The organism is Caulobacter sp. 10L414, from assembly GCF_056395525.1.
Genome location: NZ_JBFTJR010000011.1, coordinates 1 through 55622, shown reverse-complemented (window position 1 = coordinate 55622; position 55622 = coordinate 1). Strand labels below are relative to the sequence as shown.

54 protein-coding genes and 1 pseudogene (1 of these 55 running past the window's edge) are annotated in these 55622 nt (G+C 69.5%); 30 read left to right on the top strand and 25 right to left on the bottom strand.

Features of this window, described 5'->3' with window-relative positions; all coding sequences use genetic code 11:
• The 7 genes from lpxA to AC1DCG_RS06065 all read left to right on the top strand — a co-directional run.
• Positions 1-603, top strand: the 3' portion of a protein-coding gene (gene lpxA / locus AC1DCG_RS06095; RefSeq protein ID WP_477029888.1) for an acyl-ACP--UDP-N-acetylglucosamine O-acyltransferase. The gene continues 192 nt to the left of window position 1, outside the view; the window shows 603 of its 795 coding nt (coding positions 193-795); its start codon lies off the left edge, out of view; its stop codon occupies positions 601-603.
• 2 nt (positions 604-605) lie between these two features.
• Positions 606-1439 (top strand): UDP-2,3-diacylglucosamine diphosphatase, encoded by an 834-nt coding sequence (gene lpxI, locus AC1DCG_RS06090; RefSeq protein WP_165255236.1) that lies wholly within the window; start codon positions 606-608, stop codon positions 1437-1439.
• Positions 1439-2623, top strand: coding sequence for a lipid-A-disaccharide synthase (gene lpxB, locus AC1DCG_RS06085; RefSeq protein ID WP_477029887.1), 1185 nt, complete (start codon positions 1439-1441; stop codon positions 2621-2623). Before lpxI ends, lpxB begins: the two co-directional genes overlap by 1 nt.
• 70 nt (positions 2624-2693) lie before the next feature.
• Positions 2694-4367, top strand: coding sequence for a flagellar hook-length control protein FliK (gene fliK, locus AC1DCG_RS06080; RefSeq protein ID WP_477041415.1), 1674 nt, complete (start codon positions 2694-2696; stop codon positions 4365-4367).
• Positions 4364-4627 carry an EscU/YscU/HrcU family type III secretion system export apparatus switch protein gene (locus tag AC1DCG_RS06075; RefSeq protein WP_101720286.1) on the top strand — a complete coding sequence of 88 codons (264 nt, stop codon included), beginning with the start codon at positions 4364-4366 and terminating at the stop codon, positions 4625-4627. Before fliK ends, AC1DCG_RS06075 begins: the two co-directional genes overlap by 4 nt.
• A gap of 79 nt (positions 4628-4706) precedes the next feature.
• Positions 4707-5411: a glutathione S-transferase N-terminal domain-containing protein gene (locus AC1DCG_RS06070; protein WP_477029885.1), complete on the top strand. Its 705-nt coding sequence runs from the start codon at positions 4707-4709 to the stop codon at positions 5409-5411.
• Positions 5412-5493: 82 nt separating this feature from the next.
• Positions 5494-6063: a 2'-5' RNA ligase family protein gene (locus AC1DCG_RS06065; RefSeq protein ID WP_477029884.1), complete on the top strand. Its 570-nt coding sequence runs from the start codon at positions 5494-5496 to the stop codon at positions 6061-6063.
• Position 6064: 1 nt separating this feature from the next.
• Here the strand turns inward: AC1DCG_RS06065 and AC1DCG_RS06060 are convergent, their stop codons facing one another.
• The 3 genes from AC1DCG_RS06060 to AC1DCG_RS06050 form a co-directional block, all read right to left on the bottom strand.
• Entirely contained in the window at positions 6065-6259 is a 195-nt protein-coding gene (locus AC1DCG_RS06060; RefSeq protein ID WP_165255245.1) for a hypothetical protein, read from the bottom strand.
• A gap of 71 nt (positions 6260-6330) precedes the next feature.
• Complete coding sequence (locus AC1DCG_RS06055) at positions 6331-6774, bottom strand: YbaN family protein (protein ID WP_477029883.1); 444 nt, start codon at positions 6772-6774, stop codon at positions 6331-6333.
• Positions 6752-7351: a biliverdin-producing heme oxygenase gene (locus AC1DCG_RS06050; RefSeq protein WP_477041414.1), complete on the bottom strand. Its 600-nt coding sequence runs from the start codon at positions 7349-7351 to the stop codon at positions 6752-6754. The genes AC1DCG_RS06055 and AC1DCG_RS06050 overlap by 23 nt, the downstream gene beginning before the upstream one ends.
• A 131-nt stretch (positions 7352-7482) precedes the next feature.
• On the opposite strand from AC1DCG_RS06050, the gene AC1DCG_RS06045 reads away from it, so the two are divergent.
• The 9 genes from AC1DCG_RS06045 (at position 7483) to der (ending at position 15221) form a co-directional block, all read left to right on the top strand.
• A complete protein-coding gene (locus tag AC1DCG_RS06045) occupies positions 7483-7830 on the top strand; it encodes an ArsC family reductase (RefSeq protein ID WP_165255250.1) in 348 nt (115 codons plus the stop codon).
• Positions 7831-7953: 123 nt separating this feature from the next.
• Positions 7954-8625: an HAD hydrolase-like protein gene (locus AC1DCG_RS06040; RefSeq protein WP_346764850.1), complete on the top strand. Its 672-nt coding sequence runs from the start codon at positions 7954-7956 to the stop codon at positions 8623-8625.
• Positions 8626-8740: 115 nt separating this feature from the next.
• On the top strand, positions 8741-9136 hold the full coding sequence (locus AC1DCG_RS06035; protein ID WP_165255252.1) for a DUF6249 domain-containing protein: 396 nt from the start codon (positions 8741-8743) through the stop codon (positions 9134-9136).
• A 33-nt stretch (positions 9137-9169) separates the two neighbouring features.
• Entirely contained in the window at positions 9170-9745 is a 576-nt protein-coding gene (locus AC1DCG_RS06030) for an RNA polymerase sigma factor (protein WP_165255253.1), read from the top strand.
• A complete protein-coding gene (locus AC1DCG_RS06025) occupies positions 9738-10118 on the top strand; it encodes a hypothetical protein (protein ID WP_165255255.1) in 381 nt (126 codons plus the stop codon). The genes AC1DCG_RS06030 and AC1DCG_RS06025 overlap by 8 nt, the downstream gene beginning before the upstream one ends.
• A gap of 55 nt (positions 10119-10173) precedes the next feature.
• Positions 10174-11001 (top strand): 3-methyl-2-oxobutanoate hydroxymethyltransferase, encoded by an 828-nt coding sequence (gene panB, locus AC1DCG_RS06020; RefSeq protein WP_165255257.1) that lies wholly within the window; start codon positions 10174-10176, stop codon positions 10999-11001.
• A gap of 256 nt (positions 11002-11257) precedes the next feature.
• The gene (locus tag AC1DCG_RS06015) at positions 11258-12007 is read left to right on the top strand and encodes a tetratricopeptide repeat protein (RefSeq protein WP_477029881.1); all 750 of its coding nucleotides are present in this window, start codon (positions 11258-11260) and stop codon (positions 12005-12007) included.
• 11 nt (positions 12008-12018) lie between these two features.
• Entirely contained in the window at positions 12019-13431 is a 1413-nt protein-coding gene (locus AC1DCG_RS06010; RefSeq protein WP_477036497.1) for a PQQ-like beta-propeller repeat protein, read from the top strand.
• Between the two features lie 122 nt (positions 13432-13553).
• The gene (der, locus tag AC1DCG_RS06005; protein WP_165255260.1) at positions 13554-15221 is read left to right on the top strand and encodes a ribosome biogenesis GTPase Der; all 1668 of its coding nucleotides are present in this window, start codon (positions 13554-13556) and stop codon (positions 15219-15221) included.
• A 107-nt stretch (positions 15222-15328) separates the two neighbouring features.
• Here the strand turns inward: der and AC1DCG_RS06000 are convergent, their stop codons facing one another.
• From AC1DCG_RS06000 to radA, 6 genes are all read right to left on the bottom strand, one after another.
• Positions 15329-16828 (bottom strand): methyl-accepting chemotaxis protein, encoded by a 1500-nt coding sequence (locus AC1DCG_RS06000; RefSeq protein WP_477029878.1) that lies wholly within the window; start codon positions 16826-16828, stop codon positions 15329-15331.
• 267 nt (positions 16829-17095) lie between these two features.
• Entirely contained in the window at positions 17096-17848 is a 753-nt protein-coding gene (locus AC1DCG_RS05995) for an SDR family NAD(P)-dependent oxidoreductase (protein WP_477029877.1), read from the bottom strand.
• A 47-nt stretch (positions 17849-17895) separates the two neighbouring features.
• Positions 17896-18879 carry a bile acid:sodium symporter family protein gene (locus tag AC1DCG_RS05990; protein WP_165255265.1) on the bottom strand — a complete coding sequence of 328 codons (984 nt, stop codon included), beginning with the start codon at positions 18877-18879 and terminating at the stop codon, positions 17896-17898.
• Positions 18880-18989: 110 nt separating this feature from the next.
• Positions 18990-20492, bottom strand: a complete 1503-nt coding sequence (gene purF / locus AC1DCG_RS05985; RefSeq protein WP_165255267.1) for an amidophosphoribosyltransferase — start codon at positions 20490-20492, stop codon at positions 18990-18992.
• The gene (locus AC1DCG_RS05980; protein WP_477029875.1) at positions 20489-21112 is read right to left on the bottom strand and encodes a CvpA family protein; all 624 of its coding nucleotides are present in this window, start codon (positions 21110-21112) and stop codon (positions 20489-20491) included. Before AC1DCG_RS05980 ends, purF begins: the two co-directional genes overlap by 4 nt.
• Positions 21109-22491: a DNA repair protein RadA gene (gene radA, locus AC1DCG_RS05975; protein WP_477041413.1), complete on the bottom strand. Its 1383-nt coding sequence runs from the start codon at positions 22489-22491 to the stop codon at positions 21109-21111. The genes AC1DCG_RS05980 and radA overlap by 4 nt, the downstream gene beginning before the upstream one ends.
• Before the next feature lie 183 nt (positions 22492-22674).
• Here radA and AC1DCG_RS05970 point away from each other — a divergent pair, with 183 nt between their 5' ends.
• Positions 22675-23868, top strand: a complete 1194-nt coding sequence (locus tag AC1DCG_RS05970; RefSeq protein ID WP_477041412.1) for a Yip1 family protein — start codon at positions 22675-22677, stop codon at positions 23866-23868.
• A gap of 22 nt (positions 23869-23890) precedes the next feature.
• On the opposite strand, the gene alr is transcribed toward AC1DCG_RS05970, so the two are convergent.
• The 7 genes and pseudogenes from alr to rpsF all read right to left on the bottom strand — a co-directional run bounded on the left by alr (position 23891) and on the right by rpsF (position 31101).
• Positions 23891-24973 carry an alanine racemase gene (gene alr / locus AC1DCG_RS05965; protein ID WP_477029873.1) on the bottom strand — a complete coding sequence of 361 codons (1083 nt, stop codon included), beginning with the start codon at positions 24971-24973 and terminating at the stop codon, positions 23891-23893.
• Positions 24974-25032: 59 nt separating this feature from the next.
• A complete protein-coding gene (locus tag AC1DCG_RS05960; RefSeq protein ID WP_477029872.1) occupies positions 25033-25719 on the bottom strand; it encodes a MarC family protein in 687 nt (228 codons plus the stop codon).
• A 72-nt stretch (positions 25720-25791) separates the two neighbouring features.
• Positions 25792-27019 (bottom strand): annotated as a pseudogene (locus tag AC1DCG_RS05955) (replicative DNA helicase).
• Between the two features lie 148 nt (positions 27020-27167).
• On the bottom strand, positions 27168-29609 hold the full coding sequence (locus AC1DCG_RS05950; protein ID WP_477041411.1) for a TonB-dependent receptor plug domain-containing protein: 2442 nt from the start codon (positions 29607-29609) through the stop codon (positions 27168-27170).
• 193 nt (positions 29610-29802) lie between these two features.
• Complete coding sequence (gene rplI / locus AC1DCG_RS05945; RefSeq protein WP_477031300.1) at positions 29803-30384, bottom strand: 50S ribosomal protein L9; 582 nt, start codon at positions 30382-30384, stop codon at positions 29803-29805.
• Positions 30385-30397: 13 nt separating this feature from the next.
• Entirely contained in the window at positions 30398-30679 is a 282-nt protein-coding gene (rpsR, locus tag AC1DCG_RS05940; RefSeq protein ID WP_109101895.1) for a 30S ribosomal protein S18, read from the bottom strand.
• A gap of 14 nt (positions 30680-30693) precedes the next feature.
• Positions 30694-31101: a 30S ribosomal protein S6 gene (rpsF, locus tag AC1DCG_RS05935; protein WP_165255280.1), complete on the bottom strand. Its 408-nt coding sequence runs from the start codon at positions 31099-31101 to the stop codon at positions 30694-30696.
• A gap of 313 nt (positions 31102-31414) precedes the next feature.
• On the opposite strand from rpsF, the gene AC1DCG_RS05930 reads away from it, so the two are divergent.
• Both AC1DCG_RS05930 and AC1DCG_RS05925 read left to right on the top strand, forming a co-directional pair.
• Positions 31415-32053: a hypothetical protein gene (locus AC1DCG_RS05930; RefSeq protein ID WP_346764851.1), complete on the top strand. Its 639-nt coding sequence runs from the start codon at positions 31415-31417 to the stop codon at positions 32051-32053.
• 145 nt (positions 32054-32198) lie between these two features.
• Positions 32199-34358: a TonB-dependent receptor gene (locus AC1DCG_RS05925; protein ID WP_477036963.1), complete on the top strand. Its 2160-nt coding sequence runs from the start codon at positions 32199-32201 to the stop codon at positions 34356-34358.
• 153 nt (positions 34359-34511) lie between these two features.
• Here AC1DCG_RS05925 and AC1DCG_RS05920 read toward each other — a convergent pair whose 3' ends face one another.
• A complete protein-coding gene (locus tag AC1DCG_RS05920) occupies positions 34512-35048 on the bottom strand; it encodes a peroxiredoxin (protein ID WP_477031303.1) in 537 nt (178 codons plus the stop codon).
• Between the two features lie 159 nt (positions 35049-35207).
• Between AC1DCG_RS05920 and fabD the strand changes: the two genes are divergently transcribed.
• The 7 genes from fabD to gmk all read left to right on the top strand — a co-directional run bounded on the left by fabD (position 35208) and on the right by gmk (position 41454).
• Positions 35208-36152, top strand: a complete 945-nt coding sequence (fabD, locus tag AC1DCG_RS05915; protein ID WP_477031304.1) for an ACP S-malonyltransferase — start codon at positions 35208-35210, stop codon at positions 36150-36152.
• 78 nt (positions 36153-36230) lie between these two features.
• A complete protein-coding gene (gene fabG, locus AC1DCG_RS05910) occupies positions 36231-36971 on the top strand; it encodes a 3-oxoacyl-[acyl-carrier-protein] reductase (protein ID WP_477031305.1) in 741 nt (246 codons plus the stop codon).
• Positions 36972-37132: 161 nt separating this feature from the next.
• Positions 37133-37372 carry an acyl carrier protein gene (locus tag AC1DCG_RS05905; protein WP_007672577.1) on the top strand — a complete coding sequence of 80 codons (240 nt, stop codon included), beginning with the start codon at positions 37133-37135 and terminating at the stop codon, positions 37370-37372.
• A 175-nt stretch (positions 37373-37547) separates the two neighbouring features.
• Positions 37548-38828, top strand: a complete 1281-nt coding sequence (fabF, locus tag AC1DCG_RS05900; RefSeq protein WP_165255290.1) for a beta-ketoacyl-ACP synthase II — start codon at positions 37548-37550, stop codon at positions 38826-38828.
• A gap of 10 nt (positions 38829-38838) precedes the next feature.
• Entirely contained in the window at positions 38839-39924 is a 1086-nt protein-coding gene (gene mltG / locus AC1DCG_RS05895) for an endolytic transglycosylase MltG (RefSeq protein ID WP_477031307.1), read from the top strand.
• Positions 39925-39926: 2 nt separating this feature from the next.
• Positions 39927-40808, top strand: a complete 882-nt coding sequence (locus AC1DCG_RS05890; RefSeq protein WP_477031308.1) for a YicC/YloC family endoribonuclease — start codon at positions 39927-39929, stop codon at positions 40806-40808.
• Positions 40798-41454 (top strand): guanylate kinase, encoded by a 657-nt coding sequence (gmk, locus tag AC1DCG_RS05885; RefSeq protein WP_477031309.1) that lies wholly within the window; start codon positions 40798-40800, stop codon positions 41452-41454. The genes AC1DCG_RS05890 and gmk overlap by 11 nt, the downstream gene beginning before the upstream one ends.
• Before the next feature lie 143 nt (positions 41455-41597).
• Here the strand turns inward: gmk and AC1DCG_RS05880 are convergent, their stop codons facing one another.
• From AC1DCG_RS05880 to lptF, 8 genes are all read right to left on the bottom strand, one after another.
• Complete coding sequence (locus tag AC1DCG_RS05880; RefSeq protein ID WP_165255296.1) at positions 41598-41996, bottom strand: response regulator; 399 nt, start codon at positions 41994-41996, stop codon at positions 41598-41600.
• A 19-nt stretch (positions 41997-42015) separates the two neighbouring features.
• On the bottom strand, positions 42016-42420 hold the full coding sequence (locus AC1DCG_RS05875) for a response regulator transcription factor (protein WP_477036964.1): 405 nt from the start codon (positions 42418-42420) through the stop codon (positions 42016-42018).
• A gap of 52 nt (positions 42421-42472) precedes the next feature.
• Positions 42473-43306, bottom strand: coding sequence for a 16S rRNA (adenine(1518)-N(6)/adenine(1519)-N(6))-dimethyltransferase RsmA (gene rsmA / locus AC1DCG_RS05870; protein WP_477036965.1), 834 nt, complete (start codon positions 43304-43306; stop codon positions 42473-42475).
• A gap of 42 nt (positions 43307-43348) precedes the next feature.
• On the bottom strand, positions 43349-44350 hold the full coding sequence (gene pdxA, locus AC1DCG_RS05865) for a 4-hydroxythreonine-4-phosphate dehydrogenase PdxA (protein WP_477031312.1): 1002 nt from the start codon (positions 44348-44350) through the stop codon (positions 43349-43351).
• Positions 44347-45687 carry a peptidylprolyl isomerase gene (locus AC1DCG_RS05860; protein WP_165255304.1) on the bottom strand — a complete coding sequence of 447 codons (1341 nt, stop codon included), beginning with the start codon at positions 45685-45687 and terminating at the stop codon, positions 44347-44349. Before AC1DCG_RS05860 ends, pdxA begins: the two co-directional genes overlap by 4 nt.
• A 157-nt stretch (positions 45688-45844) precedes the next feature.
• Positions 45845-48256 (bottom strand): LPS-assembly protein LptD, encoded by a 2412-nt coding sequence (locus AC1DCG_RS05855; protein ID WP_477041410.1) that lies wholly within the window; start codon positions 48254-48256, stop codon positions 45845-45847.
• Between the two features lie 28 nt (positions 48257-48284).
• Positions 48285-49376 (bottom strand): LPS export ABC transporter permease LptG, encoded by a 1092-nt coding sequence (gene lptG / locus AC1DCG_RS05850; protein WP_205691455.1) that lies wholly within the window; start codon positions 49374-49376, stop codon positions 48285-48287.
• An 11-nt stretch (positions 49377-49387) separates the two neighbouring features.
• Positions 49388-50524 carry an LPS export ABC transporter permease LptF gene (lptF, locus tag AC1DCG_RS05845; protein WP_477036966.1) on the bottom strand — a complete coding sequence of 379 codons (1137 nt, stop codon included), beginning with the start codon at positions 50522-50524 and terminating at the stop codon, positions 49388-49390.
• Between the two features lie 249 nt (positions 50525-50773).
• On the opposite strand from lptF, the gene AC1DCG_RS05840 reads away from it, so the two are divergent.
• The 4 genes from AC1DCG_RS05840 (at position 50774) to AC1DCG_RS05825 (ending at position 55103) form a co-directional block, all read left to right on the top strand.
• Entirely contained in the window at positions 50774-52255 is a 1482-nt protein-coding gene (locus AC1DCG_RS05840; protein WP_477031316.1) for a leucyl aminopeptidase, read from the top strand.
• A gap of 8 nt (positions 52256-52263) precedes the next feature.
• Entirely contained in the window at positions 52264-52722 is a 459-nt protein-coding gene (locus AC1DCG_RS05835; protein WP_477031317.1) for a DNA polymerase III subunit chi, read from the top strand.
• The gene (locus tag AC1DCG_RS05830; RefSeq protein ID WP_165255315.1) at positions 52719-53057 is read left to right on the top strand and encodes a peptidase inhibitor I78; all 339 of its coding nucleotides are present in this window, start codon (positions 52719-52721) and stop codon (positions 53055-53057) included. The genes AC1DCG_RS05835 and AC1DCG_RS05830 overlap by 4 nt, the downstream gene beginning before the upstream one ends.
• Positions 53058-53357: 300 nt before the next feature.
• Positions 53358-55103, top strand: a complete 1746-nt coding sequence (locus AC1DCG_RS05825; protein ID WP_477031318.1) for a cellulase family glycosylhydrolase — start codon at positions 53358-53360, stop codon at positions 55101-55103.
• Positions 55104-55622: the final 519 nt, after the last annotated feature.

Here is a 55622-nt window from a genome sequence, read left to right as displayed (position 1 = left end):
GGCGGTCCGCCCCAGCACCTGGGCTACAAGGGCGAGCGCACCCAGCTGGTCATCGGTCCGCGCAACGTGATCCGCGAACAGGTGACGATGAACACCGGCACGGCCTCGGGCCGTGGCGTGACCACGATCGGCGCCGACGGCTTCTTCATGGCCGAGGCCCACGTCGCCCACGACTGCACGGTCGGCGACAACGTGGTGCTGGCCAAGGGCGCGACCCTGGGCGGCCATGTCGACGTCGGCAACTTCGTGTTCGTCGGCGGCCTGGCGGCCATTCACCAGTTCTCGCGCGTGGGCCGCTACAGCTTCATCGGCGGCCTGGCCGCGGTGACCAAGGACGTCATCCCGTACGGCTCGGTGTGGGGCAACCACGCCCACCTCGAGGGCCTGAACCTGGTGGGTCTCAAGCGCCGGGGCTTTTCGCGCGAGAGCATCAACGCCCTGCGCGCGGCCTACCGCCTGATGTTCGCCGACGAAGGCACCTTCCAGGAGCGCCTGGACGACGTGGTCGAGACCTATTCGGCCGTGCCCGAGGTGATGGAGATCGTCGACTTCATCCGCGCCGACGGCAACCGTCCGCTGTGCCTGCCCGAGCGCGAGGTCTGATCTTGCGCAAGCTTGGACTGATCGCCGGCGGCGGGGCCCTGCCGATCGAACTGGCCGCCCACTGCGAGCGCGCCGGCCGGCCGTTCTCGGTGATGCGCGTCAAGGGCTTCGCCGATCCCTCGCTCGAGCAGTATCCCGGCGCCGAGGTCGGCATCGCCGAGTTCGGCAAGGCCTTCAAGGCGCTGAAGGAGGAGGGCTGCGAGGCCGTCTGCTTCGCCGGCGTCGTCGATCGCCCCGACTTCTCGGCCCTGATCCCCGATTTCCGGGGCGTGAAGGTGCTGCCGGGCCTGATCAAGGCCGCGCGCGAGGGCGACGACGCCCTGCTGCGCCGGGTGCTGACCGAGTTCGAGAAGGAAGGCTTCATCGTCGAGGGCGCCCACGAGGTGCGCGGCGAGATGACCCTGCCGGCCGGCCCGCTCGGCCGCTACGCTCCGCGTGAACAGCACGGCGCCGACATCGATCGCGCCCTGACCGTGGCCCGCGCCATCGGCGGGCTGGACGTGGGGCAGGGGGCCGTGGTCTGCGACGGCCTGGTCCTGGCCGTCGAGGCTCAGGAAGGCACCGACGCCATGCTGCGCCGGGTCGCCGACCTGCCGCAGGCCGTTCGCGGCTGCCCCGAGGCGCCCAAGGGCGTGCTGGCCAAGGCGCCCAAGCCGATCCAGGAGACCAAGGTCGACCTGCCGACCATCGGCGTCGCCACCATCCAGCGCGCGGCGCGCGCCGGCCTGGCCGGCGTGGTCGGCGAGGCGGGCCGCCTGCTGATCGTCGACCGTGACCAGGTGATCGCCTGCGCCGACGACCTGGGGCTCTTCGTCTACGGCGTCGAGCCGCGCTGATGAGCGCCGGCCGGCCGCTGACGGTCATGCTGGTCGCGGCCGAAGCCTCGGGAGACAATCTCGGCGCGGGCCTGGCCAAGGCGCTGCGGGCGCGGCTGGGCGACCAGGTGCGCTTCGTCGGCCTAGGCGGCGCGCGCATGGCGGCCGAGGGCGTGCAGAGCCCCTTCGATATCTCCGAACTGTCGATTCTCGGCCTCTTCGAGGGGCTGAAGGCCTATCCGCGCGTCCTGCGCCGGCTGAAGGACGTCGAGGCCCTGGCGGTGCGCGAAAAGCCCGACGTGGCCGTGCTGATCGACGCCTGGGGCTTCAACATCCGCCTGGCCAAGCGCCTGCGGGCGCTCGACCAGTCCATGGCTTTGATCAAGTACGTCGCGCCGCAGGTCTGGGCCTCGCGTCCTGGCCGGGCCGCGACCCTGGCCCAGGCCGTGGACCTGCTGCTGGCCACCCAGCCGATGGACAAGCCGTTCTTCGACGCCGTGGGCCTGCCCAGCGTCTTCGTCGGCAACCCGGCCCTGGCCCGCGACTTCAGCGGCGCCGACGCCGGCCGGGCGCGCGCGGCCATCGGCGCTGGTCCCGATGATCCGATCCTTGCCGTGCTTCCGGGCAGCCGCCCGTCCGAGATCGAGCGCGTGCTGCCGGCCTTCGAGGACGCCGTGCGCATCCTCAAGGCGGACCGCCCCGGCCTGCACGTGGTGGTTCCCGCCGCCCAGACGGTGGCGGCGGCGGTGAAGGCGCGCGTGGCCGGCTGGCCGTTCCGCGCCCACGTCATCGAGGACGACCAGGCCAAGGACGACGCCATGAAGGCCGCGACGGTGGCCCTGGCCTGCAGCGGCACGGTGACCATCGAACTGGCCCTGGCCGGAGCGCCGATGGTCGTGGGCTACAAGATCGGCGCGATCACCTACGCCCTGCTCAAGCGCCTGATGACGCCGCGCTGGGTGACGCTGTTCAACATCGCCGCCAACCAGGAGGTCGCGCCCGAACTGCTGCAGCACGCGTGCACGGGCGAGCGGCTGGCGGCGGCGCTGGCCCAGCGGCTGGATGATCCGATGCTGCGCGAGCGGCAGGTGGCGCAGCAGTTCGCGGCGCTCGAACGCCTGGGGCGCGGCATGCCCGACCCGGCCGAGGCGGCCGCCGAAGCCATGCTCGGCTTTCTGGAAAAGCGAAGCGCCAAAACGGGTTAAGACCCGCTTCACGCCTGTGGATTAATCTCGCGGCAACCTTCTGCGCCCTTGCGCCGCCGTGGAGCCCGCCGTGTCGGTCCAGCCGATTGGAACCGTCGTTCCCAACCTCGCCCCGGTGCAGCCGACGGCGATGGTGGCGGCCGCCGGCCTCCAGGGCGGGCAGACGGGGCAGGCGGGCCTGCCGCCGCCGGCCATGCTGGCCCAGCTGGCCATGGCCGAGGCGACCGAGGCGCTGGGCAAGATCGCCGCCCAGCCCGGCGCCGCTCCCGAGACGCCCGACACCGTCGAGAGCCTGCTGAAGGGCGGAGCCACGGGCCAGGCCCGCGAGATCCTGCTGGCCAGCCCGACGATCCAGGCCAAGGTGGTTTCCGACATGGTCGGCCGCGCCGCGTCGACGCAGGGCGGCATGGCGCCGTTGCTGGCCGACCTGGAGCGGGTCTCGACCTCGCCCCAGGCGCCGGCCCTGGTGCGCCAGGCCGCCGCCAACATGCTGGCCCTGCGCTCGCCCATCGACGGCGCGGTGACCGCCGGCGAGATCCGCCAGGCCTTCGGCCGGTCCGGCCTGTTCATGGAAAGCCGCCTGGCCGAGGAGGCGCCCGCGCCGGGCGCCGCGCCGCTGGCCGCCAAGGACCTGAAGGCCGCCATGCTGGTGCTGCGGGCCGCCGTGGCCAGCTGGAGCGCCCAGACCGGTCCGCCCTCACCCCAGGCCCCCCTGACTCCGCTGACGTCCCAGGCGCCGTCGGCGACAGCCACGCCGATCCCCGCCGCGCCGCAGGGCGCGGTCGCTCCGCCATCGACCTTGACGGCGGGCGCTCCGGGCCTTCCGCAGCCGATCGCCGAGCCGCCTGCCGGCGCCCTTGCGGCCACACCTGGCGCGCCACCGCCGGCCGCCATGGCCTCGACGGCTCAGGCCGCGCCCAGGAGCGATCCGCAGCCGCTTCCCGCGACGCCGATTTTCGCCCAGGCCGACGAGGCCGCCGACACGCCCGTCGCCCGCTTTCTGGCGGCCGTCGCGCCGCCGCCGGCTCCTCGGCAGGCGGCCCAGCCCGCCGCGGCCCTGTTCGTTCTGGCGCAGGAGGCCGCCGCTGGTTTCGAGGAGACGCCCGTCGCCCGGCAGGCCGTGACGCCGCTGGCGCCGCCGCCCGGCAAGGGACCGCCGCCACCGTTCGCGGGCGGACCCGTGGTCGCCCAGGCGGCCGCGCCCTCGACGCTTGCGCCTGGCGCCGCGCCAGCCTTCGTGGCCCAGCAACTGGCCAAGGGCGTCGATGCGGCTCTGGCCCGGCAGGAACTTCTGCAGGCCGCCTCGCTGCCCGAACGGGCCGAAACCGTCCGCCCGTCCGAGAACCGGCTCGTCGACGACAAGCCGGGGCCGCGCTGGGTGTTCGACGTGCCGTTCGCCACGCCGCAGGGCTCGGCCGTGGCCCAGTTCGAGATCAGCCGCGACGGCGGCGGGGGCGGGGCAGCAGGCAGCGTCGCCGAGGCGCGCACCTGGAAAGTCCGCTTCTCGCTCGACGTCGAGCCCATGGGCCGCATCGACGCCCAGCTGGCCCTGACGGGCGAGCGCGCCCGCGTGTCGCTGTGGGCCGAGCGTCCGGAGGCGATGGCCCGGTTGCGCGGCGGCGAGGAGATGCTCAACGCCGCCCTGCGCGAGGCCGCCCTGGAGCCGGAGGTGGCGTTCCACGCCGCCGCGCCGCCCGTCGCGACGCCGGCCGCGCCTGGCCGCTTCCTGGACCAGGCCACATGACCCGCGTCTCTGGTCCCCGCATCGCCGTCGCCTTGCGCTACGACGAGCCGAACGCCCCGCGCGTGGTCGCCAGCGGCCGCGGCTGGGTGGGCGACAAGATCGTCGAGACCGCCCGCGAGCACGGTGTGCCGCTGGAGGAGAACCCCGCGCTGGCCCAGGCCCTGTCGACCATACCGATGGAGGAGGAGATCCCCGAGGCGCTCTATGTCGCCGTCGCCGAGATCCTGGGCTTCATCCTTCGCTCGGCCAATCGTAACTGACACCAAGAAAGTTACGGTAGGGGGCTGGGCCAGGCTCGCGCGGCGCCTATATCGGCCTGGACCCCTTCGAGGAGCTTCCATGACCGACCTCTCGGCCTTCCCGATCGCCAGCCGCTGGCCCGCCGCCCACCCGGATCGCATCCAGCTCTATTCGCTGCCCACGCCCAACGGCGTGAAGGTGTCGATCATGCTGGAGGAGGTGGGCCTGCCGTACGAGCCGCACCTGATCGACATCGGCAAGAACGAGACCTGGACCCCGGAATTCCTCAGCCTGAACCCCAACGGCAAGATCCCGGCGATCATCGATCCCGACGGCCCGGGCGGCAAACCCTTCGGCCTGTTCGAGAGCGGCGCGATCCTCGTCTATCTGGCCGAGAAGACCGGCAAGCTGCTGCCGACCGATCCGGCCGCGCGCTACGAGACCCTGCAGTGGGTGTTCTTCCAGATGGCCGCCGTCGGCCCGATGTTCGGGCAGCTGGGCTTCTTCCACAAGTTCGCGGGTCGCGAGTACGAGGACAAGCGTCCGCTGGAGCGCTACCGCGCCGAGAGCCAGCGCCTGCTGGGCGTGCTGGAGACCCGCCTGGAGGGCCGCGACTGGCTGATGGGCGACGCGTACACGATCGCCGACGTCGCCACCCTGGGCTGGGTGCGCAATCTGGTGGGCTTCTACGAGGCGGCCGAACTGGTCGACTACAAGAGCCTGAAGAATGTGCCGGCGTGGCTGGAGCGGGGTCTCGCCCGTCCGGCCGTGCAGCGCGGCCTCAACATCCCGGCGCGCGGCTGATCCCGCAGCGGGGCGGGCGGCGACAGCCGCCTGCTCCGGCGCCATAAGGCAGGCGACCCCTCAACGGCCGCCGATTCTCGTCATGTCGCTGTTTCCCGAGCTGGATGGCCCGCCGTCCGACCGCCTGTTCTTCGGCGTCTTCCCCGAGCCGGCCGTGGCCGAGACCATCGCCGGCCGGGCCCGCGATCTGCGGGGGCGGCTTGGCCTTTCCGGCGCGCCGCTGACGCCCGACCGCCTGCATGTCACCCTGCACCACATCGGCGACTATGCCGGCCTGCCGCGCGGCATCGTCGCCCAGGCGCTAGAAGCCGGCGAGGCGGCGTCCTCGGCCGCGCCGTTCGGCGTGACCTTCGACAAGGCCGCCAGCTTCAACAATCGCGGCAACAATCCCTTCGTCCTGCAGGGCGGGGAGGGGCTGCTCGCCCTGCACGATTTCCAGAAGGCGCTGGGCCTTGCCATGGCCCGCGCGGGGCTGGGCAAGCAGGTCGCCAAACAGTTCAACCCGCACGTGACGCTGCTCTACGACCGCGCCCTGGCGCCGGAGACACCGGTCGAGCCCGTGTCGTGGGGCGTCTCCGAGTTCGTGCTGATCCACAGCCTGCTGGGCCAAACCCGGCACATCGTGCTGGGGCGCTGGCCCTTGAAGGGATGATCTAGCGATCCTGCACGTTGCCGGAATGGCTGGTGTTCTGGCGCAGGTTCCCGTGCCGGCCCTGTTCGGCCAGATTGACGTCGGCGTTGCCAGGATCGGGCGATTGCAGGCCTTCGCGGCTGGCGTGGCCTTCGATGTCGGGCTTCTGGCCCTTGAAGGCGCGTTGCTCGCGCGGAATGGGCGGGGCCTTGGACATGGCTTCCTCCTTGTGGTTGTCGGAGGAAAACCGTCGGAGCGCGGGCGGCGTTCCCAGCGCCCAGCTTGCCGTCAGGCCGCCGGCGGGGCCGGGCGCGAGACCACGAAGGCCGCGCACGCGGCCATGATCGCGCCCACCAGCAGGCCCAGCCACAGCTTTGGACGGGCCGCGATCAGGAAGATCGCCATGCCGCTGGCCATCCCCAGGCAAGCCAGGACCTTGGCCTTGCGCGGGATCGCGCCATTGGCTCGCCAGGCGCGGATCGACGGGCCGAAGCGCGGATGGTTCAGCAGCCAGGCCTCCAGCCGGGGCGAGGATTTTCCAAAGCAGCCGGCGGCCAGGATCAGGAAGATCGTCGTCGGCAGCAGCGGCAGGAAGGCCCCGGCTATGCCAAGGCCGGTGAACGCCAAGCCGGCGACCAGGTAGCCGACCCGCAGGCCGCGCGAGGCGGGCAGGGCCGCCTCCGGGGCGTCCAGTTCCAGGGAAGGCGGTTCAGCCGAAGGCGGCGTCGACATAGGCCTGCACCCGTGAGAAGGCGGCTTCCGCGCCGGCGATGGCGCGCGCCTCGCCCGCTTGGTCCAGCCCGGCCGCGTCCAGGGCGGCGGTGAACTGGCGCCAGTGGGCGGCGCGACCGTCAGGATGACCCGCAAGGTGGCGCGCGCCGAAGGTCTCGTCCAGGCCGAGCTTGGCGGCGGCCTTGAACAGGAACGCCGCGCCCAGGTTCGAGCCTTCGGCCACGTAGAGCCAGCCCAGGGCGGTGGCGAGATCCGGCTCGTCCTCGGCCGTGAAGGCCGGCGGCGGCAGGTCGGCGAGGGCGTCGAGGGCGAGGTCCGTTCGGTCCTKGGCGATCTGCGAGAAGCGGCGGCGGCCGTCGAGGTCGGGCAGGCGCTCGGCCAGTTCGGGCCGCAGGTAGAGGCCGTCGATGTCGCGATGGAACCGATACTGCACGTCGAGGAACCGTCCGTAGCGCGCGCGATCGGCGAACGGCTGGCCGGCCATGATGCTCTTGTCGAGACGCTCGTGCGTCGCCTCCGTGCCGGCCTTCAGCCGCTTGGCGAGGGAAGGGGCTTGGGCGAGGGCGAGATCGGTCATGGAAGTCATGTTGTCATGTCGCGACTGAGACGCAACTGCTCCAGGTCAAATCCGACCGCGCCTCGGACGAAAATGCTAATCGGATGAGGAAGGGGCCGACTCGCGGCCCGGGATCTCTGGAGCGCGCCCCGATGACGGTGACGATCTACGGCATCAAGGCCTGCGACACGATGAAGAAGGCCCGCACCTGGCTCGACGAGCACGGCGTGGCCTACGCCTTCCACGACTACAAGGTCTCGGGCGCGGACCGCGCCGACGTCGAGCGCTGGGTCGCGCAACTGGGCTGGGAGACGGTGCTCAACCGCGCCGGCACGACCTTCCGCAAGCTGCCCGACGCCGACAAGGCCGGCGTCGACGCCGGCAAGGCCGTCGAGCTGATGCTGGCCCAGCCCTCGATGATCAAGCGGCCGATCCTCGACGTCGACGGCAAGCTCTTGGCGGGCTTCAAACCCGATCAGTACACGGCCATTCTCGCCTGACGAGCGAAACGCCGCTTGCGCGATTGACGCGAGTTGGCGAACTTTGGGGCGACAAGGACCGCGTGCAGCGGCTAAGTCTAGAGGAAACGGCCGGTTCGTCCGGCGGCAGGGCATTGAGTGGGCGTGACTTCGGGGCTTCCCTACGATCTGGCGATCTTTGATTTCGACGGCACGCTGGCCGACAGCGGCGCCGTGGTGCTGAAGCTCGTCAACCCGATGGCCAGGATGTACGGCTTCAAGAGCGTCACCGACGAGGAAGTCGAGATGCTGCGCGGCCGTCCCAACCGCGAGATCATCAAGTACCTGGGCGTCTCGGCCTGGAAGATCCCGATCATCGCCGCCCACGGCAAGAAGCTGATGGCCGCCGAGATCGGCTCGATCGGGCTGTTTCCCGGCGTTCCCGACATGCTCAAGGCCCTGGCGGCCGGCGGCGTGCGCCTGGCCGTGGTCAGCTCCAACAGCGAGGCGACGATTCGCACCGTGCTGGGGCCCGACCTCGCCAAGCTGATCGACCACTACGGCTGCGGCGCCTCGCTGTTCGGCAAGGCCAAGAAGTTCACCAAGGTCATCAAGACCGCCCGGGTGAAGCCGGGCCGGGTGATCTCGATCGGCGACGAGACCCGCGACATCGACGCGGCCAACGCGCTGGGCCTGGCGTCCGGCGCCGTCACCTGGGGCTACGCCACCCGCCAGCTGCTGGTCGACCATGCGCCGACCGTGCTGCTCGACGCGGTCGACGACATCGTCGCGCGCCTGACCCTGCGGGCCGAAGCGCCGGCCGTCGCCACGGCCTGATCTCCCTTACGAAAGTTTCATCTCGGGCGGCGCCTCCAAACGGCGCCGTCGAAGCCTCTTCCCTGTACGAGACGAAAGCGACAGGCTCTCGTCGGACTTTCGAGGGGAACGAGTCATGGAAGACATTCTGGTCCCGCTGGGCTTTTTCGCGATGATCGCCGCCATCGTGCTGGTGCCGGTGTGGTTGCGGGCCCGCAACAAGCAGGAAATGCAGGCGACCGTGCGCACGGCGATCGAGAAGGGCCAGGCCCTTCCGCCCGAGCTGGTCGACGCGATGACCAAGGACATCAAGCCGCCGAAGGAATCGACGGCGGTGCGCGACATCCGGGCCGGGGTGATCCTGATCGCCGTCGGCGCGGGCCTGGCCGTGATGGGCCTGATCCTGGGTCAGAGCCACGACGAGGCCTTCCATCCCCTGCTCGGCGCGGCGGCCATCCCGGCCCTGATCGGCGCGGCCTATGTGGTTCTCAGCTTCTTCAACCCCAACAAGGGTTACCGGCCGGACGCCTGACGCAGACGCCTGGGGGAAGAGGGGACTTTCATCATGGGCATCGAACGCCCACCCACCACCGGTCACGACGTCGAACTGGCGGCTCTTGCCGCCACCGGCGACCGCCGGGCCTACGGGGAACTGGTGCGCAGGCACGGCTCGGCCGTGAGAGGCCTGCTGCGTCGCCTGGGCGCGGATCCGGCCACGGCCGACGACGTCGCCCAGGACGCCTTCCTGGTCGGCTTCGAGCAGATCGCCGACTATCGCGGCGAGGGGGCTTTCGGCGGCTGGATCAAGAAGACCGCCGCGCGGCTCTATCTGCGCAAGGTCAAGCGCGACGCGCGCCTGATCTTCTCGGACGCTGCGCCGGAAGAGCCGTCGCCGACGATCTCGGACGCGGCGCCCGGCGACCGGCTGGATCTCGACGAGGCGCTGAAGGGCCTGTCGCACGGCGAACGGCTGTGCGTCTCGCTCTGCTACGGCGCGGACTGGTCTCATGCGGAGGCGGCGGAGGCCTTGAACATCCCGATCGGCACGGTCAAATCCCATGTCAAACGTGGTCTGGATAAACTCAGGGCCAGGCTGGCCCCGCCCACGGACGCCTCGGCGCGGAGGGAAGGTCATGGTTGATCGCGACTTCGATGCGCAGCTGTCGCGTCTGTTCGCCGAGCCGCCGGGTTTCCCCGACGCCGAGGCCTTCCACGCGCGGGTTGAGGGGCGGCTCGACCGGGGCTGGGCGCTGCGTCGCCTGGCGATCGGCGCGGCCGGCGGCGTCGCGGGCCTGATCGCGGTCGGGCAGTTGATCGCCAGCCGCTTTGCGGGCGATCTGCGGCGCGCTTCAGACCAGGGCGTCAGCTCGGTGGATCTGGGCGTCGACAAGCTGATGGACCAGGTGAATCAGTTCGTCGCCACCCCGGCCAGCGTAGAAACCCTTTGGCTCGGCGCCGCTCTTGCGGCTATCGCTCTGGCCTTCGCCGTCACCCGACTGGTCGAAGAGTTCTAATCCGGAGGCGGCCCCCGCCGTGCTCCGGGCGTCCGCAATAGAGCCGGAGCGAGTATTGTCCGCCCATCGTCAGGAGACGGTCCGCCGTCTCGCCGCCCCCGATATCGCCGCCCGTAAGGGCGGCGTTCCGATCGTCTGCCTCACTGCCTACACCGCCCCGGTGGCGGCCGCCCTCGACGACGCCTGCGACGTGCTGCTGGTCGGCGACTCGCTGGGCATGGTAGTGCACGGCCTGCCCAACACCGTCGGCGTGACGATGGAGATGATGATCCTGCACGGCCAGGCGGTCATGCGCGGCTCGCGCAAGGCCATGGTCGTGGTCGACATGCCCTTCGGCTCGTACGAGGGCGCGCCGGAAGAGGCCTACGCCAACGCCGTGCGCATCATGAAGGAAACCGGCGCCCAGGCCGTGAAGGTCGAGAGCGGCCCGACGGTGCCGCAGACCATCCGCTATCTCGTCGACCGCGGCGTGCCGGTGATGGGCCATGTGGGCCTGCGCCCGCAGGCGGTGCTGGTCGACGGTGGCTTCAAGGCCAAGGGCCGCGACGAGGAAGGCCGCCAGAAGATCCTGGCCGAGGCCCGCGCCACCGCCGACGCCGGCGCCTTCGCCGTCGTCATCGAGGGCGTCGCCGAGGCCCTGGCCCGCGAGATCACCGAAGCCATCGCCCCGCCGACCATCGGCATCGGCGCCTCGGCCGGCTGCGACGGCCAGGTGCTGGTCAGCGACGACATGCTAGGCCTGTTCGACTGGACGCCCAAGTTCGTGCGCCGCTACGCCGACCTGAAGGGGGCGATCGAGAAGGCCGCCGCCGACTACGCCCGCGACGTCAAGGACCGCAGCTTCCCCGGCGCGGCCGAGACCTACTACGCCAAGAAGGACTGATCGGGCCGACCCCTCGGTCGCTCCGCGACGGCTTCCCCTTTGGGGGAGGCTGCCCGGAGGGCCGGAGGGGGTCTGCGCCGACAGTTGTCGATGGGCCGGCAAACCGGGGTTCCCCGCCGTTGCGGCGGCGGCGGACACGCTATAGGTTCGCCGCCTGCGTCGCGGCCCGCGCCTCGACTCCTGATGTTTCAACCTCGCGTCGCGTTTCATGACCGACGCCCCGGCGCCGCCCGGCGCCCGTACTGGAGCCTCGTTCGTGGTCGATGTGTTTGACGAGGTCGAAGAGCAGCTTCGCTCCGACCGCTACAAGACCTTCGCGCTGAAGTCGCTGCCCGTCCTGGGCGCGGTCGCCGCGATCGCGGTTCTGGGCGTCGGTGGCTGGTGGGGCTGGAGCGCCTACGAGAGCAGCCGCGCCAACAAGGCCTCGGAAGCCATCCAGAAGACCCTCGAAGTCTACGAGAAGGACGGCCCGGCCAAGGCGTTCGCCGAGTTCGAAAAGCTGTCGAAGGAAGGCAACCCGGGCTACCGCGCCCTGGCCTTCATGCAGATGGGCGGCATCCGCCTCGACGAGGGCAAGACCAAGGAAGCTGTCGGTTATTTCGACGAAGCGGCCAAGATTGCTCCCGATCCTGTCATGGGTGACATAGCGCGCCTCAAATCCGCCTTCGCGCTCATGGACACGGCTCCGTATCAGGAGATCGAGTCGAGGCTGACCCCGTTGACCGGCGAGAAGAGCCCTTACCGCGTGCAGGCCAAGGAAGCCTTGGCGTTCGCCAAGCTTCAGGCCGGCAAGCCGGCCGAGGCGCGCGGCGACTTCGTCGTGCTCTCGCTGCTTTCGGACGCCTCGGACGACACCCGCCAGCGCGCCCAGGCGGCGATCCAGATGATCGACTCCGGCTCGGCCAAGGCCCTGCCGGCCGCCGTCAAGGCCGCTCTCGCCCTGCCGCCGCAGGTCCAACTCGCGCCCGGCCAACTGCCGCCGGGCCTGCAACCCCAAGCTCAATGAGCCGCCGACCCATGACCCTGAAGCGTTCCCTGCTGCTCGCCGCGATGATGTCGGCCGCGGTGTCGGTGACCGGTTGCTCGACGGTGTCGAAGCTCAACCCCTTCGGCAAGGACGACAAGAACAAGGCCACCGCCAGCCAAGGCCAGCGGATCTCGGTCATCGCCTTCGACCAGAAGGTCGAGGCGGCCGACGGCCTGAAGGGCGTCGATTTCTTCCTGCCCGAGCCGCAGGCCCAGGCCGACTGGCGCCTGCCGGGCGGCAGCCCCGAGCAGTCGGTCGAGCACGTCGCCGCCGGCAAGGACTTCGAGATCGCCTGGCGCAAGGGCTTCGGCCAAAAGGCCAACCGCACCTTCCACATCACCGCCAATCCCGTCTCGGCCGAGGGCAAGATCTTCGTGCTCGACGGCGAGGCCAAGGTCTCGGCGCTCGACGCCGTCACCGGCGAGACCCTGTGGCGCCAGGACCTGCGTCCGGCTCGCCAGCCGGGCAAGCGCGGCTTCATGGGCATCGGCGGCCGCAAGGACGACACCAAGGGCTTCGGCGGCGGCGTGGCCTATGCCGACGGCAAGCTCTACGTCTCGTCGGGCTTCCGCTTCGTGGCCCAGCTGGACGCCGCCACCGGCAAGGAAAACTGGCGCCAGGCCACCAGCACGCCGGTCCACGCCGCGCCGACCGTGGTCGACGGCCGCGTCTTCGTCGTCTCGACCGACAACGAGCTGCTGACCTTCGCCGCGGCCGACGGCACGCCGGGCTGGACCTACCAGGCCCTGATCGAGCCGGCCCGCATCCTGGGCGCCTCCAGCCCCGCCGTCAGCGGCGACACCGTCGTCGCCGGCTTCGCCTCGGGCGAACTGGTGGCCCTGCGCACCGGCAACGGCAACGACCTGTGGAGCGAGGCCCTCAGCCGCGCCAGCCGCACCAACGCCCTGTCGGAGATCCGCGACATCGCCGGTCGCCCGGTGATCTACAAGGGCGACGTCTACGCCGTCAGCCACTCGGGCGTGTTCGCCGCCACCGACCTGCGCACCGGCCAGGCCCGCTGGACCCTGCCGGTCACGGCCATCACCACCCCGTGGCCCGTGGGCGACGTGGTCTACGTGGTCGACAAGGCCGGCCAGGTGATCTGCGCCTCGCGCGACAGCGGCCAGGTCCACTGGATCCGCGACCTCAACGAGACCGACAAGCTTTCCAAGAAGCAGAAGAAGAAGCTGGCCAAGCGTCCGCGCATCTGGTCCAGCCCGATCCTGGCTTCGGGCCGCCTGATCACGGTGTCGAGCTACGGCGAGGCCGTGGCCCTGAACCCCAAGACCGGCGCCACGGAAAAGACCCTGAAGATCGGCGCGCCGGTGCTGCTGGCCCCGATCGCCGTCGGCGACAAGGTCTTCGTCACCACCGACGAGGCGGACCTGATCGCGATCCGCTGACGCCGTCCGGGGCCTCCAACGGCTCCGGTTGCAGTTCAAACCCGTCCCGGGCCCGGGCTGGCGAATCGCCGGCCCGGGCTTGTTGCTTTGCCGGGACCAGAAAAATCGACTACTGACCGCCTATGCCTTTGAAACTCGCCATCGTCGGCCGCCCCAATGTGGGCAAGTCCACGCTGTTCAACCGCCTCGCCGGCAAGAAGCTGGCCCTGGTCGACGACCAGCCGGGGGTCACCCGTGACCGCCGGTTCGCGCACGGCCGCCTCGGCGACCTCGATCTGGAGCTGATCGACACCGCCGGCTTCGAGGACGTCACCGACGAGAGCCTGGAAGCGCGCATGCGCGCCCAGACCGAGCTGGCCATCGACGAGGCCGACGTGGCGCTGTTCGTGTTCGACGCCCGCGAAGGCCTGACGCCGCTCGACAAGATCTTCGCCGAGATGCTGCGCCGCCGGAACAAGCCGGTGGTCGTGGCGGCCAACAAGTCCGAGAGCAAGCAGGCCGAGGCCGGCGCCGCCGAAGCCCACCAGCTGGGCCTGGGCGCGCCGGTGCCGATCAGCGGCGAGCACGGCGAGGGCATGGCCGATCTCTATGCGGCGCTTCTGGCGGTGACGCCCGAGGAGCTGCAGGAAGAGTTCGAGGACTACGACGACGACACCAAGCCGATCAAGATCGCCATCATCGGCCGTCCGAATGCCGGCAAGTCGACCCTGGTCAACCGGCTGATCGGCGAGCAGCGCCTGCTGACCGGCCCCGAGGCCGGCATCACCCGCGATTCGATCTCGGTCGACTGGACGTGGGACGGCCGCAAGATCCGCCTGGTCGACACCGCCGGCCTGCGCAAGAAGGCCAAGGTCAACGAGAAGCTCGAGAAGCTGTCGACCCAGGACACCATCCGCTCGATGACCTTCGCCGAGGTCGTGCTGCTGGTGATGGACGCCACCCATCCGTTCGAGACGCAAGACCTGCAGATCGCCGACCTGGCCGAGCGGGAAGGGCGCTGCGTCGTCTTCGTGCTGGCCAAGTGGGACCTGATCGAGGATCCGGGCCAGATCCTCAAGGAATTCAACGAACACGCCGAGCGCATGCTGCCCCAGCTGCGCGGCGCGCCCGTCGTGGCGCTGTCGGGCGAGACCGGCCGCGGCGTCGAGCGCCTGATGCCGGCCGTCATCAAGACGCACCGCGACTGGTCGACCAAGGTCAAGACCCGCGACCTGAACGACTGGCTGCAGATGGCCATGCAGCGCCACCCGCCGCCCGCCGTGAACGGAAAGCGCGTGAAGCCCAAGTACATGGCCCAGACCAAGGCCCGTCCGCCGACGTTCGTGCTGTTCTCCAGCCGCGCCGACCAGATGCCCGACCACTATCGGCGCTACCTGGTCAACAGCCTGCGCGAGAGCTTCGACCTGCCGGGTGTGCCGCTGCGCATCACCATCAAGTCGGGCGCCAACCCCTATGCCGACGCCGACCAGGGTCCGGCGCGGGGCAAGCGCGCCTTCGACAAGAAGGAAGCCGAGAAGGCCCGCCTGAAGGCGGCCCGCAACACGGTCAAGAAGTCGGCCCAGAAGGCGACGATCTCGGCCGAGGCGCCGGCCGACGCCGGCAAGGCCGCCGTCAAGTCGGTCAAGCCGCAGGGACCCAAGGCGCAGAAGAAGGTGTCGACTGCTCCCAGCTACAAGGTCGGGACCAAGGCCGCCGGCGGCAAGGCCGGCTCGGCGCCCCGCCGCCCCGTGGCCGGCTCGCGCGTCGTGCGTGGCAACAAGACCCCCGGCGGCAAGCCCAAGGGGCGGTAGTCAACGCCGGCTCGAAAACTGAAAGCCTCGCCCTGGAAGCCAGGGCGAGGCTTTTTGCTTTGGGGAGGGCGGATGTTCTTGGGCGATCTGGTGAAGATCGATCCGACCTAGAACTCTTCCCAGTCCTGGCCGACGGCGACGCCGGGGCGGAACGACTGGGCGATGCGGGTCTGGGCGGCGGCGACCGGGTTCTCGGCCGCCGGACGATGGGCCGGCGCGAGCGCGGGGCGAGAGATCACCTGGGCCGGGGGAGCGCCGGTCTCGAAGCGCGAGACCAGTTCGGCCAGGGACGAGGCCTCGTTGCGCAGGCAGGCCGCGGCGGCCGTGGCCTCCTCGACCATCGCCGCGTTGCGCTGGGTCACCTGGTCCATCTGGTTGATGGCGGTGTTGACCTGGTTGAGGCCCGTGGCCTGCTCGTGGGCCGACTGGGCGATCTCGGAGATCAGGGTGTCGATCTCGGCGATGCGGCCGACGATGCCGGTCAGCGAGTGGCCGGTGTCGCCCACCAGCTTGGCGCCGCGCTCGACCTGGGCGCTGCTGTTGGCGATCAGGGTCTTGATCTCCTTGGCGGCCTCGGCCGAGCGCTGGGCCAGCGCGCGGACTTCCTGGGCCACGACCGCGAAGCCGCGACCGGCCTCGCCGGCGCGCGCCGCCTCGACGCCGGCGTTGAGGGCCAGCAGGTTGGTCTGGAAGGCGATCTCGTCGATGACGCCGATGATCTGGCCGATCTTGCCCGAGCTCTGCTCGATCTCGCCCATGGCCGCGATGGCGTCGCGCATGATCTCGCCCGAGCGGGTGACCTCCTGGCGCGTGCTGGAGGCGGCGGTCGAGGCCGCGCGGGCCCCTTCGGCGCTGCGGCGCACGGTGGCGGTGATCTCGTCGAGGGCCGCGGCGGTTTCCTCGAGGGCGGCGGCCTGCTGCTCGGTGCGCTTGGAGAGGTCTTCCGAGGCGCCGGTGATTTCGTTGGAGCCGTTGTGCACGCCCTGCGTCGACGAGCCGATCTCGGTCATGGCCTGGCGCAGCGACTGCAGGGCGGCGTTGTAGTCGCTCTTGATCGAGGCGAAGCGGCCGTCGAAGGCGGCGGTGATGTCGGCGGTCAGGTCGCCGCCGGCCAGGCGCTTGAGGTTGTCGGCCAGGGTCAGCACAACGGCGCCCTGTTCGGCCTCGGTGCGGCGCAGGGCCTCGTTGGCCATCCGCTCCTGTTCGGCCTGGGTGATGTCGGTGCAGAACTTGATGACCTTGCAGGGCTTGCCCGCGGCGTCGAACACCGGGTTGTAGGCGCCCTGGATCCAGATCTCGACGCCGCCCTTGCCCTGGCGCTGGAACTTGCCGGCGAAGAACTCGCCGCGGCCCAGGTTCAGCCAGAACTGCTTGTACTCGTCGCTGCGGGCGAAGTCGGGGTCGGCGAACATGCTGTGATGGCGGCCGCGGATCTCGTCCAGCGAGTAGCCCACCGTCTTCAGGAAGTTGGTGTTGGCCGCCAGGATGGTGCCGTCGAGCTGGAACTCGATGACGGCCTGAGAGCGATGGATCGCCGCGACGGTGGCTTCCAACTCGGCGAGACGCTCGTCGGCCGCGGCGCGGCCACGCTTGAACGCAAACGGCATTGTCCAAACCCCCGAGGGATCGCGCCCAGGCAGCGCTGCATCCTTAGGGTGAGACTTCGAGTCTTATTCCATGCTTAACGAGCGACGGTTTCCGAAAGCGTCATCTGCGTCAGGTTGTCGCAGTTTCCTGTCTTCAGGCCTTATGTCGTGGAGTCGACTACCAGCTTGGCCGCAGAAAATCCGTATTTTCCGTCAGGCAGGAATGTTTCGTGATTTATCTGTATTTCACGTGCGAAAACTGAACCTGCGAATGTTTACGAGGTTCAGTTATCGGCTGACGCTTGCTGACTCTTGACCTCGTTCCTTGAAGCGAACGACGCCCTTGGGCGGCTCGCGGCCAGGGCGAGCCAGGTCGACGACGAACGGCGCGATCTCGGCCGGGTCCTGCACGGTCTCGGGGTCTTCGCCCGGAAAGGCGCCGGCCCGCATCTTGGTGCGCATGGCGCCCGGATCGATGCAGAAGGCGCGGACCTTGGTGTTCTCCATCTCGTCGGCGTAGCAGTCGACGATGGCCTCCAGGCCGGCCTTGGAGGCCGCGTAGGCGCCCCAGAAGGCCCGATGGCTCTTGGCGACGCTGCTGGTCAGGAAGATGGCCCGGCCGGCGTCGGAGGCGCGCAAGAGCGGGTCCATGGCCCGGATCAGCCGCCAGTTGGCCGTCAGGTTGGTCGACATGATCATGTCCCAGCCCTTGGGGTCCAGGTGACCGACGGGGGTTAGGGCGCCCAGCACGCCGGCCGCGCCCACCAGGATGTCGAGCCTGCCGAAGCACTGGTGCAGGGCCGCACCCAGGTGATCCAGGCCGTCGGCCTCGCGCAGGTCCAGCGGCACCAGGGTGGCGTGCTCGCCGGTGGCGGCGAAGATTGCGTCGTCCAGCGCCTCCAGCGCGCCCTGGGTGCGTCCCAGCGCGATGACGTGGGCGCCGGCCTTGGCCAGGCCCAGGGCGATGGCGTTGCCGATGCCGCGCGTGGCGCCGGTGACGAGGGCGATGCGGCCGGCCAGCGGCGTGTCGGTGGTGGTCATGAGCGTTTCCTGCGCCTCTGGCGGGCGTTTGTTTGTCTGGGAGGGGATCAGGCCTCGTCGGCCGGCCGCGCCGCGTAGCGCTGCGCCAGGACCGAACAGGCCATCAGCTGGATCTGGTGGAAGATCATCAGGGGCAGCACCAGCACGCCGGCCGTGGCCCCGGGAAACAGGATGCCGGCCATGGGCACGCCGGTGGCCAGGCTCTTCTTGGAGCCGCAGAACACGATCGCCACTTCGTCGGCCTTGGAGAAGCCCAGCAGGCGCGCGCCCCACATGGTGGCCAGCATGACCAGCGTCAGCAGCACGCCGCAGACCAGCAGCAGCACGATCAGCTCCAGCGGCGAGACCTTGCGCCACAGGCCCTCGACCACGGCGGCGCTGAACGCCGAATAGACGACCAGCAGGATCGAGCCGCGATCGACGCGGCCCACCAGGGTCTTGTGCTTTTCGATCCACTTTCCGACCAGCGGTCGGGCGATCTGGCCGGCGATGAACGGCAGCAGCAGCTGGATGATGATCGACTTGATCGAGTCCCAGCCGCCGACGTCGCCGTGGGCGTTCATCAGCAGGCCCACCAGCACCGGCGTCAGGAAGATGCCGAACAGGTTCGAGGCCGAGGCCGCGCAGACGGCGGCGGCGACGTTGCCGCGGCCGATCGAGGTGAAGGCGATCGACGACTGCACGGTCGAGGGCAGGCAGGCCAGGAAGACCATGCCCGCGGCCATGGTCGGCGTCAGCACCCCGACCTTGCTGATCGCCAGGCCCAGGATGGGGAACAGTACGAAGGTGAAGGCCAGGATCGTCAGGTGCAGCCGCCAGTGGGTGATCCCGGCGACCACGGCCTCGCGCGACAGCTTGGCGCCGTGCAGGAAGAACAGCAGGGCGATGGCCAGCTTGACCACCCAGCCGACGATGGTCGCCGCTTCGCCTCGCACCGGCAGGATGGAGGCCAGCACCACCATGCCGAACAGGGCGATGATGTAGGCGTCGATCTTCAGCTTGGAGAGGACGGCGGAGACGGGATTGGCCAAGACGCTGGTTCTTTCGTGCGACCTCGCCGGCGAGCGGCGTAACGTACCGCTAGCCGGTTAGCGCAGCTTGGGTCCCCCGAACAAGTCGGAGGACCCTGCAAAGGCGCTGATTAGGCGCTGACCAGCAGCGACAGCTGCTTTTCGGCCTGGTCGTTGCGGCCTTCGGCGATCTCGCGGTCGGTCAGGCGCGTGGGGTAGTCGCCCGTGAAGTAGTGATCGGTGAACTGCGGGGCGACCGGATCGCGCGGCGCGCATTCCAGGGCCTCGTACAGGCCTTCCACCGACAGGAAGCCGAGGCTGTCGACTTCCAGGAACTTGGCCATCTCTTCCAGCGACTTGGTGGCCGCCAGCAGCTGTTCGCGCTCGGGCATGTCGATGCCGTAGAAGTCGGGCCACTTGATCGGCGGGCTGGCCGAACGCAGGTGCACTTCCTTGGCGCCGGCCTCGCGGACCATGCGGACGATCTTCAGCGAGGTGGTGCCGCGCACGATCGAGTCGTCGATCAGCACCACGCGCTTGCCGGCCAGGATGGCGCGGTTGGGGCTGTGCTTCATGCGCACGCCCAGTTCGCGAACGCCCTGGGTCGGCTGGATGAAGGTGCGGCCCACATAGTGGTTGCGGATGATGCCCATCTCGAAGGGCAGGCCGCTTTCCTGGGCGAAGCCCAGGGCGGCCGGAACGCCCGAGTCGGGCACCGGCACGACGACGTCGGCTTCGACGCCGGTCTCGACCGCCAGGCGGCGGCCCATGCGCTTGCGCACTTCATAGACCGAGCGGCCGTTCACGACGCTGTCGGGGCGGGCGAAGTAGACGTACTCGAACACGCAGGGGCGGGCGGCCGGGGCGGCGAACGGGCGCAGCGATTTGACGCCAGTGTCGCTGATCACCACCATCTCGCCGTGCTCGACGTCGCGCACGAAGCGGGCGCCGATCATGTCGAGGGCGCAGGTTTCAGAGGCCAGGACCGGCTTGCCGTCCAGGTCGCCCAGCACCAGCGGGCGGATGCCCAGCGGGTCGCGCACGCCGATCATCTTCTTGTTGGTGATGGCCACCAGGGCGTAGCCGCCTTCGATCTGGCCGATGGCGTCGATGAAGCGGTCGACGATCTTGGCTTTGCGCGAGCGGGCGATCAGGTGGAGGATCACCTCGCTGTCGCTGGTCGACTGGAAGATCGCGCCTTCCTGCACCAGGCGCTCGCGCAGGGTCAGGAAGTTGGTCAGGTTGCCGTTGTGGGCGAGGGCCAGGCCCCCGGTCTCCAGATCGGCGAACATCGGCTGGACGTTGCGGATGAAGCTGCCGCCGGCGGTGGAATAGCGGGTGTGGCCGATGGCCATGTTGCCCGGCAGGCGCTGGACGAGGTCGGCGCCGGTGAAGGCGTCGCCGACGTGGCCCATGTGGCGCTCGGTATGGAAGCGGGCGCCGTCGAAGGCGGCGATGCCGCAGGCTTCCTGGCCGCGGTGCTGCAGGGCGTGCAGGCCCAGCGCCGCGATGGCGGCGGCGTCACGGGCGCCGAACACGCCGAACACGCCGCATTCCAGGCGCAGCGTGTCGTCCTCGGGATCGCGCCAGGGCGCGGACGAGAAGCGGTCGGTCGACTGGCCGATAGACGTCATTGCGATTTCTCCACCAGGTCGTCGAGCTTCCGACGCTGGTCCTTATCATAGCCTTCTTCGCCGCGCTCGGCGTCGGACGGTTTGTCGCTGGCCCCGTCGCGGACGGCGTCCTCGATGGCGGGCGCCAGCTTGCCGGCCAGGCCCGCGCCCTTGGGGGCGAACACCTTCAGCACCTGGGCGCTGGCGTTGGACAGCGGGTAGAACATCGACTCCGACACCCAGGCCGGCACGCGGTCGCGCGGCGTGGCCATGTGGAAGACGAGGTTGAAGACGCCCAGCACGACGAGGGCGCGCAGCAGGCCAAAGCCCAGGCCGATCAGCCGGTCGAGCAGGCCCAGCGTGCCGTCGGCGTGCAGGGTCTTGGTCAGTTGCGCGCCGATCAGGCGCAGCACCACGAAGGCGATGACGAAAGTGACCAGGATGGCGGCGGCGGTCGCCGCCCAATCCGGGTCCATGAATTCGCGAAAGAGCGGGCCGGTCAGGCGCAGGCCCAGCAGGGCGACCACGGCGGCGAGGATGAACGACAGCGCCGAGGTCAGTTCCCGCGAGGCGCCGCGGAAGAAACCGACGGCGCCGGAAACCAGCAGGATCAGTCCGGCGATGATGTCGAACGGCGTCACGCGTGCGAGCTCCAGATGTCGTTCTCGATTCGGCGGACCGCGTCGGCCAGCCGCGCCGCGCCGGCCACCGGCAGGGCGCCGCCGCCTTCGGGCAGGCCCGACAGCGGTCCCAGCGCGCGGCCGAACCCGAGCTTGGCGGCTTCCTTCAAACGCGACTCCATTCGGCTCACGGGCCGGATCTCGCCGGAGAGGCTGACCTCGCCGAACACCACGCAGTCCTGCGGCAGGGCGACATCGAGGGCCGAGGAGGCCAGGGCGGCCGCCGCCGCGAGGTCGGCGGCGGGTTCGGTGATCCTCAGCCCGCCGGCGACGTTCAGATAGACGTCCTTGTCGCCAAAACCAAGGCCGCAACGCGATTCCAGCACGGCCAGCACCATCGCCAGGCGTCCGGAATCCCATCCGACCACGGCGCGTCGGGGCGTTCCGTACGCGGAAGGCGCGACCAGGGCCTGGAATTCGACCAGGACGGGACGCGATCCTTCGATGCCGGCGAACACGGCCGCGCCCGCCGCGCGCTCGCCGCCTTCGTTGAGGAACAGGGCCGAGGGGTTCTTGACCTCGCGCAGGCCGACGTCGCCCATCTCGAACACGCCGATCTCGTCGGTGGCCCCGAAACGGTTCTTGGCCCCGCGCAGGATGCGGAACGGATAGCCGCGCTCGCCCTCGAAGCTCAGCACGGCGTCCACGAGGTGCTCGACCACGCGAGGGCCGGCGATCTGGCCGTCCTTGGTGACGTGGCCGACCAGCAGGATCGCCACGCCCCTCTGCTTGGCCAGGCGAACGAGCTCGGTGGCGCAGGCGCGCACCTGGGTCACCGTGCCGGGACCTGCCTCGTGGGCGTCGCTCCACATGGTCTGGATCGAGTCGATGACCACCAGGTCGAACTTGTCGCGCTTCAGCCCGTCGAGGATGTCGCGCAGGCTGCTCTCGGCGGCCAGCTTCACCGGCGCGCCGGCCAGGCCCATGCGGTCGGCGCGGCCGCGGATCTGTTCGACGGCCTCTTCGCCCGAGATGTAGGCGCAGGCCACCCCCCGGCTCGAGGCGTTGGCGCAGACCTGCAGTAGCAGGGTCGACTTGCCGACGCCGGGGTCGCCGCCAATCAGGATCGCCGAGCCCGGCACCACGCCGCCGCCGCAGACGCGGTCGAACTCGTCGACGCCGGTCAGGATGCGGKGAGGGGCCGGGGTGTCGCTTTCCAGGCCCGTGAACTGCAGGCCGCGCGAGCGCGTGGCCTTGGTCGTGGACATCGCGCCGGGCGGCCGGACGCCGACCTCTTCGACGAGGGTGTTCCAGCTCTGGCAGGCGGGGCATTGCCCGGCCCACTTGGTCTGGACCGCGCCGCAGGACTGGCAGGCGTAGGCGGCGCTGTCGCGGGCCATGGGGTCTCCTGATTCTCGAATGGGTGGAGATTACAGGCTGGCGGTCGCCTGCGCCAAAGCCGGACGCAGGCCCCAGCGGCCCCGGGACGGGCGATGTCGCCGAACCTTGTTCCCGTTTTGAGTGTGATCGGTGTAGATAAGTATCGGGGGGCGCAGATTCAGGATCTTGCTGGAGGCGCCYAGATGTCCGTGGTCGAACCCGGAGCCGTTTCTTCCGATCTCGTGGGCCGCGTGAAGCGGATCCTGCTGACGCCATCGCCCGAGTGGGAGCGCATCGACACCGAGCCCGCGACGATCAAGGGCCTCTATGTCGGCTATGTCTGCATTCTGGCCRCCATCCCGGCGGTGGCCGGCCTGGTGGGCAGCCTGGTCTTCGGGCACGGCATCCCGGGCCTGGCGACGATCCGGCCCTCGCCGGTCGGGGCGATCATCGGCGCGGTCGTGGGCTATGGCCTGTCGCTGCTGTCGGTGTTCCTGCTCAGCCTGATCATCGACGCCCTGGCCCCGTCTTTCGACGGCCAGAAGAACAGCCTGCAGGCCTTCAAGGTGGCCGCCTATTCCGGCACCGCCGGCTGGGTGGCGGGGATCTTCAGCCTGTTTCCGCCGCTGGCGATCATCGGCGGCCTCCTGGGCCTCTATGGCCTCTACCTGCTTTATACGGGCCTGCCGCGGGTGATGAAGGCGCCCAAGGAGAAGGCGATCGGCTACACCGCCGTCACCGTCATCTGCGCCATCGTGCTCTATGTGATCGTCGGCATGGTGACCGGCGCGATCGTCGGCGCGGCGGCGATCGGCGGCGGGCTTGCGGCCTCCAAGGTCGCCGGCGCCGACAGCGGTTCGGTGACCCTGGGCGGCCAGACCTACGACCTGGGCAAGATGGACGAGGCCAGCAAGAAGATGGAGGCGGCCGCCGCCTCGATCGAGGCCGGCAAGGACATCCCCCTGACCTCGCCGGACGTGCTCAAGGGCCTGCTGCCCGGCGCGGCCGGCGGCTATGCCCGCACCTCGCTGGAATCCAGTTCCGGCGGGGCCGGCGGCATGGGCATGTCGGTGGCGCGGGGCGACTACGAGAAGGACGGCAAGCGCTTCACCCTTGCGGTCACCGACCTGGGCGCGCTGGGCGGCATGACGGCCATGGCCTCGGCGATGAACGCCCAGAGCACCTCGGAAACCGAGACCGGCTACGAGAAGACCAGCACCGCCGGCGGCCAGCTGACCACCGAGAAGTGGGACCGCGAGGCCAAGTCCGGCGGCTACACCGTCGTGGTCGGCAACCGCTTCTCGATCGAGGCCAACGGCGACGCCGAAAGCATCGACGACCTCAAGCGCGCGGTCGCCTCGGTCGATGCGGGCAAGCTGAAGAGCCTGGCGCGCTAGGCTGGAGAAAGGGGCGGGGCCTTCAGGCCTCGCCCAGCACCACCCGGCGGGCGCGGCCGGCCAGACGGACGAGCAGCTCGTAGGCCGTGGTGCCGGCCGCCGCTGCGGCGTCGTCCACCGGCAGGTTGGGTCCGATCAGCTCGACCAGCGCGCCGGGACGGGCGGCGTCGCAATCGGTGACGTCGATGGCGATCAGGTCCATCGACACCCGGCCCAGCAGCCGCCGGCGGGCACCGTCGAACCACACGTGGCCGGCAGGGCTGGAGCCGCGCAGCACGCCGTCGGCGTAGCCGCAGGCCAGCACCGCCACCCGCGTCGTCTCGCTCGCCGTGAAGGCCGCGCCGTAACCGATCGACTCGCCGCGCGGCACAACCCGCACCTGCAAGATGGGCGCTTCCAGCGTGGCCACGGCTTCGAGTCGAGCGTCGGCCACGTCGCGCGGGCCGCCGCCATAGAGGGCGATGCCCGGGCGGCACTGGTCGAAGTGATAGTCGCCGCCCAGGAAGATCCCGGCCGAGTTGGCGAGGCTCCTGCGGGCGTTCGGGAACAGCGCCGCCGCGTCGGTGAAACGGGTCAGCTGGCGGGCGTTCAGCGGATGCTCCGGCTCGCCGGCGCAGGCCAGGTGGCTGACCACCAGCGACACGTTCAGATGCTTGAGGCGGTCCATCGAGGCCGTCAGCACCGCGGCCTCCTCGTGGCGCAGGCCAAGGCGGTTCATGCCGGTGTCGACGTGGATCGCCGCCTCCAGCACGCCCTTGCCGGCCTGGCTGTTCCAGGCCTCGACCTGGGGCAGGCTGTTGAGCACGGGGATCAGGCCGGCCTGTATGAGCGTCGGGCCCGAGCCCGGCGTCGCGCCGTCCAGCACGTGGATCTTCGCCTCGCGCTCGCCCAGCGCCTTGCGTAGCGCCACGCCCTCCGACAGGCGCGCCACATAGAAGCCGCGCGCGCCTTCATCCCACAGGCGGCGGGCGACGAGGCCCGCGCCCAGGCCGTAGCCGTCGGCCTTCACGGCCGGCGCCAGTTCGGCGTCGCCGGCCTGCGCCTTAAGCAGGGCGTAGTTGGCCGCGAGGGCGTCAAGGTCGAGGGTCAGGCGGGCGTCGGTCACGGCTGCGGAGGTAGCCGACCCGCGCCTGCAAGGCCAGTGCAGATGCTGTGGAGATGCGGCTAGCGCGTGCTCAGGAACTGGGTCACCAGCGCCTCGACGCCGCTGGCGACGATCTGCACGCCGATGCACATCAGGAGGAACGCCATCAGCCGCGACATCACCCGCGCGCCGTTGACGCCCAGCAGCGACAGCACCCGGTCCGAGGCGCGATAGAACACCCACACCATCAGGGCGATGACGGCGACCGCCAGGCTCGCGCCCATGAAGAACGGGACCACCGAATGGCCCTCGGCCGGACGCTGGGACGACAGGGCGATGGCCACCGAGATCGCCCCGGGGCCGGTGGTGAACGGCATGGTCAGGGGGAAGAAGGCCATGTCCTCGGCCCGCGCCTTGGCGGGGGAGCTGGCCTGGTCGGCCTTTCGCTCTTCATGTTCCTCGGGGGCCATCAGCAGGGCCCAGGCGCGGATCGCCACCACCAGGCCCCCGGCCACCCGCAGGGCGCCCAGGCTGACGCCGAAGAAGTTCAGCACATAGCCGCCCAGCAGCAGCGAACCCAGCAGGATGAAGAAGGCGTAGAGCGCGATGGTCGGCGCCAGGCGCTTGCGCGTCTCGGCCGGATGATCGGCCAGCATCTGGTGGAAGATCAGCGCCGCCCCGACCGGATTGACGATCGAGAACAGGGCCGGAAAGGCCAGCAGGAACGCCCCGACGAAGGTCGAGACGGGCAGGGGGCTGAATTCCATGATGCGCGCTCGACTCCTGAATCGCGCGCCGAGCGTTGCCCGACGCGCATCCAGAGGTAAAGCGCGAGGCGGTTATTCGTCGTCGCCGCCGCGCATCTGGTGGAAGTAGTGATCGCGCGAGAGGTTGCCGAAGCGGGTGGTGTCGCTGTTGAACGACAGGCGCACCGTGCCGATGGGGCCGTGACGCTGCTTGGCGATGATCACTTCTGCCAGGCCCTGCAGCTTGTCCATTTCCTCTTGCCAGGTCAGGTGCTCGGGCGTGCCCTCGCGCGGTTCGGCCCGGCCGACATAGTAGCTTTCGCGGAACACGAACCACACCATGTCGGCGTCCTGCTCGATCGAGCCGGATTCACGAAGGTCGGACAGCTGCGGGCGCTTGTCGTCGCGGCTTTCCACCTGACGCGACAGCTGCGACAGCGCGATGACCGGGCAGGCCAGTTCCTTGGCCAGGGCCTTGAGGCCCATGGTGATCTGCGAGACTTCCTGCACGCGGCTGGCGTTCGAGCCCAGGTCCGAGCCGGTCACCAGCTGCAGGTAGTCGACGACGATCAGGTCCAGGCCCACCTGGCGCTTCAGGCGTCGGGCCCGGGCGGTCAGCTTGGCGATCGAGATACCACCGGTGGCGTCGATGTAGAGCGGCGCTTCCTGCAGCTCCATGGCCGCGTCGCGCACCCGGCCGAACTCCGAGGCGTCGATCTCGCCCTTGCGGAGCTTGTCGCCCGACACGCCGGAGGCGTMGGCCAGCATACGCAGGGCCAGCTGCTCGGCGCTCATTTCCAGCGAGTAGAAGGCCACCACGCCGCCGCTGACGGTCTTGCGGCTGCCGTCGGGCTGGGGCTCCCAGGCGTATTTCTTGGCGACGTTGAAGGCGATGTTGGTCGCCAGCGCGGTCTTGCCCATCGACGGACGGCCGGCCAGCACGATCAAGTCCGACGGGTGCAGGCCGCCGATCTTCTGGTCGAGGTCGATCAGGTCGGACGCCAGGCCCGACATGCCGCCGTCGCGCTGGAAGGCCTCGGCGGTCATTTCCACCGCGCCGCGCAGGGCGTCGCCGAAGCTGACGAAGCCCGAGCTCCTTGCGGATGTGCGTCTCGATCGAGCTGAACAGCCGCTGGTGGAAGGGCTCGTAGAAGTGGCGTCCCTGCAGGCTGTCGGTCAGCCGCTCGTAGGCCGAGTTATCGTACAGCAGCACGCCCAGCAGCGCCTGTTCGGCTTCCAGGTTGTGCGGCGCGACGGTGATAACGGGGGCGTCTTGCGCCGGCGGGCGCAGGTCGAGAGCAGGAACGAGAGACATCGCCATAAGTTAACGCGAACGCCGCGGCGACGCGCGCTCGGAGCGTGGTCAACGGCGCAGATGGATGGGGATGTTCTGTGTATATCTTCGGGGCGACAAAAGGGGACGCAGCGTTTCCGCTACGTCCCCCTTCGCGATCCGTCGGCTCAGCGACCTACCAGGTGACGGCGACCCGGCCGTAGACGAAGCGGCCGTTGAAGCCGTACGGCGAGAAGCTGGACCACGGGTTGCCGCCGCTGGTGTTCAGGTTCGGCGGCACCTGGTCGGGGTATTGGTCGAACAGGTTGTCGGCGCCGACCGAGACGGTCAGGTGATCGCCGAAGCGACGGCGGCCTTCCAGGTCGACGATGCCCGTCGTGCCGGTATGCCAGTCGCCGCTGCCGTCGGCGGCCGTGCCGGGCGAGAGGACGTCGTCATAGAGCGTGGTGCGCAGCGTGGCGCCCCACGGACCCTTGCTCCAGTCGCCCTGCAGCGTGACCTTCCATTCGGGCGTGCCTTCCTCGAAGCGCAGCGTGGCCTGGCGGGCGAACAGCGACACCGGGGTGGGCAGCACGGTGGTGGTGGGCGTGCGCTCGACCTTGAAGTCGTTGACGTTGCCGGCCAGCGTCAGGTCGAAGGTCCCGGCCTGCTCGTCGACGATGCGATAGCGGGCGACGACGTCCACGCCGACGGTCTTGGTGTCGACGCCGTTGGTGAAGAAGCGGCCCGCCGAGGCGCCATAGGGCGACAGCAGGTCGAAGATCACCCGGGCGTTGGTGCCCGCCGCGGCCGTGGCGCTGCCGGTCAGGGTCTCGGTCAGGACGATGCGGTTCTCGACGTCGATGCGGTAGGCGTCGATCGTCAGCTCGAACGGGCCCTTGTGGTAGACCGCGCCGATCGAGAAGTTCTCCGAGGTCTCCGGCTCCAGCGGCTTGCCGCCCAGGGCGCGGCCGATGGTGCTGACCGACGGGAAGGTGCCGGTCTCGAACGGCACCGCCGTCGTCACCCCGCCGACCGTCTGGTTGATGTAGAGGATCGAGGTCGAGGTGAAGTACTGCTGCTGCAGGCTCGGCGCGCGGAAGCCCGTCGAGGCCGCGCCGCGGATGGCGAAGGCGTCGGTGAAGTCGTAGCGGGCCGACAGCTTCCAGCTCGTGTTGTCGCCGAAGTCGGAATAGTCCTCGTAGCGCAGGGCCGCCGAGCCGGTCAGCTTCTCGGTCAGCTTGCCTTCCAGATCCAGGTAGACGCCGACGGCGTCGCGATCGACGTCGACCTCGTTGCTGGGCGTGAAGCCGGTGAAGCCGCGCGAGCCGAAGGCCAGGCTGGGCGAGACCGTGCCGCGGGCGTAGGAGGCGACTTCGCCGGCGTTGATCTGGAAGGTCTCGCGACGGGCTTCCAGGCCGAAGGCCACGTTCAGCGGACCGGCCAGGCCGACCTCGATCTCCTTGCTGACGTCCAGGCCGAAGGCCAGCTGGTCATAGGTCAGGCCGCCGGCCTTGAAGCTGGTCGGCGAGGTGGGGCCGTACGACGGGTTGAGGGTGTTCTTCACCCCGAAGTCGATGTCGTTCTTGCCGTAGACGAGGTTGGCGTCGATGCGGAAGCCGTTCCAGTCGCCGCGCAGGCCGCCGGCGGCGGTGACGTCCTCGTTGTTCGTGGTAATCAGCGGCAGGTAGCCGTTGGGATAGACGCTGAGGATGTTCTGGCTGGCGTCGGTGGGCAGGCGGTAGGTCGCCGAGGCCTCGGCGTCGCGCTGCTGATAGCCGTACCAGCCGTAGGCTTCCCAGTTCTCGCCGATCGGCTTGCCGGCGTTGGCGTAGAAGCTGACGTCCTCGACCTCGGGGTCGCCGAAGCGCGAGGTCACGCGTTGGGGCGTCACGCGGGTGTCGATGTCCGAGCGGTTGGTGAAGTCGCGGTCGCGATACTCGGCCGACAGCGTCAGGAAGCCGTCCGAACCCAGCTTCAGGCCCTGCCAGCCGGCGACCGTGATGGTCGCGCCGTCCTTGATCTTGTGCTTCTGGCCGGTCTGCAGGCCGGTGAACTCGGTGAAGTACTTGCCGGCGGTGGCGGTGACGCCGCCGCCGTGGTCGGCCTCGCGCAGGCGCAGGTTGACGACGCCGGCGATGGCGTCCGAGCCGTACTGGGCGGCCGCGCCGTCGCGCAGCACCTCGATGCGGTCGACGGCCGAGGAGGGGATGGCGTTCAGGTCGACGGCGGCCGAGCCGCGGCCCACCGAGCCGTTGACGTTGATCAGGGCGCTGGCGTGGCGGCGCGCGCCGTTGACCAGCACCAGGGTCTGGTCGGGACCCTGGCCGCGCAGCACGGCCGGGCGCACCGAGTCGGTGCCGTCGGTGTTGGACGGGCGCGGGAAGGTGATCGACGGAACGGTCGAGGCCAGGGCCGTTGCCAGCTCGGTGCTGCCGCGCTGCTGCAGGGTCTTGGACGAGACGACGTCGACGGGCGCCAGGGTGTCGAGGCGCGAGCGGCCGACGACGCGGGTGCCGGTGACGACCACCTCCTCGACGGCGACCTGGTCGTCGGCGGGGGCGGTCTGGGCGTGGGCGATGGAGGCGGTCAGCGCCGAGGCCGAGGCGGCCGCCAGCAGGAACAGTTGAGTACGCATGGTGTAATCCCCTCGAAACGCTGTCGGTCGGGGGCGCTTTCGCGTCTCGTTCTGGCCGACAGGCGGTTAGACAGGCTCAACCTGCGCGAACGCCGCTTTCTGTACAATCTGAGCAATTCTAGGTTTCGGCGCAGAAAAAAACGGCGCGGATTGCTCCGCGCCGTTCTCATTCGTCTGCGAAGGTCCTGAAAAATCAGGCTTCGTAGTCGCCTTCTTGCGCACCGGCGCCGCCTTCCAGGAGGTCCTGGGCGGCTTCGGCGTCGGCCAGACGCTCTTCCTCGAACTGCGAGGCGATGACGTTTTCGCCGCGCGCTTGGCGCTCGGCTTCGTCGGCGCTGCGCGCGATGTTGAGGGTGACCGTGACGGTCACTTCAGCGTGCAGCTTCACCTTCACTTCGTGGACGCCGAGCGTCTTGATCGGCTTGTCCAGCACGATCATCGAGCGATCGACCTTGCCGCCTTCGGCCTTGATGGCGTCGGCGACGTCGCGGCCCGCGACCGAACCGTACAGCTGGCCGCTTTCGCCAGCCTGACGGATCAGGATGTACTGCGTGCCGTCCAGCGACTCACCGGACTTGCCGGCGGCTTCGCGGTTGCGCAGGTTGCGGGCTTCGATCTCGGCGCGTTGCGCCTCGAAGGCCTTCAGGTTGTTCGAGTTGGCGCGGAGAGCCTTGTTGCGCGGCAGCAGGAAGTTACGGGCGAAGCCGTCCTTCACCGTCACCACGTCGCCCAGGACGCCCTTGCCTTCGACTCGTTCGAGCAGGATCACTTTCATCGTGGCGTCTCCCTTACTTCACGACGTAGGGGAGCAGAGCCAGGAAGCGGGCGCGCTTGATGGCCTTGGCCAGTTCGCGTTGCTTCTTGGCCGACACCGCGGTGATGCGCGACGGAACGATCTTGCCGCGCTCGGAAACGTAACGCTGCAGCAGCTTCACGTCCTTGTAGTCGATCTTCGGAGCGTTGGCGCCCGAGAACGGGCAAACCTTGCGGCGACGGAAGAACGGACGGCGGGCGCCGCCAGCGGCGGCGGCGGCCGGAGCCGCGGCTTCGGGAGCAGTCGTATCGGTCATAATCTATTTCTCCCTTACGCTTGCGGGGCGAAGTCTTCGCGCGGACGCTCGGAACGCTCAGGGCGGTCCGAACGCTCGGGGCGATCGCTGCGCTCACGGTCGCGACGGGCCAGAACCGGCGACAGTTCCAGGTCCAGCTCTTCCACGCGGATGGTCATGAAACGCAGCACGTCTTCGTTGATCGACAGCTGGCGTTCCATTTCCTTCACCGCCGGCGCCGGGGCGTCGATGGCGAGCAGGGAATAGTGGCCCTTGCGGTTCTTCTTGATGCGGTAGGTGAGGTTACGCAGACCCCAGTATTCGATCTTGGCGATGTGACCACCACCTTCTTCGATCAGGGTCTTGATTTGCTCGTTGAGAGCTTCGGCCTGTTGCGGCGAGATGTCCTGCCGCGCGATGACCACGTGTTCGTAGAACGCCATGTTTTCCTTCTTCCGTTATGGAAAGCGGCGCGGGCGGCGGCGGAAGTCCGACGACCACGATGGATCCTGTGCGACGAGCGGGAAAATCCCGGCCCCGTGAGGGGTTCGCTCAAGACCGCCTTCCGTGAGAACGCGCGCTACTACAGGAAACCCGGCGCAGAAGCAAGGCTGGCCTTGGCGCAGCGGCGGGCAGGGCGGCGCCCGCCGCGTGGGCGAAACCGGAAAAAGGCGCGTCCGCGGTCGCTTTCGGGGCCGAAGGCAGCTTGCCGTTAATACCTAGGGTGGTTAGGGAAGGGGCATGCGGGGTGCAACCGTGAAAAGCCTGATCCTGGGCGGCGCGTTCGCGCTGTCGATGACGGCTGCCCCGGTGCTGGCCCAGGCGATCAAGAAGCCCGACCTGTCGGTGTCGTCCAACGACGGCCGCTTCACGGGCTATTCTGCCGCCCTGCCGCTCGACCTGTCCTCCGACGCCGAAAGCACCACCTTCGTGGCCAAGGTCGCCGGCAGCCTCGAGCAGCCCACCTACGACTTCAATCTGAACATGACCGCCAAGGCCGAAGAGGGGCCCAGCCCCCGGGCCCTGGCGCTGGGCGCCTCGCTGAACAAGCGCGAGGCGGGCGTGCGCTCGTCGCTGTCGCGGCTGTTCGGGTTCGGCGACCTGCCCAAGTCCAACTATGTCAGCGTGTCGGTCGACATGAACGCCACGCGCTCGATGATCCTGCCGGCGTCGGTTCCGATCGCCCGCGCCAACGTGCGCTCGGCCCTGACCCTCGACGGCCGCCAGATCGCCTCGATCGGCCTGGGCGGCGGCACGATGGGCGACGAGGGCGTCGACTTCAGCCTGATCCGCCCGTTCGACATCCCGGCCGAGTTCTCGGTCAGCGTCCGCGCCGAGGACGAACGCGTCCAGGACGGCCGCTTCATGGTCAAGCTGGTCAAGACCAACTGGTGACCGCCGGCGCAGTCGCGCCGCTTTCCCGACAATTCGCCTCGCCTTCCCGAAAGCCTGTCCGACCTGCGGGCGCCGGCGAGGGCGGGTTTGCGCCTGCGCGCTAGGCTTTCCCTCCTGATCGCTCCACCAGAGGGGGAGCGGATACATGCAAAAGTCGGTTCTATGGGGCGTGTCGGCCCTGGCCATGCTGGCCGGCGGGGCGCCGGCCCTGGCGCAGGAGACGCCGGTCGCGGTCGAGGACCTGGTCGTCACCGCCCAGCGGCGCGAGCAGAAGCTGCAGGACGCGCCGGTCGCGGTCAGCGCCTTCGGCGCCAAGGCGCTGGACCAGTTGCAGATCACCAAAGCCGAGACCCTGGGGGCCGCCGTGCCCAGCCTCTACGTCTCGCAGATCAGCGCCTCGCCCTCGACGGTGCAGGTGGCCCTGCGCGGCGCGCTCGACCAGACCGGCGGGATGATCACCTCGGAGCCGCCGGTCGGCATCTATGTCGACGACGTCTATCAGGCCCGGCTGTCGGTCGCGAACCTCGACCTGGCCGACGTCGTGCGGGTGGAGGTGCTGCGCGGGCCCCAGGGCACGCTCTACGGCCGCAACTCGATGACCGGCGCGCTCAAGTACTTCACCCGCCAGCCCGACGGGACGCCCGGCGGATTCTCCGAGGCCACGTGGGGCGACTATGGCCTGCAGCGCTATCGCGCCGGCGCCGGCGGCAAGGTCGCCGACCATGTCGGGGCCACGGTCTCGGCCCTGTTCTCCGACCGTGACGGCTGGCAGCAGAACACCGCCCTCAAGCGCCGCGTGGGCGAGCGCCGCGACGCCGGCGCCCGCTTCTCGCTCGGCCTGATCGACACCGGCCCGCTCAGCGCGACCTTCTCGGCCGCCTACGCCCGCACCGACACCGACGGCCAGCACTTCTCGCCGCTCGACCCCGTGACGCTGGCGCCGCTGGCGGGCGGCGAGTTCGGCTCGACCCGCTCGCCGCTGAACACCGACACCAAGACCGAGCAGAAGAGCCTGGCCCTGCACCTGGGCTACGACCTTTCCGGGATCCAGCTGAAGTCGATCACCGCCTATCAGCGCCTCGACGACCGCTGGACGCTGGACTTCTCGGGCGGGCTGGTGGCCGGTTCGGGCCTTGTCGCCGGCTTCCTGCGCGGCAGCGACACCGGCCAGGAACAGGCCAGCCAGGAGTTCCAGGCGCTGGGCGAGGCCTTCGAGGGGCGCCTGCAATGGATCGGCGGCCTGTTCTGGTTCAAGGAGACCGGAAGCCAGGTGCTGTCCGACACCATCGGCTCGGGAATCTACGGCCCGTTCCCCGTGCCGCTGCTGCCGACGACGATCCACGCGACCTCGGAGAGCATCGCCGCCTACGGCCAGCTGGAATGGCGCTTCACCGAGCGGCTCAAGGGCTCGGCCGGCCTGCGCTGGACGAGGGACGAAAAGACCATCGCCGGCGCGATCCAGGACGGTCTTGCGGCCTATCCGGCCAGCCTGACCAGCCGCTCGAACGCCGGCGAATGGAAGGTGTGGACCCCGAAGGTCAATCTTCAGTACCAGGCCAGCGACGACGTCATGGTCTACGGCACGATCGCGCGCGGTTATCGCGCCGGCGGCTTCGTGGCGCTGTCGATCGCCGATCCGTCGATCTTCACCAAGGCCTATGACCCCGAGTTCGCCTGGTCCTACGAGGCCGGCGCCAAGATCGAGGCCTTCGACCGCCGCGCCCGGCTGAACCTGGCGGCCTATGTCCAGCAGCTGAAAGACCTGCAGCAGAACGTCATCAGCAACGGCTCGATCCTGACGCAGAACGCCGCCGAGGCCCGCATCGCGGGGCTCGAGGTCGAGGCCGCCGCCACGCCGGTGAAGGGGCTGGATCTCTTCGCCTCGCTGGCCCTGACCGACGCCGAGTACGAGAAGCTGGATCCTTCCACCGCCGCGGCCCAGGCGGGCGCGAAGACCCTGCCGCTGGTCTCCAAGGTGCAGGCCCAGGTCGGCGGCTCCTGGCGCATCGAGCCGGAGATGCTGAAGGGCGGAGCGATCATCGTCTCGGCCGACTACAGCCACCGGAGCCCGCGCTACGCCGAGGCGACGAACGCGCAGGCCGGCCGCATCGGTTCGGTCGATCGGGTCAATGCGAGCCTTGCCTGGGAATCGCCCTCGGCGGCCTGGCGGGTGTTCGTGCAGGGCCGCAACGTCTTCGACGCGAAGGACTACGTCTCCGGCGCCGTCTTCATCCCCGGCCTGATCGTCTACCGCCTGGCCGACGAACCGGCCATGTGGAGCGCGGGGGTGAAGGTGAAGTTCTAGGAGGGAGGCTCCGGATTCCCAATAAGGCCTATCATCCCGGCCGGAGGACCGCGTCAGCGGTCTGCAGAGCCGGGATCTCCCACGCCAGACGGATCAACCGTGGGAGATCCCGGCGCTCCGCTGCGCTGCGGCCGGGATGACAAGGGCAGGAGCCTACTTCTTCTTATAGGCCTTCACCGCGTCCATGGTCTTGGTCACGTGGCCTGCGAAGTTGCCGTCGGTGTAGGCCATCAGGACCTTGCCGTTCGGGGCGATGACGTACGAGGTGCGGTTCGACCATTCGGGGCGCTTGTCCAGCACCACGTCGTAGGTCTTGATCAGCTCGGGCGTGGCGGCCGCCACCGCGAACTTGTCGCGGCAGTGCTCCTTGGAGAAGTCCTTGATGCGGTCGACATTGCCGGCCGTGACGCCGATCACGGTCGCGCCCAGCTTCTGGAACTCGGGCGTGGCCTCGGCGAACTCGTGGGCCTCGGCCGTGCAGCCGGCGGTGTAGGCGGCGGGAAAGAAGTACAGCACCACGGGGCCCTTCTTGAGAGCCTTGCTGAGCTTGAACTCGAAGTCCTTGCCGGCCAGGGCGCCGGGGGCGGTGAAGTCGGGAGCCTTGTCGCCCGGCTTCAGGGCCGCGAGGGCTGGCGAGGCGGCGGCGAAGCCCAGGGCGAGCAGGCTGGCGGCGAGGGCGAGGCGGTTCATCTTGGCGACTCCGGGGCCTTGGATGCGGCGTGGCCAGCAATGTGGACGTGCCCCAACGGAAAGCAAGTATCGGCAAAACAGCGGTCCGGCTTGCCCAGTCCCCGGCTTTCCCCTAACCCTCCGCGCCCAAGACATTGAATCTTAGAGGAGCGGGCCGTCATGAGCATCGCCTTCATCTTCCCGGGGCAAGGCAGCCAATCGGTCGGCATGGGCGTCGAGCTGGCGGAGGCCTTCGCGTCCGCCCGCGAGGTGTTCCAGGAGGTCGACGACGCCCTGGGCCAGAAGCTGTCCCTGCTGATGCGCGAGGGTCCCGAGGGCGACCTGACCCTGACCGAAAACGCCCAGCCGGCCCTGATGGCCGTCAGCCTGGCCGTCACCCGCACGCTTGAAAAAGAGTTCGGGGTGGGCGTCGACCGCGCCGCGTTCGTGGCCGGTCACAGCCTCGGCGAATACTCGGCCCTGGCCGCCGCTGGCGCCATCAGCCTGGCCGACACCGCGCGTCTCCTGAAGCTGCGCGGCCAGGCCATGCAGCGCGCCGTGCCGGTGGGCGAGGGCGCCATGGCCTCGCTGATCGGTCCCAAGACCGACATCGCCCTGGCCGAAGCCGCCGCCGCCGCCGGCTCGGAAGTCGGCGTCTGCGTCGTGGCCAACGACAACAACAACGGCAACGTCGTGATCTCTGGCGCCAAGGCCGCGGTCGACAAGGCCATCGAGAAGGCCAAGGAACTGGGCGCCCGCGCCATTCCGCTGAACGTCTCGGCGCCCTTCCACTGCCCGCTGATGCAGCCGGCCGCCGACGAGATGGCCGCCGCCCTGGCCAGCGCCACAATCCTGGCCCCGCGCGCGCCGCTGGTCGCCAACGTCACCGCCGCCCCGGTCCACGACCCGGACGTCATCCGCAAGCTGCTGGTCGAGCAGGTCACCGGCCGCGTGCGCTGGCGCGAGAGCATGACCTGGCTGGCCGGCGAGGGCGGGGTCACCCGCTTCGCCGAGGCCGGCGCCGGCAAGGTGCTGTCGGGCATGGCCAAGCGCATCGCCCCGGACGCCGAGGCGACCCCGCTGAACAGCCCGGCCGACCTGGAAGCCTTCGCCAGGTCGCTCTGATCCCTTCGTGCTCTTCGCCCCGGGCTTGCCCGAGGGCGAGGATCTCGCTTCATCCTTCCTCCGAACGGAGAACCTTCAATGTTTGATCTGACGGGCAAGACCGCCCTGGTCACCGGCGCCACCGGCGGCATCGGCGGCGCCATCGCCCGCGCCCTGCACGGGCAGGGCGCCCATGTCGTGCTCTCTGGCACTCGCGAATCGGCGCTGACCGAGCTGAAGAACGAGCTGGGCGAGCGCGCCTCGTTCGTCGTGGCGAATCTGTCGGACGCCGAAGCCGTCGACGGCCTGGTCGCCAAGGCCGAGGAAGCCGCCGGCGCCCCGCTCGACATCGTCATCGCCAACGCCGGCATCACCCGTGACGGCCTGATCGTGCGCATGAAGGACGAGGACTGGGACACCGTCATCAAGGTGAACCTGGAAGGCTACTTCCGCCTGGCCCGCGCCGCCGCCAAGGGCATGATGAAGCGCCGCGCCGGCCGCATCATCGGCATCACCTCGATCGTGGGCGTCACCGGCAACCCCGGCCAGACCAACTACGCGGCCTCGAAGGCCGGAATGATCGGGTTTTCCAAGGCCTTGGCCCAGGAACTGGCCAGCCGCGGCGTGACCGTCAACTGCGTCGCTCCCGGCTTCATCGCCAGCCCGATGACCGACGCCCTGAACGACGCCCAGAAGGCCGGCATCCTGTCGACCATTCCGGCCGGAAAGCTGGGCGAGGGGAGCGATATCGCCGCGGCCTGCGTTTACCTGGCCAGCGATCAGGGCGGTTACGTCACCGGTCAGACCTTGCACGTCAACGGCGGCATGGCCATGATCTAGGCGAACGCCGCCTTGGTCCACAATGGCCATGCTTCTTGGCGGCTGACCCGCTGGTCACCCGAAAAGGAACGTGATAGGCGGTGACCCGACATCTCACGGACGGTGAAACAGATTTCATACCGTCCGGGGGTAAACAGATTTCAAAACGAGGGACTAACAGAATGTCCGACATTCTCGAGCGCGTGCGTAAGATCGTCATCGAACACCTGGATGCCGATCCCGAGAAGGTCACCGAGAAGGCCAGCTTCATCGACGACCTGGGCGCCGACAGCCTCGACAACGTCGAGCTCGTGATGGCGTTCGAAGAAGAATTCGACATCGAAATTCCGGACGACGCCGCCGAGCACATCCAGACGGTTGGCGACGCCGTGAAGTTCATCACGGAAAAGACCGGCGCCTAAGGGCGTCGGGTTCGTACCCTTACGGGCGAACAAGACTATCAGCCGCCGCGCAGCACGGGCTCTTGCCATCGTGCGCGCGGCGGTTTTCGTATGTGGCCAAGATTCGCGCCGCAACCTGGCTTAGGGCTTTCGCCTTTCGTCTGGGCCGGCGCGTCGGAAGGTTTGGGAGCAATCCATGCGTAGAGTCGTCGTCACCGGGCTGGGCCTGCTGACTCCTCTGGGCCAGGGCGTCGAAGTGTCCTGGAAGAACATCGTGGCCGGCAAGTCCGGCGCGGGCCGCATCACCGCTTTCGACCCGACCGACTATGCCTGTCAGGTCGCGTGCGAAGTGCCGCGCGTCGATGGTCGCGGCGGCGGCGGTCCGGACGTCGAGGGCTCGTTCGACCCCGACCAGACCATGAGCCCGCGCGACCAGAAGCGCGTCGACGACTTCATCCTGTACGGCATCGCCGCCGCGGACGAAGCCGTGAAGGATTCGGGCTGGGTTCCGGAGACCGACGAGCAGAAGTGGCGCACGGGCGTCATCCTGGGCTCGGGCATCGGCGGCCTGTCGACCATCGCCGACACCGCGCTGGAACTGGAAGCCAAGGGCCCGCGCCGCGTCAGCCCGTTCTTCATCTCCTCGGCGCTGATCAACCTGATCTCGGGCCAGGTCTCGATCAAGTACGGCTTCAAGGGCCCCAATCACGCCGTGGTCACGGCCTGCGCCACCGGCGCCCACGCCATCGGCGACGCCGCGCGCCTGATCAAGTACGGCGACGCCGACGTGATGATCGCCGGCGGCGCTGAAGCGGCCGTCTGCAAGCTGGGCATCGCCGGCTTCATCGCCTGCCGCGCGGTGGCTACCGACTTCAACGACACGCCCGAGAAGGCCTCGCGTCCCTACGACAAGGATCGCGGCGGCTTCGTCATGGGCGAGGGCGCCGGCGTCCTGGTGCTCGAGGAATACGAGCACGCCAAGGCCCGCGGCGCGAAGATCTACGCCGAAGTGGTCGGCTATGGCCTGTCGGGCGACGCCTATCACATCACCGCTCCGTCGGAGAACGGCGAAGGCGGCGGGCGCGCCCTGGCGGCGGCCGTCAAGGACGCGGGCCTCCAGCCCTCGGACATCGACTACATCAACGCCCACGGCACCTCGACCATGGCCGACGGCCTGGAAGCCGGCGCCGTGGCCGCGTTCCTGGGCGATCACGCCAAGAACGTGGTGATGTCGTCGACCAAGTCGATGACCGGCCACCTGCTGGGCGCGGCCGGCGCCATCGAGTCGATCTTCTCGATCCTGGCCATCCGCGACCAGATCGCCCCGCCGACCATCAACCTCGACAATCCCGACGTCGACGTGCCGATGAACCTGGCGCCCAACAAGGCCGTGCCGATGAAGATCGACGTGGCCGTGTCCAACAGCTTCGGCTTCGGCGGCACCAACGCCTCCGTCGTGTTCCGTAAAATCTCGTGAGCCAAGTCTCGTGAGCAAGCCGCCGCGTCCGCAAAAGAAGGCCTCGGCGCCCAAGCGGGCGTCGAAGGCCCGCAAGCGGGAGACCGCCACCCTGGGACGTCGCCTGGCCGCCATGGCCGGCGGCGGCCTCGTGGTCGCTGCGGTCGCGGCCCTCGTCGTCGGCGGCGGGGCTGTCTGGCTCTACGGCGGGCCGGGCCCCAAGGCCAAGAACGGCGAGTACACTTCGGTGGTGCTGCGCCGCGGCGCCAGCGTCTCGGAGATCGCCGGAGCCCTGGAAGCCGGCGGGGCCATCCGCTCCTCGTCGCTGTTCCTGACCGCCGCCCAGGTCACCGGCGCGGCGCGTCGGCTGAAGGCCGGCGAATACGAATTCCCCAACCGCGCCTCGCTCGCCAACGTCCTGGCCATGGTGCGCGACGGCAAGGTCGTGCGCCACCAGGTCACCGTGCCCGAGGGCGTGACCTCCGAGATGGTCGTCGAGATCCTGCAGCGCTCGCCGGTGCTGGTCGGCGACGTGCCGACCCCGCCGGAAGGCGCCGTCCTGCCCGAGACCTACCAGGTCGAGCGCGGCGAGGAGCGGGCCGCCGTCCTGCAGCGGATGATGGACGACCGCGACAAGGTGCTGAACGCCCTGTGGGAGCAGCGCCAAGCCGACCTGCCGTTCCAGACCAAGGACGAGGCCGTCACCCTGGCCTCGATCGTCGAGAAGGAGACGGCCCTGGCCAGCGAGCGTCCGCGCGTCGCGGCGCTGTTCACCAACCGCCTGCGCCTGGGGATGCGTCTCGATACCGACCCGACGGTGATCTACGGCATCACCCGCGGCCGGCCGCTGGGCCGGGGCCTGCGCCGCTCGGAACTCGATACCTTTACGCCCTACAACACCTACAAGATCACCGGCCTGCCGCCGACGCCGATCGCCAATCCGGGCCGCGAGGCCCTGGCGGCGGTGATGAACCCGCCCAAGACCGACGAGCTCTATTTCGTCGCCGACGGCACCGGCGGCCACGTCTTCGCCAGGACCTACGAAGAGCACGAGCGCAACGTCGCCCAATGGCGTCGCATCGAGCGCGAGGCCAAGGCTTCCGGAGCAGGGAACTGACCATGGCGCTGTCGGGCATGACCGGGTTCGCGCGTGTCGAGGGGGCTCTGGGCGACTGGAGCTGGGCCGTCGAGGCGCGCAGCGTCAACGGCCGCAACCTCGAGACCCGCTTCCGGGGCCCGCCGGGCCTGGAAAGCCTCGACCGCGCCGCCCGCGACGGCGCCCAGGCCCGCTTCCAGCGCGGCCAGCTGACGCTCGGCGTCCAGGCCCGCAAGGCCGAGGCCGCCGCCGCCCCGCAGGTCAATGTCGAGGTGCTGGAGCGCTACCTCAAGGCCGGCAGCCCTTACGTGGCCACCGGCATGGTTGGCAAGCCCAGCCTCGACGGCCTCCTGGCCCTGCGCGGCGTCATCGAGGTCCGCGAGGACGACGAGGACCCCGAGGCCCGCGCCGCCCTAGAAGCCGCCATCGCGGCCAGCATCCACCAGGCCCTCGACGGCCTGAAGGCCGCGCGGCTGGAGGAGGGCGCTTCGCTCTCGCCGGTGCTGTCGGGCCTGGTCGACCGCATCGAGACGCTCACGGGCCTGGCCGCCGCCGAGGCCGAGGGCCAGCCGGCCATCCTCAAGCAGCGCTTCGAGCGCCGCATGGCCGAGCTGCTGGGCGAAAGCGCCTCGCAGGACCGCATCCTGCAGGAAGCCGCCGCCCTGGCGGTCAAGGCCGACGTCCGAGAGGAGCTCGACCGCCTGGCCGGCCACGTCGCCGCCGCGCGCACCTTGCTGGCCAGCGACGGCGCTTCGGGCCGGCGGCTGGACTTCCTCTCGCAGGAGTTCATGCGCGAGGCCAACACCCTTTGCAGCAAGTCGGCGCTGACCGCGCTGACGGCCCACGGCCTAGAGCTGAAGGCCACGATCGAACAGTTTCGCGAACAGGTTCAGAATGTCGAATAACCCGGCCGAAAAGCACGGGCGCAAGCACCGCGGCCTCCTCCTGATGGTGGTGGCCCCCTCGGGCGTGGGCAAGACCTCGCTGACCCGCCGCCTGGTGGCCGACCACGGCGACCTGCACCTGTCGATCAGCGCCACCACCCGCGAGCCGCGCCCGGGCGAGCACGACGGCCGCGACTACCACTTCGTCTCCAAGGACAAGTTCAAGGAGATGATCGAGGAGAACGCCTTCTTCGAATGGGCCGAGGTCTACGGCAACTTCTACGGCAGCCCCAAGGCGCCGATCATGGAGGCGCTGGAGGGCGGCGAGAGCGTGCTGTTCGACATCGACTTCCAGGGCGCCATGAAGGTGCACGAGCAGGCCGGTCCCGACAGCGTGCTGGTCTACATCCTGCCGCCGTCCCTGGCCGAGATGAGCCGCCGCCTGCACGCCCGCAGCCAGGACAGCGAGGAAGTCATCGCCCGGCGCCTGTCGCGCGCCAAGGACGAGGTCGCCGCCTGGGAGAAGTTCGACTACGTCGTGCTCAACGACGACTTCGACAAGGCCTACGCCGACCTCGCCCACATCTACCACGCCGAACGCCAGAAGCGCTCGCGCAACCCCTGGATCGGCGATCTGGTCGGCGACCTGCTGGCGGAAGACATCTGAGCCCCGCCCTGCATTGTCATCCCGGCCGGAGGCGCGCAGCGCCGTAGAGCCGGGACCTCCCACCGTTCAACGAGTTCAGCGCTGGGAGATCCCGGCGCTCCGCTTCGCTGCGACCGGGATGACAAGCTAGAGGGATCAGTCTCTCAGTAGTGAAAGCTGCCGCTCTCGCGCGGCTGGATCAGTTCGCGGGCCCGCAGCACGATCTGCACCGGCGTGAACGGCTTCATCATGTAGGTCGTCGCGCCCGCGCTCATGGCCTCGACCACGCGGTCCAGCCGCCGCTCGCCGGTCATGATCACCACCGGTACCTCGCGGCCCCAGTCGCTGACCCGCAGGCGGCGCAGCACCTCGATCCCGGTCTCGCCCGGCATGCGCACGTCCAGGAAGACGATCGCCGGGTGGCGGTCCTGCACGTCGGCCAGCAGGCGCTGGGCGTCCTCGGCCGTCTCGACGTCGAAGCCGCCGTCAATCAGCGCCCCGGACACGAACTCCAGCATCAGCGTGTCGTCGTCGATCACCAGGGCCAGGGGGCGGGACGTCATGGGGCACTCCGGGGACGCGTCATAGCCAGACGCGGGACTGGTTCTTGGTCGCCGCCCGCACCCGCGCCAGCAGGTCGTCGGCGGCGAAGGGCTTGAGGACATAGCCGACGGCGCCGGCCTCGGCGGCCGCCTTGACGTTCGCCCCGGCGGCCGAGGCGGTTATCATGATGGCCGGCACGGTCTTCAACCGCTTTTCCGCCCGCAGGCGGCGCAGCAGCGTCAGGCCGTTGATCTCGGGCATGGCCACGTCCAGCAGGAACAGGTGCGGCGAGCGGCGCAGGGCGGCCGCCAGCGCGTCCTCGGCGGTGTGGGCGACCTCGACCGCGAAGCCCTCCACCTCCAGCCGGAACTTGACGAACTCGGTCACCAGCGGGTCGTCGTCGACCACCAGGACGAGATATTGCTGCGCGGTCGCGGGCTGCATGTGGTCAAGATTCCTCCACCTGCGCGCGATTGCAAGCCGTGGTCGCCGCGACCTACGCCTTCAGCAAGGCCGCGGCCAGGGCCTGGAAGCCCTCGATCGGGATCGTCTCGGCCCGCGCGTCGGGATCTATGCCGGCCGCCTCGCACAGCGCGCCGCCGCCGATGGGCTTGAGGCTGGAGCGCAGCATCTTGCGGCGCTGGCCGAAGGCGGCGGCCGTCACCCGCTCCAGGGCCGAGACCAGGGCCTTGTCCGGCGCGGGATCCAGCGGCACGAGGCGCGCCACGGCCGAGGCCACCTTGGGCGGCGGAGTGAAGGCGCGGGCCGGCAGGTCCATCACCACCTTGGCGCTGCACACGGTCTGCGACAGCACCGCCAGGCGTCCGTAGGCGTCGTCGTCCTCCTGGGCGGCGATGCGGTCGGCGACCTCCTTCTGGAACATCAGGGTCATCGACAGCGGCCGGAACGGACCCGTCAGCCAGTTGATCAGCAGCTGGGTGCCGACGTTGTAGGGCAGGTTGGAGACCATGTGGGCCGGACCGCCTTCGGCCAGGGCCGCCATGTCGGCCCGCAGGGCGTCGCCCTCGACCAGGGTCAGGCGGCCGTCGGCGGCGTCGGCCAGCTCGCCCAGCAGCGGCAGGAAGCGGCTGTCCTTCTCGACCGCCACCACCTTGGCGCCGGTCTCCAGCAGGGCGCGGGTCAGGCCGCCGGGGCCGGGGCCCACCTCGATCACGGTGTCGCCTTGCCCGACCTCGGCCAGGCGCGCGATCTTGCGGGTGATGTTGAGGTCGAGCAGGAAGTGCTGGCCGAAGCTCTTGCGCGCCAGCAGGCCGTGGCGCTCGAGCGCCTCACGCAGCGGCGGCAGGTCGGCGAGGGAAGGGGACGTCATCGCCTCCCTCTAGAGCCAAAACCGGCGAAAGCCCAGCCGTCTCTAGGCGTTGCGCCGCGCGGCGATCTCGGCGGCCAGGCGGATGGCGGCGATCAGGCTGTCGGGACGGGCGATCCCGCGGCCGGCGATGTCGAAACCGGTGCCGTGATCGGGCGAGGTGCGCACGATCGGCAGGCCCAGGGTGACGTTCACCCCGCCCCAGAAGTCGAGCATCTTCACCGGGATCAGGGCCTGGTCGTGATACATGCACAGCACCGCGTCGTAGGCGGCGCGGGCGTCGGCGTGGAACAGGCTGTCGGCCGGCGCCGGGCCGCGGGCGTCGACGCCGCGTTCGCGCAGGGCCTCGACGGCCGGGATGATGGTCTCGATCTCTTCGCGGCCCAGCGCCCCGCCTTCGCCGGCGTGCGGGTTCAGCGCGGCCACGGCCAGGCACGGGGCGGCGATCCCGAAGTCGCTCTTCATGGCCTGGGCGGTCACCAGGCCCGCCTCGACGATGCGCTCGACCGAAAGCGAGGCCGGCACGCTGGCCACCGACTGGTGGATGGTCACCAGGGTGGCGCGCAGGTCGCCGGCGGTCAGCATCATCACCGGCCCGCGCGCGCCCTCGTACGGGACGGGCGCGGTCAGTTCGGCCAGGAACTCGGTATGTCCGGGAAACTTGAAGCCCGCCTCGTACAGCGGGGCCTTGGCGATCGGCGCGGTGACCAGGCCGGCCACGGCGCCCGAAAGGGCCAGGCCGACGCCCGTCTCGATGCAGCGGATGATCTGGGCCGCGTGCACGCTGGAGGGCTTGCCCGCGACCACGGGCGACTGCAGCGGGATGTCGAGGACGGGCAGCGCCTCGGCGAACACCTGGGCCGCCTCGGCCGGACCGGTCACGGGGCGGACCTTCACGCCGCCGCCGGCCGCGGCCAGGCTCTGCAGGTCGCCGACGGCCATGAACACCGGGCCGCTCTCGCGGAGGGCGGCCCAGGCCTTGGCGATGATTTCGGGCCCGACGCCGGCGGGATCGCCGACGCTCAGGGCCAGGGTGTCTGTCTTCACCGGGTCTCGATGGTGGCGGAGTTGCGCAGGTCTCGCAGGTAACGTTTGGAGATCAGCGCAAGTTGCTGACCCTTAAGGCGGTTTTCGATCTGGTCGTGGCTCGGGGCGCCGCCGCCCGACTGGCGCTTGCCGCACACCGCGATCAGGTGCAGGCCGGCGTCGGTGCGGATCGGGTCCGACACCTGGCCGATGTTCAGCGTGTTGGCGGCCTGCTGGAACGACGGGGCCAGGTCGCCGATCTCGGCTTCACCCAGGTCGCCCGCCACCACGCCGGCGACCTTGCCGGCTTCGGCTTCGAGCGTCTGGCAGCTGGTCAGCTGGGGCTTGAGGCCGGCCAGCAGGGCCGTGGCGGCCTGCACGTCGGCTTCCGGCGCGTCCTTGGGCAGGGCGACGGCCACCTGCTTGAGGTCGACCAGGGTCGCCTTCGCGCCCGAGCGCTTGTCGCGCAGATAGACGATGTAGACGCCGTCCTTGACCGGGATCGGGGCCGACAGCTGGCCGGGGCGCAGTTGCTCCAGGGCCGCGTCGACTTCGGACGGCATCTCGCCGGGGCTGACCCAGCCGGCGTCGCCGCCGTTGGCAGCCGTCGAGGCGGCCGAGAACTGGCGGGCCACGGCCGCGAACGGCGCGCCCTGCTGCATCTGGGCCACCAGCTGGCGGGCGCCGTTCAGGGCTACCTCGGCGCCGCCGACGCGGATGGCGTCGATGAACACTTCGCTGACCTGGTACTGCGGCTTGCTGGCCGATTCCGCCTGGCGGCGCTGGAAGGCCTTGATCTGGTCTTCGCCGATGCGCAGGCGCGAGCCGTAGCGGCCGCTGATCCAGTTCTGCCAGCTGGTCTCGGCGCGGATCTGGGTGCGCCAGGTGTCGGCGCTGACGCCCTGGGCGGCCAGCTGGCCGAGCAGCTGCTCGGCGCTCATGCGGTTGCCCTGGGCGATGTTGGCGATCTCCTCGTCGACTTCCTTGTCGGTCGAGATGATCGTGATCTTCTGTTCCTTCTCGACGCGACGCAGTTCCTGCATCTGCACGTGCTCGTCGATCAGCGAACGAAGCGCCTCCTGCTCCAGCTGGGGCAGGTTTTCCTGGGTCGGCTGCAGGCCCGAGGTCACCATCAGCAGGCGCATGCGCTGCATCAGGTCGTAGGACGAGATGATGTCGTCGTTGACCACGGCCGCGACGCTTTCCGACAGCGGATTGGCGCGGGGCTCGGCGGCCGCCGGCGGGGCGTCGACCACGGGCGCGGCCTGACGGGCCTGGGCGGGAAGGCCCGCCACGGTCAGGGCGAGGATGGACGCGGCGCTGGCCGCGAAAGTCGTCACGCTACGCGCAGACCGCATGGATAGTGTCGTTTCCTCTGGAGCCCGGCTTTGTCGGCCGGCCTCGATTTCAGCCTCAGTGGCGCGACGACCTTCCGGTAGACCGTGAGCGGCCGCGCCTCGATGCGTCACGGGGACGCGTGCGGACGCCCGCACGTCCCCCCGGACGTTGGATGTTTTAGTCGCTGTACCCTGTATCGCCCAATGTGGCGAGGGTTAGGCGCACGACGACCGAGCGGTCAGGTTGGAGCCTGAGGCCCGACACCGTCGAGCTATAGCGGTCTTCCTGTTGGTAGATGATGTCGATGCGGATGCAATCGTCCGTATAGGCCACGCCGATGTCGCGGCGACGCCAGGTCTCGGCCACCAGGTCGAGCTGGCCGAGCGCCGTCAGGGCCCACTTCTTGGTCAGCTGCAGTTGGCCGCGGGTTTCGAAGTTTTCCTGCCGCTCGCCGTTGGAGTCGACGTTGTCCTTCAGGTAGCGGAACGAGCCCTGCAGGCGCTGGGTGTAGGCGTCGACGCCGGTTTCCAGGCGATTGATCTTGGTGGTGTCGGAGTCCAGGCGCGTACGCACATAGGCGTTGATGCCGCGCACCGGCGTCACCGTGGCCGCCACGATCCAGTCGGAGGACTTCTCGCTCAGGCCCGTGCGCGAGGGCAGCAGCGGGTCGTACTCGGTGCGGAAGCTGCGGCCCACCAGGACGCTGCCGCCGCGGCCGTCGGCGGTGTTGAAGGTCGCCCGGCCGCCCACGTTCATGCGGGTGCCGCCCTCGTAGAGGTCGAAGCCCGGCGACTTGTTGGAGCGGAACAGGTTGGTTTCGTCGAATTCGAAGGCCGAGCTGTCCTCGTTGTAGAGGTAGGTGACGGCGCCGTTGCGGGCGACGACCACGGGCACGCTGGAGCTGTCCKAGCCGGTCGCGATCTGAACCAGCGGCTCGAGGACGACGCTGCCGCCGCCCTTCAGGCCCTTGTAGAGCGGCAGGCTCAGGTCGACGCCGGCCACGCCCATGGTGCGCGAGTAGTTGACCGAAGCGTCGTCGCCGGCGGCCAGGGCCTCGGTCGTCAGGTAGATGCCCTTGATCTTGTAGGCGTCGGCGCGGGCCTGGGCGAACGGCTGGACGCGCAGGCCGGGCCCGACCACGGCGCTGGCGCGCCAGTCGGCCTGGACGCTGCCGCGAACGCTGTCGACGCCTTCCTGGTGCCCGTAGGCGGCGATGGTGCCGTAGTAGGGGGCTTCGCCGAACTGCGATTCGGAGCGGCTCAGCATCACGCCCGAGCCCTGCAGCCGCAGGCGGCCGAACAGCACGGGCGATTCCGGCTCCCAGCGGCCTTCGACCAGCGGCCCGATCACCGGGAAGGCGCCGCTGTTCTCGAACTTGTTGCCGATGCCGGTGTTGGCGTCGGTGCCGACCACGCGCAGGCCCTGCACCGAGACGGCCGAGATCGACAGCCAGGAACGGGCGTCCTGACGCGAGGTGTAGATCTGCGAGGTCAGGCGGCGGTCTTCGCTGGTGAACAGGCCGCGCTGCTCATAGACGTCGTTGATGTCGTACTTGTCGAAGATCAGGGCGTCGGAGGCGCGTTCGGCGCTGAAGCCCCAGGTCCACTTGTCGTTGATGTMGAACGCGCCCTTGGCCAGGATGTAGCTGCGGGTGGTCGCGTCGCCGAAGCGGTTGCCCCGGTTGTCGAACTCTTWCTCGTACGTACCCCCCATGCGCGCCTCGAGCATGCCCGAGTAGAAGCGCTTGCGGTAATTGACGTTGAGGAAGGGGTTCACCTTCGTGTTGATCTGCGGGCTGATGATCACGTCCTGGGACGGCGAGATCACCTGCAGGTAGGGCTGCTGGTAGGAGAGGCCGCGTCGCTGCGACAGGCCCACCTTCGGCGTCAGGAAGCCCGAGCTGCGCGGCGCCTGCGGATCGGGGTGCCAGAACAGCGGCAGATACAGCAGCGGCGCGCCCCACAGGCGGATCTTGGCGCCGTGGTAGTAGACGATCTGGCGGTTCTTATCCTGCACCACCTTGTCGGCCTCGATCGACCAGGTGGGCGTCGGCTTTTCGGCGCAGACGTCGCAGGGCGTGTAGATCGCCTGGTTCAGCTCGGTGACCTGCTCGTTGCGACGGATCGCGGTCGCCGCCGCGATCTTCACGTTCTGGTCCATGCGCGTGGAGAAGTTGCGCGCGAAGCCCGCGCGCATGTCCTTGTCCAGCGTCAGGTCGTCGGCGAACTGGGCCGTGCCGTCGGCGTTGATCAGCGAAACCTTGCCGTGGGCGGTCACGACGCCGGTGGCGGTGTCGTAGATCACCTCCTGGGCGCGCAGGGTGCGGCCCTGGTAGCGCACCTCGACCGAGCCGCGCGCCGTCATCTTCTTGGACGCGTCGTCGCGGATCAGCAGGTCGGATTCCAGGTAGTAGCCGTCGGCGCCCAGACCGTCGTCCGCCGCCGCCGGCGTCGCCGGGACCTGCGGAATGGTGGCGAGCGATTGCTGGGCGTGCGCGACGCCGCTGGCGCCGGCCACGGCCAGCCAGGCGACGCCGGCCATCAGCAGCTTGCGAACCGCCGCGCCCGGCGCTGGGCTTAGATCGATCATCAGGGGCCTCGATGCCGGCGTCACAGACTCAACCATCCTCGGTATAGCAAAGCAGGGTCAGCCCCGCCAAAAGCGCCGCGACGGGAGGCGTCCAGGCGGCCAGGACCGGCCCCAGGACGTCGGCCTTGCCCAGCGCGCCGCACAGTTCGTTGAAGAAGAAGAAGCCAAAGCCGAGCGCGACGCCAGAGCCCGCGAGCGCGGCCAGGCCGCCCAGGCGCATCAGGCGCAGCGAGAACGCGGCCGCCAGCACCGACATCGCCGCGAACAGCAGCGGCGTGGCCAGCATCTGCTGCAGGCGCATCTTGAACGGCGTCGCCGAGAAGCCGGCGGCTTCCGTGCGGGCGATGGTCTCGGGCAGGCGCCAGAAGGCGACGGCCTGCGGGTTCTTGAAGCGGTCGGCCGCCGTGCGCTCGTCGAGGTCCGACGGCACCGAGGCGCTTTCCGAGCGCAGGGCCCCGGCGCCGGGCGTGGCTTCGCTGACGCCGGTCAGGCGCCAGAAGCCGGGCTCCAGGCGGGCCTCGGCCGCCTCGTAGCGGCGGGTGAAGACCAGGCTGCCGTCCGGCTTGACGTCGTAGACGAAGAACGAGACGCCGCGCAGGCGCACCGCGCCGTCGACGGTGTCGCGCATGCGGGCGCGGATGACGATCTGGCGCTTGTCGTCGCCCTGGCGCAGCCAGGCGCCCTTGGGAGCGTTCTTGAGATAGCCGGCCAGCAGGGCGTCGCGCTCGGTCTCGAACCGCGCGCTCATCGCCGAGGTCAGCGGGTTGAGCAGGGTTACGGTGACGATCCCCATGGCGAAGGCCGCGAAGGCCGCCGGCAGGATGAAGCGCCAGGCCGAGACGCCCGCCGCGCGCATGGCGATCAGCTCGCTGCGGCGGTTGAGGCCCACGAAGGCGCCCAGGGTGCCGAACAGGAACATGAACGGCGTCAGGGTCAGCAGGGTCGCCGGCGCCTGCAGCACCGTCAGGTACAGCAGTTGGCCAAAGCCCGCGTCTTCCGAGCGGGTGCCGACATTGCGGGTGATGTCGACGAAGGCGATCAGCATCACCAGCGCGCCCAGCACCGCCAGGGCCGCGCCCAGCGAGGCCAGCGTCTTGCGCAGGACGTAGCGCTCGATCATTCCGGGGCCGATCACGACGCGGCTCCCATCGGCTGCAGCCCGCTTTGGCCGATCGGCACGTAACGTTGCACCTTCTGGCGGAAGATCTGGGCCAGGCCCCACCAGGTGGCGGCGATCGGCACGGCGTACTGCAGGATGTTCAGCCACGCCTGGTCGTCACAGGCGGCCTGCACGCCGAAGCCCATGATCCGCACCACGGCCGCGGCCGCGCCGACGGCGGCGATCCGCTTGCCATAGCCCATGCGGCTGAACGAGCCGCCGATCACGGCCGCCAGGGCCATGGCCATCATGGCGATGTTGTACAGCGGGCTGGCCAGGCGCGAATGGCCCTCGGCCAGCATCTTCACGCGGTTGTGCTGCTCCCAGTCCTGGGTCAGGTCGGGGAAGAACAGCTCGTGCGGATAGCGGTCGGCGATCTTGTAGTGCAGCAGCTCGTCGCTCTGGAACAGCGTCGACAGGTCGAAGACATATTCCTCGAACGACAGGTAGTTCAGCACGCCCGCGCTCGAGAACTCCTGGTTGGAGCCCTTGCGCATGATCAGCACCGGCAGGTCGTTGCGCTTGGCGATCACGCCCTCGCGCGCCGTGTAGGTGACCGAGCCGCCGTTGGGCTTTTCCTGGTGGATGAACAGGTTCTTGATCAGGTTGTCGCGGTCGATGGTCTGGGCGTAGACCGTCAGGCCGGGTCCGGGCTCGGTGAACTCGCCGGGCCGCACCAGGGTCGAGGCCAGGTCGGTCTTCATGTCGAAGGCCGTCTCGCGGATCAGGCGGGCCGACCACGGCTGGGCCCAGAGACCCAGCGCCAGCGAGATCAGGGCGGCGAACACCGACAGCCGGATGGCCGGCGAGATCACCCGCCAGCGACTCATGCCGCCGGCGAAGCAGACGACGATCTCCTGCTCGGTATGCAGACGGTTCAGCGCCACCAGGGCGGCCACGAACAGCGCCACCGGCATGATGATGTTCAGCAGCTGCGGCAGGGCCAGCAGGATCATCTTGGCGAAGATCAGCGCCGTCTGGCGTTGTTCGACCAGGATGTCGAATTCCGACAGGCTGCGGGCCAGCAGCGCCAGCGCCGCCAGGGCCGCGGTGGCCAGGATGGTCGGCCCGACCAGCTGTCGGAAGAGATAGCGTTCGATCAGGCGCATGCAGGGGGTGGTTTCGGGGGCTTCACGGATTCGCGCGGCGAACCCCGGCGTTGGCGTGTTCTACACGTCTGGCTCGGCTTGGCACAACCGAAGACATCATGTGGGACGGCGTGACGGGGCTGTGAACGGCGACGGTCTTTTCCCAAGGTTCGGCATGGACTATGCCGGGCGTTCACGTCCTGTCGCGTCGGATCGCGGCCTTCTTGAGGCCGCGCCGCGATCGGACCTTCCGCTTCCCAGGAGCGCTCCATGCGTATCGAGTTCGTCCCCGCCGACAGCCAGGCCGGCGCCACCGCCGCTCTCGCGGTTCTCGCCTACGAGGCGGCGGCCCTTTCGCCCGAAGCCAAGGCCGTCAACGACGCGGCCGGCGGCGCGATCGTCCGCGCGGCGGCCGGCGGCCGCTTCATCGGCGCCAAGGGCCAGGTCCTCGACATCGTCGCCCCGGCCGGCCTCGACGCCGCCCGCGTGGTGGTGATCGGCGTCGACGGTTCCGGCGTCGTCGAGCCCGAGACGGTCGAGATCGCCGCCGCCCACGCCTACAACGCGGTGAAGACCTCGGGCGTGACCGAGCTGCTGCTCAAGCTCGGCGGCGACGCCGAGACCGCCGCCCGCGTCGCCTTCGGCGCCAAGCTGGCCGCCTACCGCTTCGACAGGTACCGCACCACCGAGAAGGCCGAGAAGAAGCCCTCGGTCGCCACGGTCAAGGTCGCCGCCGCCGATCCGGCCAAGGCCCAGAAGGCGTTCGACGCGCTGGAGCCGATCGCCGACGCCATCCTGTTCAGCCGCGACCTCGTCTCCGAACCGGCCAACATCCTGCACCCGGAAGAGTTCGCCGCCCGCGTGAAGGGCCTCGAAAGCCTGGGCCTGGAAGTCGAGATCCTCGGCGAGAAGGAAATGGCCGCGCTGGGCATGGGCTCGCTGCTGGGCGTTGGCCAGGGCAGCGTCCGTGAAAGCCAGCTGGTCGTGGCCAAGTGGTACGGCGCGGCCGACAAGTCGGCCCAGCCGATCGCCTTCGTCGGCAAGGGCGTCTGCTTCGACACCGGCGGCATCTCGATCAAGCCCGCCGAGGGCATGGAAGACATGAAGTGGGACATGGGCGGCGCGGCCGCCGTGGCCGGCGTCATGCACGCCCTGGCCGGCCGCAAGGCCAAGGTCAACGCCATCGGCGTGCTGGGCCTCGTCGAGAACATGCCCGACGGCGCCGCCCAGCGCCCCGGCGACGTCGTCACTTCGATGTCGGGCCAGACCATCGAGGTCATCAACACCGACGCCGAAGGCCGCCTCGTGCTGGCCGACGCCCTCTGGTACACGCAGGACCGCTTCAAGCCGAAGTTCATGATCGATCTGGCCACCCTGACCGGCGCGATCATCATCTCGCTCGGCAACGACTATGCGGGCCTGTTCAGCAACAATGACGGCCTGTCCGACAAGCTGCTGGCCGCCGGCAAGGCCGAGCGCGAGCCGCTGTGGCGCCTGCCGCTGCCGGCCTCGTACGAGAAGCAGATCGAAAGCCCGATCGCCGACATGAAGAACATCGGCGGCCGTCCGGCCGGCTCGATCACGGCGGGCCTGTTCCTGCAGCGTTTCGTCAACGGCGTGCCGTGGGCCCACCTCGACATCGCCTCGACCGCCTGGCGCAAGGGCTCGTCCGATCCGACCGTGCCGGACGGCGCCGTGGGCTTCGGCGTGCGCCTGCTCAACCGCCTCGTCGCCGACGCCTACGAGGGCTGAGCCCCCTTATGTCCGCCGCGCCCTGCGAAATCTGGTTCTACCACCTGGAGCGAAGCAGCGCCGAGCAGGTGCTGCCCGAGCTTCTGGAGAAGACCCTGGGGCGCGGCTGGAAGGCCCTGGTCAGGGGAGGGGATCCGGCGCGCCTCAACGCGCTGGACGCCCACCTCTGGACCTTCCGGGACGACAGCTTCCTGCCGCACGGCCTGGCCGAGGAGCCGCTGGCCGAGCGTCAGCCGGTGCTGCTGAGCACCGCGCTGGACAACCCGAACGGCGGCGATGCGTTGTTCCTGCTCGACGGCGCCGAGCCGGGGGATCTCAGCGGTTTTGCGCGCTGCATCCTGCTGTTCGACGGCCGCGACGAAGAGGCCCTGCGGCTGGCGCGGGGCCGTTGGAAGGCGTTCAAGGCCGCCGGCCACCCGGTGTCCTACTGGCAGCAGGCCGAACGCGGATGGGAGAAGAAGGCATGAAGCGGCTCCTGATGGTTCTGGGTGCGACCATGGTCCTGGCGGCCTGCTCGACCAGCACGCCCGAACCCGCGCCGCCGCCGCCCCCCGAAACCCCGGTGGCCCCGCCGGCCATCGCCCTGCCCAAGCCGCCCGAGCCGGAAAAGGACCAGTGCGGCCTCAAGGACGCGCAAGCGTTCGTCGGCAAGAACCGCACCGAGCTTCCGGCTCCGGTCGATCCCTCCCGCTGGCGCGTGGCCTGCACCACCTGCCCGGTGACCATGGACTACCGCGCCGACCGCCTGAACATCCTGTTCAACCCCGACACCGGGGTGGTGCAGCAGGTGAAGTGCGGCTGATACCCTGATCCTGTCATCCCGGCCGTAGCGCAGCGGAGCGCCGGGACCTCCCACGGTTCCAGTTTTGCGGCGTGGGAGATCCCGGCTCTACGGATCGCTGGCGCGCTCCTTCGGCCGGGATGACAGGTTCAATTGCGCCGCGCAGAGGGGCGCTCAAATATCTGCAGCATTTCCCCCTAACCATTTGTCCTCATGGACAAATGCGGAGTCCATCTAGACAGAATCCAAGTCCCCGGGCCAAGTCTCGGCGCGACGTCGCGGCGCCTCCCAACCAGCCGCGCGCGCCTGGGGAGTTTGAGCATGAAGTTCGCCGCCGTCCTGGCCGCGGCCGTCTCGCTGGCCGCCGTTTCCACCGCCTTCGCAGCCGACACGCCGCCGCCGCCCGGCCCGCAATGGCTGAAGGCCGACGGCGACCGCATCGTCGACGAGACCGGCGCGCCGGTGATCCTGCGGGGCATGGGCCTGGGCGGCTGGATGCTGCAGGAGGGCTACATGCTGCGCCTGTCCAAGCTGGGGCAGGAGCACGTGATCCGCGCCCGCATCGCCGCCCTGGTCGGGCCGGAGCGCGAGGCGGCGATCCATGCCGCCTGGCTCGACAACCACACCACCAAGGCCGACATCGACTACATGGCCGCCGCCGGCTTCAATTCGGTGCGTTTGCCGATGCACTACGCCCTTCTGACCCTGCCGGCCGACCAGGAGCCCGTTCCCGGCGTCGACACCTGGAAGGAGGACGGCTTCCGGCGCATCGACGACCTGCTGGCCTGGACCAAGGCCGCCGGCATGCACCTGATCCTCGACCTGCACGCCGCGCCGGGCGGCCAGGGCAACGACCTGGCCATCTCCGACCGCGATCCTTCCAAGCCCTCGCTGTGGGAGAGCCCCGAGAACCAGCGCAAGACCATCGCCCTCTGGAAGAAGCTGGCCCAGCGCTACAAGGACGAGCCGGCCATCGCCGCCTATGACGTGCTCAACGAGCCCAACTGGGACTTCGACAAGCCGGCTGCGAAGAACGGCTGCGGCGACGAGAAGCAGGATCTGCTCTGGGACTTCCAGCGCCGGATCACCGCGGCTATCCGGCAGGTCGATCAGCGCCACCTGGTGATCATCGAGGGCAACTGCTGGGGCAACAACTACAAGGGCATGGGCAAGCCCTGGGACGGCAACATGGCCCTGTCGTTCCACAAGTACTGGAACCGCAATGACGAGGCCGCGCTCGAACCATTCCTGAAGCTGCGGAGCGAGACCGGCCTGCCGCTGTGGCTGGGCGAGTCGGGCGAGAACTCCAACGTCTGGTTCGCCGACGCCATTCGCCTGGTGGAAGGCCACGGGATCGGCTGGGCCTTCTGGCCGCTGAAGAAGATCGGCTTCAACCAGCCCCTGCAGGTCGAGGTCGGCCCCGACTACGACGCCGTCGTCGCCACGCTGACGGGCGAGGCCAAGACCCCTGTCCCGGCCGACAAGGCCTATGCGGTGTTGATGAAGCTGGCCTCGCACGACGTGCGGTTCGAGAACAACACCGTCCATCCCGACGTCGTCGACGCCATGCTGCGCCAGCCGCACGACGATACGCCCCGGCCGTTCAAGCCGCACAAGATCACCGCCAAGGGGGCGATCATCGCCGCCGTCGACTACGACCTCGGCGTCATCGGCAAGGCCTACTGGGACAAGGACGCGGCCAACTACCACGTCGCCACCGGCGGCGAACGCACGCTCTGGAACAACGGCCGCACCGGCCGCAACGACGGCGTCGACATCGCCCCCGGCGGTAAGCGCGTCACCGACTTCGGCGCCGGCGAATGGCTGCGCTACACGGTGACCGCCGACCGGGCTGGAACCTATGCGGTGCGGATCGAAGGCCAGGGCCCGATGACCGTGTCGGCCAACGGCGGCGCCGGCGCAGCCTCGGGCGGGGCGGTGACCCTGCTGGCCGGGACCAACGTGCTGGTGCTGCGGTCCGACGGCGCGGCGGAGGCGGTGTCGGTGAGCTTGAGCCCTCTCCCGGAGGGGAGAGGGAGGGTCCCAGGCGATAGCCTGGGAGGGTGAGGGGTTACGGTGTCAGCCGGCGTGCCGGCACGCCGTCGACCGTCCCTAACCCCTCATCCGACCTGCTTCGCAGGCTGCCTTCTCCCTCCAGGGAGAAGGATCAGGAGCCGGACGGGGATAGAGCAGCGTGGATCCCCGGCGTTCGTCGAAAAGAGTTCCACGAACTCAACGCTCTACAACTTTCTCAGCCAATTCAATCAGACGCGCCGAAACCCGGGTCATAATCAAAGCCGTCCCCGCCATGGGGAGGGCTCTTGGTACCGGCCCAAGCGTGGCGAGGACCGCATCGAGCGGGGCCGCTTGAAGCGTCGTGGGAAAAGGCGGGTTTGCAGGATCGCTCACGAGGCGTGATTGGGCCGCCAAGCCGTCCACGGCGCAACGAGCGGGTCGACAGGGCCGGGATCGTCAAACCGGCCTAACAGGATCAGCCGAGGCCGCCGCCGGATCACCGCGGGGCTATTGGTCCTGCCCGTCCGTGGGACAGCCGGGTCCCTGCCCGTCCGTGGGACAGCCGGGTCC

Excerpts from the sequence above, each read along its gene's own strand:
- lpxB (WP_477029887.1), top strand. The coding sequence starts at position 1,439 with ATGAGCGCCGGCCGGCCGCTGACGGTCATGCTGGTCGCGGCCGAAGCC.
- AC1DCG_RS06075 (WP_101720286.1), top strand. The coding sequence starts at position 4,364 with ATGACCCGCGTCTCTGGTCCCCGCATCGCCGTCGCCTTGCGCTACGAC.
- AC1DCG_RS06070 (WP_477029885.1), top strand. The coding sequence starts at position 4,707 with ATGACCGACCTCTCGGCCTTCCCGATCGCCAGCCGCTGGCCCGCCGCC.
- AC1DCG_RS06065 (WP_477029884.1), top strand. The coding sequence starts at position 5,494 with ATGTCGCTGTTTCCCGAGCTGGATGGCCCGCCGTCCGACCGCCTGTTC.
- AC1DCG_RS06060 (WP_165255245.1), bottom strand. The coding sequence starts at position 6,259 with ATGTCCAAGGCCCCGCCCATTCCGCGCGAGCAACGCGCCTTCAAGGGC.
- AC1DCG_RS06055 (WP_477029883.1), bottom strand. The coding sequence starts at position 6,774 with ATGTCGACGCCGCCTTCGGCTGAACCGCCTTCCCTGGAACTGGACGCC.
- AC1DCG_RS06045 (WP_165255250.1), top strand. The coding sequence starts at position 7,483 with ATGACGGTGACGATCTACGGCATCAAGGCCTGCGACACGATGAAGAAG.
- AC1DCG_RS06035 (WP_165255252.1), top strand. The coding sequence starts at position 8,741 with ATGGAAGACATTCTGGTCCCGCTGGGCTTTTTCGCGATGATCGCCGCC.
- AC1DCG_RS06030 (WP_165255253.1), top strand. The coding sequence starts at position 9,170 with ATGGGCATCGAACGCCCACCCACCACCGGTCACGACGTCGAACTGGCG.
- AC1DCG_RS06025 (WP_165255255.1), top strand. The coding sequence starts at position 9,738 with ATGGTTGATCGCGACTTCGATGCGCAGCTGTCGCGTCTGTTCGCCGAG.
- AC1DCG_RS06010 (WP_477036497.1), top strand. The coding sequence starts at position 12,019 with ATGACCCTGAAGCGTTCCCTGCTGCTCGCCGCGATGATGTCGGCCGCG.
- der (WP_165255260.1), top strand. The coding sequence starts at position 13,554 with ATGCCTTTGAAACTCGCCATCGTCGGCCGCCCCAATGTGGGCAAGTCC.
- AC1DCG_RS06000 (WP_477029878.1), bottom strand. The coding sequence starts at position 16,828 with ATGCCGTTTGCGTTCAAGCGTGGCCGCGCCGCGGCCGACGAGCGTCTC.
- AC1DCG_RS05995 (WP_477029877.1), bottom strand. The coding sequence starts at position 17,848 with ATGACCACCACCGACACGCCGCTGGCCGGCCGCATCGCCCTCGTCACC.
- purF (WP_165255267.1), bottom strand. The coding sequence starts at position 20,492 with ATGACGTCTATCGGCCAGTCGACCGACCGCTTCTCGTCCGCGCCCTGG.
- AC1DCG_RS05960 (WP_477029872.1), bottom strand. The coding sequence starts at position 25,719 with ATGGAATTCAGCCCCCTGCCCGTCTCGACCTTCGTCGGGGCGTTCCTG.
- AC1DCG_RS05950 (WP_477041411.1), bottom strand. The coding sequence starts at position 29,609 with ATGCGTACTCAACTGTTCCTGCTGGCGGCCGCCTCGGCCTCGGCGCTG.
- rplI (WP_477031300.1), bottom strand. The coding sequence starts at position 30,384 with ATGAAAGTGATCCTGCTCGAACGAGTCGAAGGCAAGGGCGTCCTGGGC.
- rpsR (WP_109101895.1), bottom strand. The coding sequence starts at position 30,679 with ATGACCGATACGACTGCTCCCGAAGCCGCGGCTCCGGCCGCCGCCGCC.
- rpsF (WP_165255280.1), bottom strand. The coding sequence starts at position 31,101 with ATGGCGTTCTACGAACACGTGGTCATCGCGCGGCAGGACATCTCGCCG.
- AC1DCG_RS05925 (WP_477036963.1), top strand. The coding sequence starts at position 32,199 with ATGCAAAAGTCGGTTCTATGGGGCGTGTCGGCCCTGGCCATGCTGGCC.
- AC1DCG_RS05920 (WP_477031303.1), bottom strand. The coding sequence starts at position 35,048 with ATGAACCGCCTCGCCCTCGCCGCCAGCCTGCTCGCCCTGGGCTTCGCC.
- fabD (WP_477031304.1), top strand. The coding sequence starts at position 35,208 with ATGAGCATCGCCTTCATCTTCCCGGGGCAAGGCAGCCAATCGGTCGGC.
- fabG (WP_477031305.1), top strand. The coding sequence starts at position 36,231 with ATGTTTGATCTGACGGGCAAGACCGCCCTGGTCACCGGCGCCACCGGC.
- AC1DCG_RS05905 (WP_007672577.1), top strand. The coding sequence starts at position 37,133 with ATGTCCGACATTCTCGAGCGCGTGCGTAAGATCGTCATCGAACACCTG.
- fabF (WP_165255290.1), top strand. The coding sequence starts at position 37,548 with ATGCGTAGAGTCGTCGTCACCGGGCTGGGCCTGCTGACTCCTCTGGGC.
- AC1DCG_RS05890 (WP_477031308.1), top strand. The coding sequence starts at position 39,927 with ATGGCGCTGTCGGGCATGACCGGGTTCGCGCGTGTCGAGGGGGCTCTG.
- gmk (WP_477031309.1), top strand. The coding sequence starts at position 40,798 with ATGTCGAATAACCCGGCCGAAAAGCACGGGCGCAAGCACCGCGGCCTC.
- AC1DCG_RS05880 (WP_165255296.1), bottom strand. The coding sequence starts at position 41,996 with ATGACGTCCCGCCCCCTGGCCCTGGTGATCGACGACGACACGCTGATG.
- AC1DCG_RS05875 (WP_477036964.1), bottom strand. The coding sequence starts at position 42,420 with ATGCAGCCCGCGACCGCGCAGCAATATCTCGTCCTGGTGGTCGACGAC.
- rsmA (WP_477036965.1), bottom strand. The coding sequence starts at position 43,306 with ATGACGTCCCCTTCCCTCGCCGACCTGCCGCCGCTGCGTGAGGCGCTC.
- AC1DCG_RS05860 (WP_165255304.1), bottom strand. The coding sequence starts at position 45,687 with ATGCGGTCTGCGCGTAGCGTGACGACTTTCGCGGCCAGCGCCGCGTCC.
- lptG (WP_205691455.1), bottom strand. The coding sequence starts at position 49,376 with ATGATCGAGCGCTACGTCCTGCGCAAGACGCTGGCCTCGCTGGGCGCG.
- lptF (WP_477036966.1), bottom strand. The coding sequence starts at position 50,524 with ATGCGCCTGATCGAACGCTATCTCTTCCGACAGCTGGTCGGGCCGACC.
- AC1DCG_RS05840 (WP_477031316.1), top strand. The coding sequence starts at position 50,774 with ATGCGTATCGAGTTCGTCCCCGCCGACAGCCAGGCCGGCGCCACCGCC.
- AC1DCG_RS05835 (WP_477031317.1), top strand. The coding sequence starts at position 52,264 with ATGTCCGCCGCGCCCTGCGAAATCTGGTTCTACCACCTGGAGCGAAGC.
- AC1DCG_RS05830 (WP_165255315.1), top strand. The coding sequence starts at position 52,719 with ATGAAGCGGCTCCTGATGGTTCTGGGTGCGACCATGGTCCTGGCGGCC.
- AC1DCG_RS05825 (WP_477031318.1), top strand. The coding sequence starts at position 53,358 with ATGAAGTTCGCCGCCGTCCTGGCCGCGGCCGTCTCGCTGGCCGCCGTT.